At 65.7% G+C, this 56,578-nt stretch carries 55 protein-coding genes and 1 tRNA gene (1 of these 56 cut by a window edge); 24 read left to right on the forward strand and 32 right to left on the reverse strand.

All coding sequences use genetic code 11. The features are described from left to right. Positions 1-94: 94 nt before the first annotated feature. Genes AB0J62_RS38005 through AB0J62_RS38025 form a run of 5 tightly spaced genes read right to left on the reverse strand, consistent with a single transcriptional unit; the run spans position 95 to position 5,534 of the window. Positions 95-1,093, reverse strand: coding sequence for a LacI family DNA-binding transcriptional regulator (locus tag AB0J62_RS38005; RefSeq protein WP_363881987.1), 999 nt, complete (start codon positions 1,091-1,093; stop codon positions 95-97). Between the two features lie 13 nt (positions 1,094-1,106). Then, positions 1,107-1,925 carry a carbohydrate ABC transporter permease gene (locus AB0J62_RS38010; RefSeq protein ID WP_363881989.1) on the reverse strand — a complete coding sequence of 273 codons (819 nt, stop codon included), beginning with the start codon at positions 1,923-1,925 and terminating at the stop codon, positions 1,107-1,109. Continuing rightward, positions 1,922-2,818 carry a sugar ABC transporter permease gene (locus AB0J62_RS38015; RefSeq protein ID WP_363881991.1) on the reverse strand — a complete coding sequence of 299 codons (897 nt, stop codon included), beginning with the start codon at positions 2,816-2,818 and terminating at the stop codon, positions 1,922-1,924. The genes AB0J62_RS38010 and AB0J62_RS38015 overlap by 4 nt, the downstream gene beginning before the upstream one ends. Beyond that, positions 2,815-4,074 (reverse strand): extracellular solute-binding protein, encoded by a 1,260-nt coding sequence (locus AB0J62_RS38020; RefSeq protein WP_363881993.1) that lies wholly within the window; start codon positions 4,072-4,074, stop codon positions 2,815-2,817. The genes AB0J62_RS38015 and AB0J62_RS38020 overlap by 4 nt, the downstream gene beginning before the upstream one ends. Then, the gene (locus AB0J62_RS38025) at positions 4,071-5,534 is read right to left on the reverse strand and encodes a sulfatase-like hydrolase/transferase (RefSeq protein WP_363881995.1); all 1,464 of its coding nucleotides are present in this window, start codon (positions 5,532-5,534) and stop codon (positions 4,071-4,073) included. Before AB0J62_RS38025 ends, AB0J62_RS38020 begins: the two co-directional genes overlap by 4 nt. A gap of 253 nt (positions 5,535-5,787) precedes the next feature. Here AB0J62_RS38025 and AB0J62_RS38030 point away from each other — a divergent pair, with 253 nt between their 5' ends. From AB0J62_RS38030 to AB0J62_RS38045, 4 genes are read left to right on the forward strand one after another with little or no spacing between them, the layout of a single operon-like run. Beyond that, a complete protein-coding gene (locus tag AB0J62_RS38030; protein WP_363881997.1) occupies positions 5,788-7,017 on the forward strand; it encodes an MFS transporter in 1,230 nt (409 codons plus the stop codon). Beyond that, positions 7,014-7,487: a helix-turn-helix domain-containing protein gene (locus tag AB0J62_RS38035; RefSeq protein WP_363881999.1), complete on the forward strand. Its 474-nt coding sequence runs from the start codon at positions 7,014-7,016 to the stop codon at positions 7,485-7,487. Before AB0J62_RS38030 ends, AB0J62_RS38035 begins: the two co-directional genes overlap by 4 nt. Before the next feature lie 16 nt (positions 7,488-7,503). Then, positions 7,504-7,722: a hypothetical protein gene (locus AB0J62_RS38040; RefSeq protein WP_363882001.1), complete on the forward strand. Its 219-nt coding sequence runs from the start codon at positions 7,504-7,506 to the stop codon at positions 7,720-7,722. 6 nt (positions 7,723-7,728) lie between these two features. After that, positions 7,729-8,010 (forward strand): hypothetical protein, encoded by a 282-nt coding sequence (locus AB0J62_RS38045; protein WP_363882003.1) that lies wholly within the window; start codon positions 7,729-7,731, stop codon positions 8,008-8,010. A 155-nt stretch (positions 8,011-8,165) separates the two neighbouring features. Here AB0J62_RS38045 and AB0J62_RS38050 read toward each other — a convergent pair whose 3' ends face one another. The 3 genes from AB0J62_RS38050 to AB0J62_RS38060 form a co-directional block, all read right to left on the reverse strand. Beyond that, positions 8,166-8,912, reverse strand: a complete 747-nt coding sequence (locus AB0J62_RS38050) for a polysaccharide deacetylase family protein (protein ID WP_363882005.1) — start codon at positions 8,910-8,912, stop codon at positions 8,166-8,168. A gap of 73 nt (positions 8,913-8,985) precedes the next feature. Beyond that, a complete protein-coding gene (locus AB0J62_RS38055; RefSeq protein ID WP_363882007.1) occupies positions 8,986-11,175 on the reverse strand; it encodes a carbohydrate-binding protein in 2,190 nt (729 codons plus the stop codon). Positions 11,176-11,277: 102 nt separating this feature from the next. Then, a complete protein-coding gene (locus AB0J62_RS38060) occupies positions 11,278-11,904 on the reverse strand; it encodes a TetR family transcriptional regulator (RefSeq protein ID WP_363882009.1) in 627 nt (208 codons plus the stop codon). Between the two features lie 69 nt (positions 11,905-11,973). On the opposite strand from AB0J62_RS38060, the gene AB0J62_RS38065 reads away from it, so the two are divergent. Both AB0J62_RS38065 and AB0J62_RS38070 read left to right on the forward strand, forming a co-directional pair. Beyond that, positions 11,974-13,488 (forward strand): FAD-dependent monooxygenase, encoded by a 1,515-nt coding sequence (locus AB0J62_RS38065; protein WP_363882011.1) that lies wholly within the window; start codon positions 11,974-11,976, stop codon positions 13,486-13,488. A gap of 114 nt (positions 13,489-13,602) precedes the next feature. Continuing rightward, positions 13,603-15,330 (forward strand): glycoside hydrolase, encoded by a 1,728-nt coding sequence (locus tag AB0J62_RS38070; RefSeq protein WP_363882013.1) that lies wholly within the window; start codon positions 13,603-13,605, stop codon positions 15,328-15,330. A 16-nt stretch (positions 15,331-15,346) separates the two neighbouring features. On the opposite strand, the gene AB0J62_RS38075 is transcribed toward AB0J62_RS38070, so the two are convergent. The 3 genes from AB0J62_RS38075 to AB0J62_RS38085 form a co-directional block, all read right to left on the reverse strand. After that, a complete protein-coding gene (locus AB0J62_RS38075; protein ID WP_363882015.1) occupies positions 15,347-15,733 on the reverse strand; it encodes a VOC family protein in 387 nt (128 codons plus the stop codon). A 19-nt stretch (positions 15,734-15,752) separates the two neighbouring features. Further along, complete coding sequence (locus AB0J62_RS38080) at positions 15,753-15,977, reverse strand: hypothetical protein (protein WP_363882017.1); 225 nt, start codon at positions 15,975-15,977, stop codon at positions 15,753-15,755. A gap of 496 nt (positions 15,978-16,473) precedes the next feature. After that, complete coding sequence (locus AB0J62_RS38085) at positions 16,474-18,285, reverse strand: DUF2075 domain-containing protein (RefSeq protein ID WP_363882018.1); 1,812 nt, start codon at positions 18,283-18,285, stop codon at positions 16,474-16,476. Positions 18,286-18,468: 183 nt separating this feature from the next. On the opposite strand from AB0J62_RS38085, the gene AB0J62_RS38090 reads away from it, so the two are divergent. Both AB0J62_RS38090 and AB0J62_RS38095 read left to right on the forward strand, forming a co-directional pair. After that, positions 18,469-18,816: a nucleotide pyrophosphohydrolase gene (locus AB0J62_RS38090; protein WP_363882020.1), complete on the forward strand. Its 348-nt coding sequence runs from the start codon at positions 18,469-18,471 to the stop codon at positions 18,814-18,816. A gap of 309 nt (positions 18,817-19,125) precedes the next feature. Then, on the forward strand, positions 19,126-20,679 hold the full coding sequence (locus AB0J62_RS38095; RefSeq protein WP_363882022.1) for a restriction endonuclease: 1,554 nt from the start codon (positions 19,126-19,128) through the stop codon (positions 20,677-20,679). A gap of 432 nt (positions 20,680-21,111) precedes the next feature. On the opposite strand, the gene AB0J62_RS38100 is transcribed toward AB0J62_RS38095, so the two are convergent. Together AB0J62_RS38100 and AB0J62_RS38105 are read right to left on the reverse strand one after the other, a co-directional pair. Next, on the reverse strand, positions 21,112-21,576 hold the full coding sequence (locus AB0J62_RS38100) for an HNH endonuclease family protein (RefSeq protein ID WP_363882024.1): 465 nt from the start codon (positions 21,574-21,576) through the stop codon (positions 21,112-21,114). Between the two features lie 103 nt (positions 21,577-21,679). After that, a complete protein-coding gene (locus AB0J62_RS38105) occupies positions 21,680-22,693 on the reverse strand; it encodes a LacI family DNA-binding transcriptional regulator (RefSeq protein ID WP_363882026.1) in 1,014 nt (337 codons plus the stop codon). 287 nt (positions 22,694-22,980) lie between these two features. On the opposite strand from AB0J62_RS38105, the gene AB0J62_RS38110 reads away from it, so the two are divergent. The 7 genes from AB0J62_RS38110 (at position 22,981) to AB0J62_RS38140 (ending at position 30,554) form a co-directional block, all read left to right on the forward strand. Further along, the gene (locus tag AB0J62_RS38110; RefSeq protein WP_363882028.1) at positions 22,981-24,288 is read left to right on the forward strand and encodes an extracellular solute-binding protein; all 1,308 of its coding nucleotides are present in this window, start codon (positions 22,981-22,983) and stop codon (positions 24,286-24,288) included. A 7-nt stretch (positions 24,289-24,295) separates the two neighbouring features. Beyond that, positions 24,296-25,210 carry a sugar ABC transporter permease gene (locus tag AB0J62_RS38115; protein ID WP_363882030.1) on the forward strand — a complete coding sequence of 305 codons (915 nt, stop codon included), beginning with the start codon at positions 24,296-24,298 and terminating at the stop codon, positions 25,208-25,210. Further along, positions 25,210-26,100 (forward strand): carbohydrate ABC transporter permease, encoded by an 891-nt coding sequence (locus AB0J62_RS38120; protein WP_363882032.1) that lies wholly within the window; start codon positions 25,210-25,212, stop codon positions 26,098-26,100. The genes AB0J62_RS38115 and AB0J62_RS38120 overlap by 1 nt, the downstream gene beginning before the upstream one ends. Continuing rightward, entirely contained in the window at positions 26,097-27,515 is a 1,419-nt protein-coding gene (locus AB0J62_RS38125; protein WP_363882034.1) for a cellulase family glycosylhydrolase, read from the forward strand. The genes AB0J62_RS38120 and AB0J62_RS38125 overlap by 4 nt, the downstream gene beginning before the upstream one ends. A 7-nt stretch (positions 27,516-27,522) precedes the next feature. Then, on the forward strand, positions 27,523-29,619 hold the full coding sequence (locus AB0J62_RS38130) for a hypothetical protein (RefSeq protein WP_363882036.1): 2,097 nt from the start codon (positions 27,523-27,525) through the stop codon (positions 29,617-29,619). Positions 29,620-29,848: 229 nt separating this feature from the next. After that, positions 29,849-30,367 carry an ATP-binding protein gene (locus tag AB0J62_RS38135; protein WP_363882038.1) on the forward strand — a complete coding sequence of 173 codons (519 nt, stop codon included), beginning with the start codon at positions 29,849-29,851 and terminating at the stop codon, positions 30,365-30,367. Between the two features lie 58 nt (positions 30,368-30,425). Beyond that, complete coding sequence (locus AB0J62_RS38140) at positions 30,426-30,554, forward strand: hypothetical protein (RefSeq protein WP_363882040.1); 129 nt, start codon at positions 30,426-30,428, stop codon at positions 30,552-30,554. A 475-nt stretch (positions 30,555-31,029) separates the two neighbouring features. On the opposite strand, the gene AB0J62_RS38145 is transcribed toward AB0J62_RS38140, so the two are convergent. The 3 genes from AB0J62_RS38145 to AB0J62_RS38155 form a co-directional block, all read right to left on the reverse strand. Further along, a complete protein-coding gene (locus AB0J62_RS38145) occupies positions 31,030-31,449 on the reverse strand; it encodes a hotdog fold thioesterase (RefSeq protein ID WP_363882042.1) in 420 nt (139 codons plus the stop codon). A 248-nt stretch (positions 31,450-31,697) separates the two neighbouring features. Further along, the gene (locus tag AB0J62_RS38150; protein WP_363882044.1) at positions 31,698-32,372 is read right to left on the reverse strand and encodes a hypothetical protein; all 675 of its coding nucleotides are present in this window, start codon (positions 32,370-32,372) and stop codon (positions 31,698-31,700) included. Between the two features lie 89 nt (positions 32,373-32,461). Beyond that, positions 32,462-32,713: a DUF4242 domain-containing protein gene (locus AB0J62_RS38155; protein WP_363882046.1), complete on the reverse strand. Its 252-nt coding sequence runs from the start codon at positions 32,711-32,713 to the stop codon at positions 32,462-32,464. Positions 32,714-33,333: 620 nt separating this feature from the next. Between AB0J62_RS38155 and AB0J62_RS38160 the strand changes: the two genes are divergently transcribed. Further along, a complete protein-coding gene (locus AB0J62_RS38160; protein ID WP_363882048.1) occupies positions 33,334-34,164 on the forward strand; it encodes an LLM class F420-dependent oxidoreductase in 831 nt (276 codons plus the stop codon). Positions 34,165-34,291: 127 nt separating this feature from the next. On the opposite strand, the gene AB0J62_RS38165 is transcribed toward AB0J62_RS38160, so the two are convergent. Genes AB0J62_RS38165 through AB0J62_RS38175 form a run of 3 tightly spaced genes read right to left on the reverse strand, consistent with a single transcriptional unit; the run spans position 34,292 to position 37,502 of the window. Next, the gene (locus AB0J62_RS38165) at positions 34,292-35,395 is read right to left on the reverse strand and encodes an alpha/beta hydrolase (protein WP_363882050.1); all 1,104 of its coding nucleotides are present in this window, start codon (positions 35,393-35,395) and stop codon (positions 34,292-34,294) included. A 38-nt stretch (positions 35,396-35,433) separates the two neighbouring features. Continuing rightward, positions 35,434-36,351 carry an RNA polymerase sigma factor SigJ gene (gene sigJ, locus AB0J62_RS38170; RefSeq protein ID WP_363882052.1) on the reverse strand — a complete coding sequence of 306 codons (918 nt, stop codon included), beginning with the start codon at positions 36,349-36,351 and terminating at the stop codon, positions 35,434-35,436. Continuing rightward, entirely contained in the window at positions 36,348-37,502 is a 1,155-nt protein-coding gene (locus AB0J62_RS38175) for an FAD-dependent oxidoreductase (protein WP_363882054.1), read from the reverse strand. Before AB0J62_RS38175 ends, sigJ begins: the two co-directional genes overlap by 4 nt. Positions 37,503-37,856: 354 nt before the next feature. Here AB0J62_RS38175 and AB0J62_RS38180 point away from each other — a divergent pair, with 354 nt between their 5' ends. Beyond that, positions 37,857-38,555 (forward strand): flavin reductase family protein, encoded by a 699-nt coding sequence (locus AB0J62_RS38180; protein WP_363882056.1) that lies wholly within the window; start codon positions 37,857-37,859, stop codon positions 38,553-38,555. A gap of 131 nt (positions 38,556-38,686) precedes the next feature. On the opposite strand, the gene AB0J62_RS38185 is transcribed toward AB0J62_RS38180, so the two are convergent. After that, complete coding sequence (locus AB0J62_RS38185; protein WP_363882058.1) at positions 38,687-41,422, reverse strand: AAA family ATPase; 2,736 nt, start codon at positions 41,420-41,422, stop codon at positions 38,687-38,689. Between the two features lie 163 nt (positions 41,423-41,585). Further along, positions 41,586-42,215, reverse strand: coding sequence for an LUD domain-containing protein (locus AB0J62_RS38190; protein WP_363882060.1), 630 nt, complete (start codon positions 42,213-42,215; stop codon positions 41,586-41,588). A 93-nt stretch (positions 42,216-42,308) separates the two neighbouring features. On the opposite strand from AB0J62_RS38190, the gene AB0J62_RS38195 reads away from it, so the two are divergent. Beyond that, positions 42,309-42,695, forward strand: a complete 387-nt coding sequence (locus AB0J62_RS38195) for a helix-turn-helix domain-containing protein (RefSeq protein ID WP_363882062.1) — start codon at positions 42,309-42,311, stop codon at positions 42,693-42,695. Positions 42,696-42,853: 158 nt separating this feature from the next. Further along, the gene (locus AB0J62_RS38200; RefSeq protein ID WP_363882064.1) at positions 42,854-43,858 is read left to right on the forward strand and encodes a hypothetical protein; all 1,005 of its coding nucleotides are present in this window, start codon (positions 42,854-42,856) and stop codon (positions 43,856-43,858) included. Positions 43,859-44,072: 214 nt separating this feature from the next. Here AB0J62_RS38200 and AB0J62_RS38205 read toward each other — a convergent pair whose 3' ends face one another. The 4 genes from AB0J62_RS38205 to AB0J62_RS38220 all read right to left on the reverse strand — a co-directional run bounded on the left by AB0J62_RS38205 (position 44,073) and on the right by AB0J62_RS38220 (position 47,643). Then, positions 44,073-44,597, reverse strand: a complete 525-nt coding sequence (locus AB0J62_RS38205; RefSeq protein WP_363882410.1) for a VCBS repeat-containing protein — start codon at positions 44,595-44,597, stop codon at positions 44,073-44,075. A 67-nt stretch (positions 44,598-44,664) separates the two neighbouring features. Continuing rightward, entirely contained in the window at positions 44,665-45,441 is a 777-nt protein-coding gene (locus AB0J62_RS38210) for a VCBS repeat-containing protein (RefSeq protein WP_363882066.1), read from the reverse strand. 595 nt (positions 45,442-46,036) lie between these two features. Beyond that, complete coding sequence (locus tag AB0J62_RS38215) at positions 46,037-47,167, reverse strand: S41 family peptidase (protein WP_363882068.1); 1,131 nt, start codon at positions 47,165-47,167, stop codon at positions 46,037-46,039. Between the two features lie 200 nt (positions 47,168-47,367). Continuing rightward, complete coding sequence (locus tag AB0J62_RS38220) at positions 47,368-47,643, reverse strand: hypothetical protein (RefSeq protein WP_363882070.1); 276 nt, start codon at positions 47,641-47,643, stop codon at positions 47,368-47,370. 323 nt (positions 47,644-47,966) lie between these two features. Here AB0J62_RS38220 and AB0J62_RS38225 point away from each other — a divergent pair, with 323 nt between their 5' ends. Beyond that, a complete protein-coding gene (locus AB0J62_RS38225; protein ID WP_363882072.1) occupies positions 47,967-48,272 on the forward strand; it encodes a hypothetical protein in 306 nt (101 codons plus the stop codon). A gap of 386 nt (positions 48,273-48,658) precedes the next feature. Here AB0J62_RS38225 and AB0J62_RS38230 read toward each other — a convergent pair. Then, a tRNA-Thr gene (locus AB0J62_RS38230) sits at positions 48,659-48,731 on the reverse strand. A gap of 72 nt (positions 48,732-48,803) precedes the next feature. On the opposite strand from AB0J62_RS38230, the gene AB0J62_RS38235 reads away from it, so the two are divergent. Further along, positions 48,804-49,967: an MFS transporter gene (locus AB0J62_RS38235; RefSeq protein ID WP_363882074.1), complete on the forward strand. Its 1,164-nt coding sequence runs from the start codon at positions 48,804-48,806 to the stop codon at positions 49,965-49,967. On the opposite strand, the gene AB0J62_RS38240 is transcribed toward AB0J62_RS38235, so the two are convergent. Further along, entirely contained in the window at positions 49,897-51,249 is a 1,353-nt protein-coding gene (locus tag AB0J62_RS38240; RefSeq protein WP_363882076.1) for an MFS transporter, read from the reverse strand. The two genes, AB0J62_RS38235 and AB0J62_RS38240, sit on opposite strands and share 71 nt — an antisense overlap. A gap of 39 nt (positions 51,250-51,288) precedes the next feature. Between AB0J62_RS38240 and AB0J62_RS38245 the strand changes: the two genes are divergently transcribed. Further along, positions 51,289-52,695, forward strand: a complete 1,407-nt coding sequence (locus AB0J62_RS38245) for a pyridoxal-dependent decarboxylase (protein ID WP_363882078.1) — start codon at positions 51,289-51,291, stop codon at positions 52,693-52,695. A gap of 10 nt (positions 52,696-52,705) precedes the next feature. Here AB0J62_RS38245 and AB0J62_RS38250 read toward each other — a convergent pair whose 3' ends face one another. Next, complete coding sequence (locus AB0J62_RS38250) at positions 52,706-52,975, reverse strand: hypothetical protein (RefSeq protein WP_363882080.1); 270 nt, start codon at positions 52,973-52,975, stop codon at positions 52,706-52,708. 49 nt (positions 52,976-53,024) lie between these two features. Beyond that, on the reverse strand, positions 53,025-53,219 hold the full coding sequence (locus tag AB0J62_RS38255; RefSeq protein ID WP_134105492.1) for a DUF3072 domain-containing protein: 195 nt from the start codon (positions 53,217-53,219) through the stop codon (positions 53,025-53,027). 133 nt (positions 53,220-53,352) lie between these two features. Between AB0J62_RS38255 and AB0J62_RS38260 the strand changes: the two genes are divergently transcribed. Further along, a complete protein-coding gene (locus tag AB0J62_RS38260) occupies positions 53,353-53,643 on the forward strand; it encodes a DUF4287 domain-containing protein (RefSeq protein ID WP_363882082.1) in 291 nt (96 codons plus the stop codon). Here the strand turns inward: AB0J62_RS38260 and AB0J62_RS38265 are convergent. Together AB0J62_RS38265 and AB0J62_RS38270 are read right to left on the reverse strand one after the other, a co-directional pair. Next, complete coding sequence (locus AB0J62_RS38265; protein WP_363882084.1) at positions 53,633-54,595, reverse strand: GNAT family N-acetyltransferase; 963 nt, start codon at positions 54,593-54,595, stop codon at positions 53,633-53,635. The genes AB0J62_RS38260 and AB0J62_RS38265 overlap by 11 nt on opposite strands. A gap of 6 nt (positions 54,596-54,601) precedes the next feature. Further along, the gene (locus tag AB0J62_RS38270) at positions 54,602-55,015 is read right to left on the reverse strand and encodes a hypothetical protein (RefSeq protein WP_363882086.1); all 414 of its coding nucleotides are present in this window, start codon (positions 55,013-55,015) and stop codon (positions 54,602-54,604) included. Between the two features lie 306 nt (positions 55,016-55,321). Here AB0J62_RS38270 and AB0J62_RS38275 point away from each other — a divergent pair, with 306 nt between their 5' ends. Further along, positions 55,322-56,062: an RNA methyltransferase gene (locus AB0J62_RS38275; RefSeq protein ID WP_363882088.1), complete on the forward strand. Its 741-nt coding sequence runs from the start codon at positions 55,322-55,324 to the stop codon at positions 56,060-56,062. 49 nt (positions 56,063-56,111) lie between these two features. Here AB0J62_RS38275 and AB0J62_RS38280 read toward each other — a convergent pair whose 3' ends face one another. Further along, positions 56,112-56,578 carry the 3' portion of a hypothetical protein gene (locus AB0J62_RS38280; protein ID WP_363882090.1) on the reverse strand. The gene runs 154 nt beyond the window's last position, so the window shows 467 of its 621 coding nt (coding positions 155-621); its start codon lies beyond the right edge, outside the window; the stop codon is at positions 56,112-56,114.

The raw sequence follows: 56,578 nt of genomic DNA on the forward strand, positions 1-56,578 counted from the left end.
GATGGGTGACTTGGCAGTTCTCATCCTGCCGCCGAAGGATCCGTCCCCCTTACTCAACCCCACCGTCAACAACCTCATGACCCGCAACAGCTAGCTAACCGATACCGGTGGTGCTCTCGCGCACCACAAGACTGAACGGGGCCTGGAGGCGGACTGGTTCGCCTCCGGGCCTCTGGTCGCGGAGGGCCTGCAGGGCCAGCCGGGCGATGGCCACGCGGTCGGGCGCGACTGTGGTGAGCGTGGGAAGCGTGGCGAGGTCATAGGGGATGTCGTCGAAACCGACCACGGCCACATCCTGCGGGACCTTCAGACCGCGCAGCACGACCGCCCGGATCGCACCCATCGCCAGCCAGTCGGTGGCCGCGAAGATCGCGTCCGGAGCCGGACGACCCGAGTCCAGCCACTTGCCGAGAGTCCGCTCGGCGTCCTGACCACGCAGCCCGCCGGTCGGCAGCACGACGTCCTCGTCGACGGGCAACCCGGCCGCGGCGAGGGCATCGCGGTACCCGTTGATCCGCTCGTCCTCCATCCCCGGACCCGGCGCCAGCGCCATCACCTGCCGCCGCCCGAGCGACAACAGATGCTCGGTCGCCACACGTCCGGCCTCCCGGTTGTCTATCCCGACGTGGTCAGCGTGATGCTCCGCGCCGGCCTTCTCCCCGAGCAGGACCAGCGGCAGCGTCGGATCACGGCCCTCCACGTCCTCGGGCGTCAGACCGAGCGGACTCATCACGATCCCGTCGAGCCGGGCCGGATGCCGCTCGTTGAGCAGCGCGAGCTCAGCCTCCCGGCGCCCACCGGTCTGATGGAACTGGACGATCCACCCGAACGCCTCCGCCTCGTCGAGCATCCGCGCCGCGAGCGAAGCGAAGTACGGACGGTCGAGCTGCGGTACGGCGAATGCGATCACCCCGCTGCGGCCCTGCGCGAGGTTGCGGGCGGCGATGTTGGGCCGGTACCCGAGCTTGTCGATCGCGGCGAGCACCCGTTGCCGGGTCTCCTCGCGGACATGCTCGGCCCCGTTGACGACGTTCGACACCGTCTTCATCGACACCCCGGCCGCCTCGGCGACATCGGTCAAGCGGGGTCTCATGGGAGCAATGCTGTCATTTGAGACCGGTATGGGCCATCCCGGCCAGGATCCGGCGCTGGAAGACCACGAACACCACGACCACCGGGACCAGCGTGACGACGCTCATCGCGAACAGGCCGCCCCACTCCGAGCTGCCGGTGGCGTCGAGGAACCCGCGCAGCGCCACCGGGACGGTCAGCCTGGTCCGGGTCGAGAGGTAGATCAGCTGGCTGAAGAAGTTGTTCCAGGTCCAGATGAACGAGAAGATCGCCGTCGTCACCAGCGCCGGCGAGAGCAGCGGCAGGATGATCCGCCGGTAGATCCCCCAGTACCCGCAGCCGTCGATCCGGGCCGCGTCGTCCAATTCGACCGGGATCGACCGGATGAATTGCACCATCAGGAACACGAAGAACGCGTCGGTGGCCAGGAAGCTCGGCACGATCATCGGCCAGAACGTGTCGATCCAGTTCAGGCTCCGGAAGATCGAGTACTGCGCGATCAGCGTCACGTGCGCGGGCAGCATGATCGTGCCGAGCATCAGCGCGAACAACGCCCTCCGGCCGACGAACCGCATCCGGGCGAACGCGTACGCCGTCAGCGAGCAGGTGATCACGTTGCCGATCACAACCGCGGCGCAGATGATCAGCGAGTTCATGATGTAGACGCCGAAGCTCGTCCCGGTCGAGGACCACCCGAGCGCATAGTTGCCGAGCGTCGGGTGCTCCGGGATCAGGCCCGGGTGCTCGAAGATGTCGGTGTTCTTGCGCAGCGAGGCGCTGACCATCCAGAGCAGCGGATACAGCATGATCAGTGCCCCGGCGGACAGTCCGATATGCGCCAGCACGCGCTTCATCGGCGTACCCCTTCGTCTCCGTAGAACACCCAGGTGCGGCCGAGGACGAAGTTCAGTCCGGTGAAGACCGCGATGATCAGCAGCAGCACCCAGGCCATCGCGGCGGCGTATCCCATCCGGAAGTTGCCGAAGGCCTGCTGGTACAGGTACAGCGTGTAGAACAGCGTGGAGTCCGAAGGACCGCCCTTACCGCCGCTGATCACGAACGCCGGGGTGAACGCCTGGAACGCGCCGATGATCTGCAGCACCAGGTTGAAGAACACCACCGGCGACAGCAGCGGCAGCGTGACCCGCCAAAATCGTTGCCACCGGCCCGCACCGTCGACCTCGGCGGCCTCGAGGACGTCGTCCGGGATCTGCCGCAGCCCGGCCAGGAAGATCACCATCGGCGCGCCGAACTGCCAGACCCGGAGCACGATCAGCGTCCACAACGCCGTACCGGGTTCGGAGATCCAGCCACGGCCCTGGATCCCGAAGACGCCGAGGATGTCGTTGAGCAAGCCGTCGCTGCCGAAGATCTGCTGCCAGAGCAGGGCGATCGCGACACTGCCGCCGAGCAGGCTCGGCACGTAGTACAACGCCCGGTAGACGGCGAGACCCTTGAGCCCTCGGTTGAGCAGTACGGCGACGGCCAGCGCGAACGCCATCTCGAGCGGGACCGAGACGCCCACGTAGATGAACGTGACGCGCAACGAGTGCAGGTAGCGCGGGTCCTGGAAGAGCGCCGTGTAGTTGTGCAGCCCGGTCCACTCGGGGGTGTTGAGCAGCGCGTAGTCGGTGAACGAGTAGTACAGCGACAACAGCATCGGGCCGATGGTCAGCCCGAGTACGCCGATCAGCCACGGCAACAGGAACAGGTACGCCGGGAGGCTCTGGCGGAGACGCGCTATCACTGACCGAGAGTCTTTCCGGCCAGGTCGACGAACTCCTGCGCGCCCGCGTCCGGCTTGGTCTTGCCGAAGCCGATGTTCTCCGCGATCCGGCCGAACCCGGTCAGCAGTTCGCCGTACCCCTTCGGCCACGGCTTCGGCGACGGACCGACCTTGCCGGCGATGTCCTCGACGTACTTGATCGCCCGCGCCCCGGCCGAGCCGGCATCCGCCGAGACCAGATCACGCGCCTTCTTCGACGGCGGTACGCCGAGCAGGATGCCGATCGCCTTGATCGCCTTCTCGTCGTTGAGCAGGAACCCGATCAGTTCGGCCGCATCCTCGGGATGCTTGCTCGCGGCCGAGATGCACCACAGGTCGAGTCCCTTGATGAACTGGCCCTTGAGGTCACCGGCAGTGCCCTGCGGCACCGGCAACACCGACAGCGGGCTCTTGACCACCGGCTGGTAGAAGGTGACCTGCTGGACCCAGCCGAACTGCAGCGGAGCTTTGCCCTTGGCAACCAGTGACTTCTCGATCGCGGTCGTCTCGGCGCTGACGTTCTGCGGCGGCGCGGCCTTGGCGCTGCGCAGGTCGGCCCAGTACTGGAACCACTCCTGGACCGTGTCTTTGCTCGTGGCAAGCTTTCCGCCGTCGTCGGAGAACAGCTCGGTGCCGTGCTGGCGCGCGTACACCTCGAACAGCTGGAAGTTCCCTGCCTGATCGGTCGATCCGTAGGAGCCCTGGATCGATCCGCTGTAGTCGCGGGCGAACTCGGCGAACTTGTCCCACGTCCATCCCTGGGCCGGGACCGTGCCGCCGGCGCGCTTGACGGCCGCCTCGTCGACGTACATCGCGTAGCTGATCGAGCTCTGCCCGATGCCGAAGTTCTTGCCGTCGACAACACCGCTGTCGGCGACGTCCTTGTCGAGGCCCGACGTGTCGATCCCCGAGGAGCCAAGGTCTTTCAGCGCGCTTCGGCCCGCGTAGTCGCTGAAGTAGCTCATCGACATCCGCAGTACGTCGGGAGCGTTGTTGCCGGACGTCTGCGTGGCGAGCTTGTCCCAGTAGTCGTCGAACGGCGCGCTCTCCGCGGAGTACTCGACGCCGCCGCTCGACTTCCACGCACTCAGTGCGGTATTGAGCGCCTTGGTGACCGGGTCAGGTCCGTACCAGGAGACGCGCAGCGGCTTCTTGCCTCCCGAGCAACCGGGCAGGACTGCCGCGGCGGCGGTGGCGGCGCCGAGACCCAGCAGGGTCCGGCGGGTCAGTTTGGTCATGATTGGTTCTCCCTGCGTTGGGCCCAGCGCCAGTTGTGGGGCAGGCGGAGCGGGACGTAGTTGCCGTTGGGGAGGTCATCAGTCAGCCGTGCTTGCCAGCAGGCGAGCTGGTGCAGCAGCTGGGCCCTGACGGCCAGGTAGTCGTCGTCCTCGAAGAGGTTGTGAAGCTCGGCCGGGTCTTTGTCCACGTCATAGAGTTCGCCGGCCAGGTCGGCGTGGACGATCAGCTTCCAGCTGCCGCTGCGGAGCATCCGGGCGGCTCCGGACTGCGTGACGGTGTTGAGCTCGTCGAAGGTCGGGCCGTCGTACGCGAAGTGCAGCGGCGGGCGGGCGTTGACGTCGTACGCGCGTCCGCCGAAGCCCTGCTCGGCGATGATGCTGCCGAACTCGGTTTCGGGTGCGGCCTCACCCTGTGCGAGTGGGAGCAGACTGCGACCCTGGACGCCATCGGGGATCGGTTGGCCGACGGCCTCGCAGATGGTCGGGAGGACGTCGACGATCGAGACCGGCTCGTCGCGCTGCTGGATCGCGATGCCGTCGCCGGTCATGATCAGCGGGATCCGCATCAGGAAGTCGTTCAGGCCGGCGCCCTTGCGTTGCAGGCCGTACTCGCCGACGTAGTCGCCGTGGTCGGCGAGCACGATGGTCAGGCGGGGTCGTTGCCTCAGGCCCTCGTGCAGCCGGCGGATCTGGTCGTCGAGGAGACGCAACATGCCGAGGTAGTTCGCGGCGTACCGGCGCCAGTTGTCGTCGTACCCCGGGCGCTTGTCTTCCTGGAGTTCGCGCAGCCAGGCGTAGGTGCCGCCCTTGGCTTGTGTTGCCTCGGGCCCGCTGATGCGATCCGGGACGTCCTCGGGCGCCACGAGGTCGAAGTACGGCTGAGGGACTTGGTACGGGTTGTGGGGCTCGGGGTACGAGACCCAGAACAGACCGGGCTTGCCGGGGTCCGCGGTTCGCGCGGCCTCGAGTGCATCCGTGGTGATCCGGTGCGGCAGTTGGCAGCGCACGTCGTACGGCGTGGGCTGGTCGGAAACACCGTGGTCGAGGTGCTCGAGCCAGTCGTCGAATGCCTTCTCGTCCGCATCCTGCTGCGGTCCTCGGGTGTGGAAGTAAGGGCCGGCGAACGTGTCGAAGTCTTGTGCGCCGCGGTGCATGTGCGGTTTGCCGGCGAAGTGCAGCTGGTAATCGGCGGCCCGCAGTACGTCGAGCAGGTCCTCGGAGAACCGGGCGTGCTGGGCGTTGCTGTTCTGCCGGACCTGATGCGCGCTCGGGAACCGACCGGTGAGCAGACTCGTCCGCGCCGGCACACAAGCCGGCGCCGCGGTGTAGGCCTGCCGGAAGTCGGTCCCGGCCGCCGCCAGACCGTCGACGAACGGCATGGTGTCGACCGGATACCCACTCCGCCGAGTCAGCCCCACCCGCTGCTGATCGGTCATCACGATGACGATGTCGGGACGCATCTACTTCCTTCCGCTCACCCACCCCCCAGCGACGCGAGGGGCGCGGGCTGTTTCTGCTCACCCCGCCCCGAGCGAAGCGAGGGCGGGTTGTTTCTGCGCCTTTACAGCGCTGTATTGCAGCGCTGTAAACCATGCTGCAGACACCTCGAGGTCGTCAAGTGACGCGCATCACATCAGATTCTGGATTGCTTTGAGCAACTCAGCTGTTCTGGCTTGCATCGAGCAACTCAGCCGTCCCTGGAAGGACCCCTCTGTGAGCACTCTCGATCTCCCCGTCTCGGCCGCTCGGCGATCGCGTCGCAGCCTGAGCCGGCGCGGCAGTTTCTGGACGGCGGCCGCCGTTGCGGGCATCAGCCTGTGGACCAGCGCGGCCCCGACCACGACGTACCCGCTCTATGCCTCGACCTGGCACCTCACCCCGACGGCGACGACCGCGATCTTCGCGGTCTACCCGGTGGTGCTGGTCGCGTTCCTGCTGATCTTCGGCCAGGTGTCGGACTACATCGGCCGCCGGACCACGATGCTGTACGGCGTCGGCGCGATGCTCGCCGGCGTACTTCTCTTCGCTGTCGCCCCGTCGGTGGGCTGGGTCTACGCGGGCCGGGCGCTCATGGGCGCAGGCGTCGGCCTGGCATTGACGCCGGCGACGGCCGCCGCGGTCGAGTTCAGCGCCCGGGGCAAGGAACACCGAGCGGCCTCCGTCACGACGGTGGCGACCGCGGCGGGGCTGGCCCTGGCGACGATCGTCGGCGGCGGGCTGATCGAGTACGCCCCGGCTCCGTTGCACCTGGACTACTGGGTCCTGGTCGCGGTCATCGTCGGCGTCCTCGGAGCGATCTGGCGGATGCCGCGGCACACGAGGGACGAGGCACAGGGCCGCTGGCGCCCACGCCCGATCACCGTTGCCAAGGGCACCCGTCTGCTGTACCTGGCGGCGGCCCTCGCGGTCACCGGCGCGTACGCGTTCGGCTCGGTCTTCCTGGCGCTCGGCGCCGAGATCGTGCGTGACCTGGTCGGCACCGGGAACATCTTCGTGATCGGTCTGCTGCTCGCGATCTTCTCGGTCGCCACCGGGACGACCGCGATCATCGGCCGCCGGTTCCCCGCCCACCGCCTGGTCCCGCTCGGCGCGGTCCTGACGCTCGCCGACCTCGGTCTGCTCGAGCTCGCGGCGACGGCCCACTCGGTCCCGCTCTTCATCGCGACGACGGTCGTCGGCGGCACGGCGTACGGCCTGCTCTTCTCCGGCGGTCTCGGCCTGATCGCGAGCCACGCGCCGGCGCACCACCGCGGCGCGACAGTCTCCGCGGTCTACCTCGTCGCCTACATCCTGCAGGGCGCGATCGCCCTCGCCCTCGGCCTGGTCGCGACGGCGTCCGGCCTGAGTACGGCGCTACTCCTCGGCGTCACCGTGATCGGTACGCTGGCCATCCTGATCCTGGCGGCGGCCATCCTCCACACCACCCGCAAGGAGGTGTCATGAGCACCCGCACCGCGGGCCGACCGAACTGCTCGATCGCCCGCGCCCTCGACCTGCTGCGCGACCGGTGGACGTTCCTGATCCTCCGCGAGGCACACCTGGGCACGACTCGTTTCGCCGACTTCCGTGACGTGCTCGGCATCGCGCCGAACATCCTCACCAACCGCCTGGCGGCGATGGTGGAGGCCGGCCTGCTGGAGCGACGCGAGTATCGCGCGGAGCGGGAGCGCACCCGTTGCGACTACCACCTGACGCCGGCCGGCGAGGACCTGAAGATCGTCCTCGCCGCCCTCCAGCAGTGGGGCGACGTCCACGTCCCCCGCGACCAGGGCCCCACCGTCGTACGGCACGCCAAGTCGGGCGAACTTGTCGATGTCTCGTTCACAACCGAGTCGGGGACCCGTGTGCCGGCGGCGGAGGTTTCCTTCGACCCGGTCCCCGGCAGCACGGCCGACCGCAGCGACTGGCGCTGACTCACCGATCGGCGAGATGTTGGGCGGGTTCCCAGCTGAACCCGTCCGGGCGACGAAGTCCGCCGCGTCGCCGCTCAGCGCGATCCGGTGCGAGCCGCTGCCATCCACCGGTACGCCGGCGTCCTTGGCCAGCGCCTTCCGCCCGTACAGCCCCAGCTTCATCGGCCCGGCGGCGTCGAACTCGACGTACTTGCGCCCGAAGCTCTTCGCCACCGTGAGTCCGTGGTCGACGTAGAACTTCTTGCTCGCGGCCACATCCGAGCAGCCGAGGAGCAGTACGACGGAGTCGATCGCGCGCGTCGCGGGGCCGGTGTCCTTCTTCTGCGACGTCGCGACCTTCCAGATCGTCCCGTCGGGCGCTTGCAGCGTGCCGCCGTACCCCCAGAGCGACTTGGTCACCGGCTTGATCACTGTCGCACCGGCGCCGACCGCGCTCTCGAACAGACTGTTCACTGTGCTCGGCTGCCCTACCGTCAGCGACAGCGTGAAGCCGCGGAACCCGCTCGTGTCGGCGGCCGACTGACGCACTCGCACTCGCTCGTCCAGCCCGAAGGCTTCTTGCAGAAACCGCTCGGCCTCTGCAACGTCGGCAACTTCCAGAACCACACCTCGTAGATTTGTCATGTCTTCAAGCTAGGTTCGGCCGACGCCGCAGCGCTTCTTGATTCCTGACCAGCTTCAGCAGGCCAGGGTCGCGAAGCCGAATCCGCGAGTCGACAAGGCCGTCAGTGCCTGGTCCAGCGCGGCGACCGTCTGTGAGCGGTTGCCGCCGCCGTCGTGCATCAGGATGATCGCTCCCGGATGCGCCCCGGCCAGCACCCGCTGCACGATCGTCGCCGTCCCCGGCCGCTTCCAGTCCTCCGTGTCGACATCCCACAGGACCTGCTGCATCCCGTCCCGCTTGATCTCGGCCCGCACCCGCGCATTCGTCGCGCCGTACGGCGGCCGGAAGCACTTCGACTTGATGCCGTCGGCAACCTGGTGATGCAGTTGCGCCGGCGACAGCTTGGTCAGCTGCGGGTGCGAGATCGAGTGATTCCCGATCTGGTTTCCGGCGGCACGCACCTGGTCGACCAGCTCCGGGTGCGAGTCCGACTCCTCGGCCAGCATGAAGAACGTCCCGTGCACGCCGTGTTTCGCCAGCACAGCAAGGACTTCCGGCGTCCACCGCGGATCCGGACCGTCGTCGAAGGTCAGATAAACGACCTTCCCGTGCGCCTGCTCAACCGGCTCGGTGCTCTGCACGCTCGCCGTCGCTGTCGCCGTGGCGGCGGGTTTCGGAATGGGAGTGGTCGCCGCGACGCGGTGCGCAGGCTTCGCCGTGTTCGCGCTCTGCGCCTCGCTGGAGTTCGCCGCATGCAAACTCCAGAAGGCCGCTGCCGCGCCGACGGCCAGCACCACCGGCAACCTCAGACCTCTCCACATCCCCCGAACCCCCAGCCTCAGCCCCGATACCCCTTACCTCCCTGGAGACGCCGCGAGCCGCCGGAAAGTTGATTCAGCTGCTGAGTTTGATGTAGTCCAGGTTGAAGCCGCCGGTCTCGCAGTACACGGTGATGACTTGATCGCCTTGCGGCAGCGTCACCGGTGTGGTGATCGTTTGGTAGTTGGTCCAGCCGCCCGTGTCCGGGACTGTTGCTTTGGTGAGTGTTGTGCCTGTGGCATCCCGAATCGAGATCGCGTCCGTCGCCGGACCGCCGGTGCCGTTGGCGACCCTGAGCTCGAGGTTGTAGGTGCCGGCCTGGGCGAGGTCGAGGCGGTATTGGAGCCAGTTGCCGGGCGCGGTCCAGCCGACGTTCTTGCCGCCGCTCGCGGCCGGATTGTTCTCGATGAAGTTGGCACCGCCGTCGGTCCAGCCGTGCTGAGCGACGTACGACTCCGCTTCCACCTTCTCTCCCACCGGCGCGCCGTGCGGCCTGACCGTCACATGCACAGTCGCCTCGTCATGCGACGCGCCATCGGTGACCCGCACCTTGAGGTCCAGGGCTCCAGCAACCGTCGGGTGCAGGGCCAGTGTGTTGCCATCGAGGCTGACACCGGCCGGCAGGTCCGTCGCGTAGTACGCAAGCTTGTCATTGTCGCGATCGGTAGCTTGCAGCTTCACCTGGGTCGTGCCGTACTGATCGGCAACGACATCCGGGATCTGCGTGAACACCGGCGCGTGGTCGCGACGCGGCACGTCGCCATGCCAGCGGTACGTCGCATACGCATTCGCCGGCACTGTGACCGCGAACGACTTCCCCGCGAGCGTGATGCGGACCTTGCCGGCCGCTGCATTGGAGTTGCCAACGATCGCGACGAAGTTGTCATGGGCATCCTTGTAGACGACATTGCTGATGCCGTTGGCCGTCGCGCTCGACTCCACCCGGGTGTGCTCCGGCCCGAGGTACTTCGCGAACTGCCCCATCGCATACAGCTCGTCGCGGACCGTGAACGTCTTGGTGTTCGTGTCGACGGTGACCAGCCTGTTCGGCCACTTCGTCGTACGTCCGACCTCTTCCCAGTCGACGTTGTTGTCCCGCGCCGGCGTCCAGTGCAGCGTGCCGCCGTCCTGGTCGGTCGTCTGCGCCCACATGATGTACGACGACGCGTCGAGCCGGAAGTAGTTCAGGATCGTTGCCGGTGACAAATCACTCGTCTCCGTCATGTGCACGGGCTTGCCGAACTCCTCGAACGCATCCCGCATCACCGTCGGATCACCCCAGTACGGATGGAACGCGATCGCATCCGCGGCCTTGACCGTCCGGGGATCGTTGAAGATCCGGTAGTAGTTCTTCGTCTGCGTGCTGTTGGGATCCCGCCAGTCCCAGAAGTTGAAGTCGTGCACGTACAGCTCGGTGCCGAGTCCCGCTTTGCGCACCTCACGCTTGATTGCCACGGACAACTTCTGCTGCTGCTCGACACTGATGTCCATCGCCGGATACACCACGTCGATCCCCGGCTCGTTCAGCAGCGTCAGCGCGTCGACCGTGATCCCGTACTTCGCATACGCCTGCAGATACTTCACGTAGTACTTCGCGAACACGTCGATGCAGTCGTCGCGGAGCTTGCCCACCTGGTGGTACGACGTCGTACTCCCCGGGTTCAACGCGACCTCGCCGGTGAACCGGTTGTTGGTCTTCATCCAGGCCGGCGCACTCCAGGCCGAGGCGAAGAACGTCGCACGCGGGTTGTACGTCTGGATCAGCTTCACCGTGTCCACGATGTGCAGATCCACGTCCCGCTTGATCGAGAAGTACATCAGGGTGCGGTCCTCGGTCACGCCGGCCGGCAACTCGTCGTACGACCAGAACGGCAGATGCTCGATCAGATCCGGACTCCCGATCGTGAGCCGGAACCGGTCGAAACCGGCGCCGGTCCTCGGGTCGACCAGCAGCTTGACGGCCCGCTCGCGCTCGGCCGGTGTCAGCTTCCAGAGGTTGGAGACGCTGGTCTCGTCGAGCGAGAACCCGACGCCGGAGTACTTCTGCCGGAGCGTGCTCGGATCCACGACCACTGTCGCGTCGACGGGGCCGCTGTCATCCGCGCCGACGTACGTCGACGGCAACGGCTGCCAGGTCTGGGCCGACCCGCTCGAGTACGTCCCACTCACCACCGCCCCGCGCTGGGCCACCGCCGGCGACCCGCCCGTGGCCAATCCGCTGGCCACCACCCCGACCACAACCGCCAACCCAAGAGTCCGCCTCACAAACCCTCCAAGCTCAGTGGAAAGCCCTTACAAGCACGGCGACTCTAGGTGGAGAACTCCCTCCCCAACACCCCCTGCCGGTTCCGGAACTGGTTCCGCAACTCAGCTTCCGTAGTTGGCGATGCCGCCTTCCAGCAGGTCGAAGGTCTGATCGATGACGTCAACCTGCTCGCGGCGTACCTTCTCGCCCGGCTGTCCGGCGATCAGCTTGTCGACGGCGACGCGCGGCACGATCGTGACCGCGGTCGCGATCAGGTTGGCGACGACCGCGGCCTCCACGCCCGGTCCGACCTCGGTCTCGAGGAGCTCGGTCAGCGCGTCGGCCAGTTCACGGGTGTGCTCGAGCGTACGACGTACGAGCGCCGGGCTCGCGTCGACGATTTCGTAGAAGTGCTGGGTCCCCTCCCGCGCGCCGGACAGTGGGTGCTGCGTCGCCAGCAGTTCGTGCAGATACCGCCGTACCGCGGCGACGACCGACTCGCCGGGCTCACGGTCACTGATGGCCCGTCGGAGATCGTCGACGAGGTCCGCGTGCCGATCGAGGAACAGGTCCTCCTTGCGCGGGAAGTAGTTGAACACCGTCATCCGCGCCACGTTGGCCGCCTCCGCGACCTCGGCGATCGTGACGTTGTCGAACCCGCGCTCGATGAACAACCCTGACGCGATGTCCGCGATCCGCCGCCGGCTCTCCCGCTTCTTCCGCTCGCGCAGGCCGAGCCGTTCATCCATGACATTTAGCATACTCGACATAAATTTAGACCGAGTACACTATTTGCAGACGACGATCGGGGAGCTGTTATGGACTACGACGTGGTGGTGGCCGGCGCAGGGCCGGTAGGACTCATGCTCGCCTGCGAGCTGCGACTGGCCGGGGTGAATGTGCTCGTGGTCGAGCGGCTCACCGAGCCGGACCTGACGATCAAGGCAGGTTCGATCAACGTGCCGACCGCAGAAGCCTTGTACCGCAGGGGTTTGCTGCCCGCGCTACAGGAGCAGCAAAAACGACTGCTCGAACAGTTCGCCCGGCCTGCGGGCGCGCCGGCTCCGGAAATGCCGAAGCGCCCACCGATCGCCGGCCACTTCGGCGGCATCCTGGTCGGCGCCGACAAGGTCGACTTCGCCGATCCCGAGTTCCGCGACGCCGGACCGGCGTCCACCATCTTTCTGGTCAATCAGCAGACCATCGAACAGGTCCTCGCCGAGCGAGCGGAAGAGCTAGGCGTCGAGGTGCGACGCGGCGTCGAGCTGACCAGCTACACGGCGTCCGACAACGACGTACGCGTCCTGCTGGGGTCTGAAGAAGTGTCGGCCGGCTGGCTGGTCGGCTGCGACGGCGGGCGGAGCGTCGTACGCAAACTCGCCGGCTTCGACTTCGTCGGCACCGACCCCGAGATCACCGGCCACCAGGCGATGGTGGAGTTGGAAGGCGCCGAGCAGCTCGCCCTCGGCTGGAACAGCACCGACACCGGCATCTATGCGTACGGTCCGTTCCCCGGCCGCATCCTCACCGTCGAGTTCGACGGCCCGCCGATCGATCGCGACGCCCCGATCACCGCAGCCGAGCTGGAAACCAGCCTCCGCAACGTGACCGGCGCCGAGGTCACGATCACCAAGGTCATCACTGCGACCCGCTTCACCGACAATGCCCGCCAGGCGACGACGTACCGTCTCGGGCGCGTGCTCCTGGCCGGCGACGCCGCTCACGTCCACTCCCCGTTCGGCGGTCAGGGCCTCAACCTGGGCATCGGCGACGCCATGAACCTCGGCTGGAAGCTGGCCGCCACGATCCAGGGCTGGGCGCCGGACGGCCTCCTCGACACCTACACCACCGAACGTCACCCGATCGGCGAATGGGTCCTCGACTGGACCCGGGCCCAAATCACGATCATGCGCCCCGACCGCCACGCCCGCGCCCTGCGCCGTGTCATGGACGACCTCCTCCGCACCGCCGACGGCTCCACCTTCCTGAGCAAGAACCTCTCCGGCGGCTGGCAACGGTACGACTTCGGCAGCGACAACGACCTTGTCGGAACGTCGGCGCCCGACCTCGAGTTCGCCGACGGCACCCGCCTCGGCGACCACCTCCGAGACGGCAAGGCCGTCCTCTTCAACCTCACCGACTCGCCACAACTCCGCGACCTGGCCGCACCTTGGTCCGACCGCCTCCACATCGTCGACACCAAACCGGCAACTCCCGGCGCGGCCGCGGCTCTCCTGCTCCGGCCGGACAGCCACATCGCCTGGTCCACGGACAACGAGAACCTCGACGGTCTCACTCCCGCCCTCGAAACCTGGCTCGGCCAACCAGCCTGAACGTCTCCAGCGCTCGGGACGTCGATTCTGGCCTGGGCGGCCGGCGGGTCGCCCAGGCCGGCTCTCTCTGTAGATTGTGCAGCCGGATCACCCGGGCAGAGAGAGGTCGCGACGATGACCACCGACCCAGCGGTTCACACCGGACGTACGGCCGTCGGACCGTTCCCGCCGGCCGCTCCCCGGAATCCCGATGCGCCGCACGTCACCGCGGCGACGATCCACGTCGACGCCGGACACGTCCAGGGTCCGCTGGCGCGGATCTGGGAGAGCTTCGGGTACGACGAGTTCAACTGGACGTACATGCCCACCGGCAAGCGGCTGCTGCAGACCTTCGCCGACTTCTCCGGCGCCGGGTACTTCGTCCGGCCGCACTACATGTACTGCTCGGGCAGCGGCTTCGGCATCCCGCACTGGAGCTCCGGCAACGTCTACCACGAGGATGCCGACGGCAATCCGTACTACGACTTCACGCTCCTCGACCAGGCGTACGACGCGATCGTCGGCGCCGGACATCACCTCCTGGTCGAGCTCGGCTTCACTCCGCGGGACCTGCTGCCACCTGAGGCCGCCGAGCTGACCGTCGTACCGAGTCCTACCGCCTACACCAACTACGAGGCAGGCGCCTGGGCCTATCCGCCGAAGGACTACGCCAAGTGGGCGGGTCTCATCAGCGCCACGGTCCGGCACTGCCTCGATCGCTATGGCGAGGCGGAGGTCAAGACCTGGCTCTGGGAACTGTGGAACGAGCCGGACATCTTCTACTGGCGCGGCACTCTCGATCAGTACAACGAGCTCTACACCGCAACGGTGCAAGCGATCCGCAACGTGTTGCCCGAGGCAAAGGTCGGCGGGCCGGCGGTCACCAGCGGCGGCCTGGACTTCCTCCGCGGCTTCCTGGACTACACGTCGAGCCGCAACGAGCCGCTGGACTTCATCTCGTACCACACCAAGGGCTGCCACTTCCCGACCCGCGATTACAAACCGTTCGCCGAACCAGCCGCCGAGCAACTCAGCCCGTCGTCGACGAAGATGCTGTACGACGTACGCGAGTTCAATCGGCTGATCGGTTCTTATGAGGCGTACGCCGAGCTGCCGGTCATCGTCGACGAGTGCGATGCCGCCGTACCGGCGCACTTCGGGCGGTACGACAACCGCAACTACAGCTTCCAGAACACGGAGTACTACCCCGTCTTCCAGGCGAAGCTGATGAAGAAGATCCTGGACCTGAACGACACCGAGCGGGCCAAGGTCGCTTACGCCACCTCCTGGAGCTTCTACTTCGAGGCCGAACGCTACTTCGAAGGCACGCGGTCCTTCCTGACCGCAGGCGGCATCGAGAAGCCGTTCCTCAACGCGTACCGAATGCTGTCGCTGCTCGGTCCCGACCGGTTGCGCGCAACGTCGGACGCAGCCTGGCACGTCAGCGAACTCGAGGGGACCGACGGCAGCAGCATGCCCGAGGAGGTCGACGCCCTAGCCTCACGCTCGGCCGACGGCACAGTCGCCGTACTGCTCTGGCGCCACATCGACGACCAGTACCAAACCAGCGCCGACCTCACGCCGGTAACCGTAACCGTCCGCAACCTCCCGCCCGGTCCATACCGCCTGCGCCACTTCCGCATCGACGCCAACCACAGCAATTCCTTCACCACCTGGCAATCCCTCGGCTCCCCGCAGGACCCGACGAGTGAACAGCTGTCCAGGATCACCAGCCGCCAGGGCCTCGAGCAACTCGACCCCGAACAACTCTTGACGATCGACGGCGACATTTCCCTAGACGTCACACTTCCGTTGCCCTCGGCATCATTGCTGATCCTCGAGCCGACTGACGGCGGCCGCTAATGCGCAGCCATCAGAATCAGCCACCGCCGCTCCCATAGGGACGCGTGATGATCTCTAACCAGTGCCCGTCCGGACCCTCCCAGTAGAGGCCGCGTCCGCCATCGCCGTGGTTGATCTCTTGCGGTCGGCGCTTGAACGGGTCGGCCCACCATCTGCGCCCCTCGTCCCGCAAACGACCGAGGATCCGGTCGAAATCCTCCTCGCCCACCAGGAACGCATAGTGTTGCCCGGGGATCTCCCCCTCGGCGTCCATGAAGTCCAGGCTCGCCCCGTTGTCCAACTTCAACTCGGCGAACGGTCCGTACGCTCGCGCCTCCGGCAAACCAAGCACCTCACCGACATCGCGAGCCGCAGCCCACCGATCCTTCACATGCACAATCGTGTGATTCAGTTCAACACTCATCGGACTCTCCCGTCGCCTGTCAGTCGTCGGCCGGGATTTGGGGAAAGTAGTCAACCTCGCAGCTGTAGTAGCGCATCGACAGCGCGGCGCGCTCCGCGTCGATGGCACCCTCGCCGACAGCGAGCACACGATTGAGCCACCGGCTGGGCTCGTGATCAGTCCGAAAGGTCAGCACGTGCAGCCCCGAACCCTCGGCGACGTTCGACAGCCCCGTCAGCCGAAACAACACAAACCCGCCATCCATCGACCATCCCCCGGGCATCAGGGTGGGCATACCCGCCCTCGAGCCTAGGGTTATTGGACCATCGCGCACTCCCAGCAAGCCGCCCCGCAAACACCGCCGTCCCCTGCCCATACAGCACCCCGTCCCCCGCCCCCGACGGCTCAACCGTCTTGACAAGGTCATACCGCCACTCAACATCACAAATCCACTCAAGCTTCACCGCCTACCTCCCGCCCGCCCCTCCGAACGACGTTCCTCCTTCACTCCACGATCCGCAACCACAGCAATTCCTTCATCACCTGGCAAGCCCTCCGCTCACCCCAGGACCCAACCCCCGAACAGCTCACCAAGATCAAAGGTCACCAGGCCCTCGAGCAGTTCGCTCCCGAACGCCTCTTGGCAGCAGACGGCGACGTGTCCCTGGACGTCACACTTCCGTTGCCCTCAGCGTCGCTCCTGATCCTCGAGCCGACCAGGCACTGATCAGTCCGCGGTCGCGACCAATTCGTGAAGGGCATCACGGGTTTCGGCGTCCGGGGAGTAGAGGACGGGTCCCCGTCATTCCTCGGGTCAGGAGGACCTTGTACGTATTACGAATCAGACGGTCGAAGGCCGCGTCGTCGGTCGCCTTCCGGTTCTTGAAGGCAGGATCCTTGTTGGCGTCGCGGACAGTCGTGAACCGTCCGTTGCGCCAGACGAGATCCGGCCCGAGGATGACGCCACTCCAGTCGTACTCGAAGCCCTGCGCCGTATAGATACAACCGACCTGACCGAAACCGTTCGGGTCGGACGCCCAGAGTGCCGCGGGCGGAGCCTCTCCCACCTTGCGCTCACCCTTGACGTTCCAGGGACGAGCCCAACCACCGATCTGGACGTCCTCGACGAGGGTCTCATCAGGACGCGGGTTACTCCACGGCCAGCAGTAGCCGGCTGAAATCCGTGCGCCGTATCCGCGCGCGATCTTGTCCTGGAGAAGGGACTCCATGGCTTCGGGGCTGTCGGCAACTCGAACCTCGAATGCCGGGTCGCCCTGCCATTCGACAGGTCCGTCCTCCGCGAGGCCGAGGAGGCGTTGGACCCACTGGACGTACTCTTCGCTGCCGCCGCACCGGAACTGCGCAACGAGGTCGACCTGGAACACCTCGAAGCCGAGGTCAGCGGCGTACTGTCGGATCTCTTCCGCGGTTCCGAGTTCACCCGGCTTCACAACTTGGTGCTGATCGAGCAGGAACACAGGTACCCGGGCAGCGGCGATCAGTTCGTCGACCTGCCGTCGGCCGGTCCGGAGCGCAGCCTTGGTGTAGCGGTCGACGGAGGTCTCCCGAATGCGGTGAGCTTCGTCCAGGATCAGAACGTCCAGGTCGTTCGGCTCTGCTTCCATGAACTGGTTGAAGTACTTGAACATCCGTTGCACGCGAGGCTGCCGCTGGCCGGCGACTTTGCGGAGCGTCTGGGTGAACGAACGTGATCCGGTTGCATGGAGAACGCTGCGTCCGCGACGAGCCAGGTCACCCAGGAGGGACAGAGCGATCACGCTCTTGCCGCTCCCCGGCCCACCTGTGACGATGACTACCGACTTCTTGTCGCCGCTGCGCGCGCGTTCAACCTTGTGCAACACGTACGAGTGCGCCAGCTTCTGTTCGGCGAGCAGGACGAACTGCTCTCTTTGTTGGACCTCGTCCGCCGCGACGGAAAGCAGTTGCTTGGACGGCGCAACCGCTGAGTTGATCAGCTGATCGGCGTACGGGCTCCCGGGAACGTCGGGGTCGAGCCGATCACGAAGAAACTCGATGAACTCGCCGCGCCGCGCACCCGTGAAGAGGCGCCCTCGGCTGTCCTGCGGGTAGTCATAGAGATCCCGCACATCGGCTTCGGCCATGGCGTTGTGCAGGTACGCCGCACCCGCGACGGCGTCCGGCTGGCCGTCCAAGAACTTGGCGAAGTCGGTCAGATACTCGCAATACCCTCGCACTTGAGCGACCGGATGCAGCCGAGGTGCGTTCGGATAACCGTCGATCAGAACGAGCTCCCGATCATCGTCCCAGGCGGCTGCGCGACTCCACTGCTTGAGTTCGATCACGACGTACGACGGTTCGCCGGTCCGTGGGTGGCGACCGGCGAGCACGACGTCAGCCCGCTTCGAGGTCAGCGGAAGGTGATGTTCGACGAGTACTTCGACCTTGCTGAGGCCGGCCTGCTCGAGGTCGTGAGCAAGAACCGGCAGGCTGCGTTCCCACGAACGGATCTCGGCCGGCGCCGGCCGGTGACCTGTGTGGAACAGCATCTGCTCAGCGATCCTCAGGGCGAACTGCTGGTCAAGTGTCAGCATCACAAAACCAGCGCCGGATTGGCGGAACAGCGTCACGGTTGAAGTCCCCAGGGCAGCACGAATCAAGGTCGTGCGGGTGGGGGCATGTCCTGCGAACGCTGCCGCTCAGCGGAAGCCCGTCGGGCCGCGCCCCTGACTCTACCGAGCCAGCGCGGCCCGCATGATCCGTGTCATGCTCGCGGCGTGTCCGATCTGATCGACTTACGAGACCGCATGCGCCAGTTCACCGAGGCACGCGACTGGGCCCAGTTCCACGACCCGAAGTCCCTGATCCTCGCCCTAGTCGGCGAGGTAGGCGAACTAGCCGAACTCTTCCAATGGCTCCCGGCCGACACAGCAGCCGACCGCGCCCACGACGACCCCCTCCACAGCCGCGTAAGCGACGAACTAGCCGACGTCCTGCTCTACCTCGTCCGCCTAGCCGACGTCCTAGACATCGACCTTGGCGAAGCAGCCTCCCGCAAGCTGCGGGGTTCTTCACTCCGGTTTCCACCTGAACAAGTCCGTGGCCAGGCACCAGAGAAGCGCTGATAACTCCCGCGCCGACACGTGGAGCTGTTCATCAGGCAGGCCGTGGAATACGGCTGTTGACGGGCTTCGAGCTCCCCCACGGGTTGCCATTCTCTTCCGATCCCGCAGTCCGGATGCCTGCCAGTTCCGGTATCAGCCTTGGGCGAACTCGGAGCGCAGACCAACCCATGTCCAAGCCGGGACATCGCGCAGGCCGCCTGTGCGGTACTCCTGTGGTGGGCGACTGCATGACCATGCCGAACCAAGTGGCAGGCCACGAAAGGCTGGCGTACCTTTCACTCAGGGTAGTCAGGCTGGGGGAGGATCAAGGTGGCGGCAACATACGATCCAGAACGAGAACGACGGCGTCGCGAGCGGGAGCGAGAACGTGAGCAGCGCGCCGCTGAGGCTCAGCGCAAGAAGATGGAGCGTGAGGCGAAGCAGGCTTATATACAAGCCCGCAAAGACGAAGTCGCAAAGCTAAACAGCTCCCTCGAAGGCAGAGTCAACGAGCTTGAAAATTTCCTGACCAATGGCCTTGCGCGAACACAGCAACCAAGTCTGGCGAAGTTCAGGCGTACAGCAGCCGTGCCTCCGCTACAACTGGGCGACCTCACGCATCCAACTCCGGCACCTCAGTGGGAATCCTTTGCACCACGAACACCGGGTTGGTGGAAGCGAACGTTCGCGCAAGCAACGATCACACAGGAGCTCCAAGCCGCGCAGGCTTCCTATCAAGAGTCCTTGACCGCTCACGCGGCTGCCGAGGCTGCTCGCGAGCGCGCGATCGCTGTGAAGCAAAGAGAACACGAGGAAGCCGCGAAAAAGATAAGAGCGGACGTGGACGATCACAACCGTCAACTGTCCGACCTGGCCGCACGCGCGGAGCGTCGCGAGAAGACAGCAGTAGAAGATGCGCTGCTGCGAATTATGCACACAGCACCGATACCAAAGGATTTCCCCACGCAGGTTCAGATTGCGTACGATCCATCGGCCGAGCACGCGATCCTGGAGTGGGAGCTGCCTGCCCCAGACTGCGTGCCGGACGTCAAGACGACGAAGTATGTCCAGGTTCGCGATGAGATCGTGCCGACGCCGCGGCCGGCCCGCGAACGAGCGGAGATATATCGTCGAGTCGTCGCGCAACTCTGTCTTCTCGCAGTGCGGATGGTGCTAAATGCCGATGGACGCCTGAGCCAAGTTTCATTCAATGGTCGCGTCCGGCACGTGAATCCAGCGACAGGGCATGAAGAGCGCCCTCACATCATCAGCGTGATTGTGGAGCGCACCCAGTTCGATTCGTTGCTGCTGGATCGCGTTCAACCACAGGAGTGCTTGCGCCATCTGAACGCGCTGGTGTCGCAACATCCCTTCGAACTCGAACCAGTGGAACCATTGGTGGAGTTCGACAGGTCCCGTCTCGCTTTCATCGAAGGTCTTTCGATGGTCTCAGGTCTCGACGCTCGTCCGGACCTGATGGCGATGAGCCCGACAGAATTTGAGCACCTCATTCGGGAGCTTTTCGACGCGGACCCGAGTATTGACTCGGTCGAGAGTCTGGTCACGCGGCAGAGCGACGACGGCGGCGTCGATGGTGTTATCTATATCAAGCAACCTTTTGGTCGAAGCATGACAGTCGTCCAGGTGAAGCAGTATGCGCGCAGCCGCGCTCTCGGCCCTGTGCATGTTCGGGAGTTAATAGGATCCATGCACCAGGTAAAAGCTGGCAATGGACTGCTGGTGACAACGTCCGACTTCACTGCCCAAGCCAGGACGAGCGCCCGAGACTTCGGCCGGATCGAGCTCATCGACGGAAACAACCTGGTGCACATGATCAAGGAGCTTCTCAAAAAGGACGTGCTCATCGGTGATCGCCGTCGCTGAGGACGGTCCGATCCGGAGCTGGTGATCCGCGCCGCAACCACAGTTCCAGCCGGGACATTGGCCCCGAGGCCGGCGTCGGCAGACTGTCGCCCGCGAGCGACAGCTCGCAGGTCGTCCGCGCGAGCCGACACGTCTTTTCGGGTCGAGCCGCGTCTCAGATGCAGCAGAGGAACACCGCGTGGCGCGCAGGGGCTGAACCGTAGTCCGTGGGCGGGACGCCATTCATGAGAGCCGGTGGGGGGATTTGAACCCCTAACCCCGCTTTACAAGTGCGTGGGTCGCCATAGGCGTTGGCCCATCTCGGTGGCAATCGTGGCAGTTTCACTGCCTGTGCTGTCAGATCTGGCCCCGAGATGGCTGGGCTTCATTGACAGATCCATTGACAGCACACGGTGCCGCAGTTGGGGCCTCCGCCAGGTTCTGAGCTGGTGCTCAGCTCTTATCCAGGTCGGACTCAGCTGGCTCGACCCCGCTCACGGGCAAGTGCGGGTGATCGCCTTGGCGGCGTCGCGGTTCGGCCGCGGTGATGGGCAGTGCGTATTTGTAGGCGACCTGGACGTATCGCAGGACGTAGGTGCACCGGTAACTGCGGTTGAGTGGCATCCACTCGCCGGGTCCGTCGTCGTTCTTGGAGGCGTTGGCCGGTCCGTCGACAGCTAGCAGGTTCGCTGCCTGGTCATTGGCGAAGTCGACGCGGCGCCGCAGGGCCACCGCGCCGCGCCCAATGACCCACGCATGGGCGAGTGGATACAGGTGGTCGATCTGCACCTTGGTCGCGTCAGTCTTGCGGAAGTCGATTCGCCGACCGGTGTACGGGTCGGCGAGAAGGGTGCCGGCGATGACCACGCATCGGGAGCGAGCGCGGTACTGCACTGCGGCCAACTGAGCTGCCGTCATTTCCTTCGCGCGATGTCAGGTGGATCCCCACTTTCCGACCGACGACGCTCACGATCACCACCAACGCGCCCGAACCGACCGCCGGAATGCCCCGCTCGCCCGGTTATGACTGTCGGGGTGGTGCTGTGCTCTGGCGGACGGTGAGTGAAGTGGCCAACTCGATGCGGCGGGCTTCGCCATCGTCGCCGCCACCGTCAATGATCACCTGCACCGCCATCCGCGCCATATCCATCAAGCGTTGCTGCACGGTGGTCAGCGGCGGCGTCACCCAGTCACAGGCGGCAAGGTCGTCGAACCCCACGACGCTGATGTCCTCGGGAATACCCATGCCCCGCGACTGCAGGGCCTTGCACACACCGAATGCCTGCAGGTCTGTTCCGGCGAAGATCGCAGTGGGGGGCTCGGCCAGGTCCAGCAACTCGAGCGCCGCGACCCGGCCACTCGGGGGAAAGTGGTCGCCGAAGCGCAGGAGTTCGGGATCGGGCGTGATCCCTGCCCGTTCGAGCGCGGCGCGATAGCCACCCAGCCTGGCCTGTGTGCACAGCAAGTTCGGCAAGCCTGCGATCATCGCGATCCGGCGATGCCCCAACTCCACCAGATGCTCGGTCGCGGCCAGACCACCGGCCCAGTTGGTCGACCCGATCGAAGCGATGTCCGGGTCCGGGTCGCTCAGCGGGTCGATCAGCACCAGTGGAACGCCCAGCGCGTTGAGCCGCTCCCGCTCCGCCGTACCCAAGTCGGAGACCGCGAGCAAAACGCCGTCCGAATGCCGTCCCGCGAGGTTGTCGAGCCAGCGCTGGGTGTCCGCCTGGCCGCTGTGCACCGCGGATACCACCAAACCGAGGCCAGCCTCCCGGCAGGCATCCTCGGCACCCCGAATGATCTCCACCGCCCATGGCGTCGCCAGCTCTTTGATGACCAGGTCGACCAGGCCCGCCCGGGGCTGCTTTCCGCTGGGTCGGCGCTCGTAGTTGTGCGCCCGGAGTACCTCGCGGACCCGCTCGCGGGTCTCGGGCGCGACCTCGGACCGGCCGTTCAGAACTTTCGACACCGTCGGAGCCGAGACGCCGGCCGCTCGCGCGATGTCGGCGATCTTCACACGCTCCGCCTTGGCCACTGACCACTCCCCACAGAAACTTTCGGGACGGGTTGCGACACCTTACCCGCACCGAAATTCCCCGCGGTTCGGCCTTGCGGCCCCGAGATCTTGACGCAGCCAGGATCGGGTCCTAGCGTTCGAGTCGAAAGATTCAGAAACTTTCATCAACATTTCTCTCGCGGCTCCGCGGGCCATCCTTGCCCGCGCTCCGACTTCCAGGCGCACCACCGATGTCCGCCTGCCCGCCGTCAGCAGTTCTCCCGTTGGCCGTGCCGCAGTGCGGTGCGCAGTTGGAGGGGGTTGTCATGAACCGTTCGTTTCGCCGCCGATCCGCGGTGGCATCCCTTGTCACAGTCCTGGCCGTCGTCGCCGGCTGCGGCTCCTCCGGACCAGGATCGAGTGGTGGCTCGGACAGCGCCACCGCGTGGATCCTGACCGGACCGACCGAGGCCACCTTCAGGGCGTCGTTCGACGCCTGGAACAAGGCCCACCCTGACGAGAAGATCAACGTCCAGTCCTTCGAGAACGACGCCTACAAACAGAAGGTGCGCAGCGCCGTCGGCGCCGGCCAGGCACCGACGCTGATCTTCGGCTGGGCCGGGGGCGTGCTGAAGTCGTACGTCGACGCCGGCGCCGTCGACGACCTGACCGGTGTCACCGGCTCGGACACCATCGGCCACTTCATCCCGTCGGTCACCAAGGTCGGCCAGATCGGCGACAAGCTCTACGCGATCCCGAACAACGGCGTCAAACCCGCGGTCATCTATTACAACAAAGACCTTTTCCAGAAGGTCGGCGCGCAGCCGCCCACGACCTGGGACCAACTCCTGCAACTGGTCCCCCGCTTCAAGGCGGCCGGCATCGCGCCGATCACCGTCAGCGGGCAGGACAAGTGGCCGTTGCTGATGTGGGAGGAATACCTCGTCGACCGCATCGGTGGACCCGAGGTGATGCGCCGTGTTCTCGCCAACACCCCGGACGCCTGGTCCGACCCGGCGTTCGTCCAGGCGAACACGATGATCCAGCAACTCGTCGACGCCGGCGGCTTTGTGAACGGCTTCTCCTCGATCTCCACCAAGACCGGCGCGGACGTCGCCCTGCTGTACACGGGCAAGGCCGCGATGAATCTCAACTTGCCCAGTGCCTACCAGACGATCCAGTCCGGTGATCCCTCCTTCATCTCCGGCGGCAAGCTCGGATACCTCGCGTTTCCGGCTGTCAGCGGCGGGAAGGGCAACGTGAAGAACGTCGTCGGGAACCCGAGCAACTACTGGTCGGTGTCGGCCAAGGCCTCACAGCAGCAGAAGAAAATCGCCGAGGACTACCTTCGCTCCGGTCTGACCACCGACAGCTACTCGGACTCGCTCCTCAAGATCGGTCTCGTCCCACCGGTCCAAGGGGTCCAGGCCAAGTTGGCATCCGCCCCGGACGCGTCGTACCTGACCACGATCTACGACTCAGCCCAGCAAGCGCCGAACTTCCAGCTCTCCTGGGACCAGGCGCTCTCCCCCGCACAAGGCGATGCCCTGCTGACGAACCTGCAGCAGGTCTTCCTCAAACAGATCACGCCGGCCCAGTTCTCCGCGAAGATGAACAAGACGCTGGGGTCGTGAGGACAGCGTGAACAACACCTCCTCCTCGACCGGTACCGGGACGGCTCGGGGCGTCCGTGCCGGTCCCAGTGCCTGGTGGACCCTGCCCGCGCTGGCGTTCTTCGTCGTCTTCGCCCTCCTTCCCCTTGGCGGCGTCGCGGTGCTGAGCCTGATGGCGTGGGACGGTCTCAGCGCGCCGCACTGGACCGGTCCGGCGAACTGGATCCGGGTACTCCGCGATCCGGTCACCGGTCATGCCGCCGTACTCAGCCTGAAGATCATCGTGCTGTCGTGGCTCGTCCAGACGCCGCTGAGCCTGCTCCTCGGTGTCTTCACCGCGGGCCGGCAGCGCTATCGCAACATCCTCGCGGTGCTCTACTTCGTACCGCTGCTGTTCTCGTCGGCTGCGATCGCGATCGCATTCAAGGCGATCCTTGACCCGAACTTCGGCATCAGCCGCGCGGTCGGCTGGAACTTCCTGTCCCGCGACTGGCTCGGTGATCCGACATTGGTGCTGGCGACGGTGGTGTTCGTAATCGCCTGGCAGTTCGTTCCCTTCCACACCCTGCTGTACCAGGCCGGCGTCCGGCAGATCCCGGCGTCGCTCTACGAGGCGTCGACGATCGACGGCGCCGGGCCCGTGCAGCAGTTCTTCTGGATCACGCTTCCGCAACTGCGCTACACACTGGTGACGTCGTCGACGCTCATGGTGGTCGGTTCGCTCACCTACTTCGACGTGGTGTTCGTCCTCACCGGGGGCGGCCCCGGCTACAGCACCCGCCTGCTGCCGCTCGACATGTACCTGACCGGCTTCTCGGCCAACGACATGGGCGGGGCCAGCGTGCTCGCGGCGATCCTCGTTGTCGCCGGGCTGCTCATCGCCGTCGGTTTCACTCGGTTCTCCGGCTTCAACCGGATGCAGAGCCAGCAGGAGGGACTGTGATGCTCGACCTGGAGACGCAACCCCCGACCTCGGTGCCCCAACCCGCCGAGCCCGGCCCCAGCGCCGCAGTACGACGTCGGCGCGGGAACGTGCCCGGCGCTGTGGGTGGCCTGGCCTGGCTGGCGATCGTCGTGATCCCGATCTATTTCATCGTCGTCACCAGCTTCCGCCGCCAGGCCGGCTTCTTCGCCGGCAATCCGCTGGCCCCGCCGACCGACCCGACTCTCGAGAATTACGCCGCGGTGGTCCAGCACGACTTCTTCCGATACGTCGTCAACAGCGTGGTGGTCACGGCCGCCGCGGTGGCTGTGACGCTGGGGGTCTCGCTGCTTGCTGCGTACACCGTTGTCCGAGGCAACGGCCGGACGATCCGGTTCGTGTTCTCGATGTTCCTGCTCGGGCTGGCGATCCCCCTGCACGCGACGATCATTCCGATCTATTACCTGATCACCCGGCTGCAGCTGTACGACAGCCTCCTCGGGCTGATCCTGCCGTCGATCGCGTTCGCCATCCCGGTCACAGTTCTGATCCTGGTCAACTTTCTCCGCGATGTACCACAAGAACTGTTCGAATCGATGCGGATGGACGGCGCCTCCGAGTGGCAGACGCTCATCCGCCTCGCGCTGCCGCTGGTCCGCCCGGCCCTGGTCACCGTGGCCATCTACGACGGACTCAACGCCTGGAACGGCTTCCTCTTCCCGCTCATCCTGACGCAGAGTGAGTCGAAACGGGTGCTGCCTCTGTCGTTGTGGGCCTTCCAGGGCGAGTTCACCGTGCAGATTCCCGGCGTTCTCGCTGCGGTGGTGCTCTCCACGCTACCGATGGTCGTCCTGTACGCGTTGGGACGGCGCTACCTCGTCAGCGGTCTGACCGCGGGGTTCAGCCGATGACGGCCGGCGAGGACATCGCGCTGCACGTATCAGGCACCGACCTGGTAACCCGAGCAGGGCAAGCCGTCGTGCTGCGGGGAGTCGGGCTCGGCGGCTGGCTCAGCATGGAGAACTTCATCACCGGCTACCCCGCGACGGAAGAGTTGCAACGTCGGGCTCTCCGCGACGTGCTCGGGGAGGACGTCTACGAGGCGTTCTTCGCCCGCTTCTACGCAACGTTCTTCGCAGACGACGACGCGTCGTACCTGTCGTCGCTGGGTCTCAACTGCGTCCGGGTGGCGATCCACTATCGGCACTTCGAGGACGATGACAGGCCTCGTCAGCTGAAGGACGAAGGGTTCCGGCTGCTCGATGGCGCCATCGACAGCTGCGCACGGCACGGGCTGTACGTTGTCATCGATCTGCACGCCGCACCCGGCTTTCAGAACCAGCGCTGGCACAGCGACAACCCGACCCATGTCTCGCTGTTCTGGCAGCATCGCGACTTCCAGGACCGCGTGGTCCACCTGTGGGAGGCGCTGGCCGACAGGTATCGCGACAACCCTTGGGTGGCCGGCTACAACCTGCTGAACGAGCCAGCCGCTCCGAGCGGAGACGCCGTCGTCTCGTTCTACCGGCGGCTGCACGCCGCGGTCCGCGCGGTCGACCCAGAGACCGTCATCTTCCTCGACGGGAACCGGCACGCCACCGACTTCACGCGGTTCGGCGAACCCTTGCCGAATACCGTGTACAGCGCCCACGACTACGCCCTCGCCGGTTTCGCTGATGCCGGCGCTTATCCGGGCGTCACGCGCGGCCGCTATCTCGACCGTGATGCGGTCGAGGGTAAGTTCCTCGAGCGCACGCAGTACATGCGCCAGACCGGAACGCCGATCTGGATCGGCGAGTTCGGCCCGGTCTACTCGGGCGACCCGCAACAGGACGAATCCCGGTACCGCGTACTACGTGACCAGCTCGCCATCTACGACCGGTACGGCGCGGGCTGGAGCCTGTGGACGTACAAGGACATCGGACTCCAAGGACTCGTGTACGCCGCGCCCGAATCGCCGTACCTCCGGCAGATCGCGCCGCTGCGGGCCAAGAAGGCGCGACTCGGTGTTGACGCATGGGGGTCCGTGGACATTGGCGTCCGGCGGCTGCTCGACCCGATCGAGCACGCCTTCGACACCGAGTTCCCCGACTTCGATCCGGAGCCGTTCGGCCGCCGCCAGTGGATCGCGACGCTGGTGCGGCACATCCTGCTCGCCGAACCGCTGGTCGAAGAATTCGCCCGCTGCTTCGCCGGCCTCGGGATCGAGCAGGTCCAATGGCTGGCCGACTCGTTTCGGCTCGATCGCTGCCTGATCCGCGATCGGCTCGCCACCACGGTGCGAGCACAGAGTGACCCGTCCATACCAGCGTTGAGAGAAGGTTGAGGACCAGATGGACAGCACGTCTACCGAAAACGGCGGCATCTCCCGCCGTGCAGTGATCCAGGCCTCTGTGGCAGTCGGTCTGGCCGCCGGTCTGTCGCCCGCCACGGCGCACGCCGCGGACACGCCGATCAGCGCGGGCATCGACACCACGAAGAAATCCGCCCCCATCCTCCCGTACGTCTACGGCGCGTTCATCGAGCACATCGGGACGCTCGTGTACGACAGCCTCTGGTCGGAGGTGCTCGCGGACCGGAAGTTCTACCTCGCGGTCGACACCCAGAGCCCCAACACCAGGAAGTGGCGTCCGGTAGGTCCGGCCGCCGCTGTCACGATGGACACCACGGACCCGTACGTCGGCGCGCAGTCGCCGAAGGTCGCACTGAGCCGCTCCGAGACCCGCGGTATCAAGCAAACCGGCCTGGGCCTCGCCTCCAAGGCCTACGTCGGCAGAGTGGTGATCGCCGGTGACCCGGGTTCGCACATCGTCGCAACGTTGTCGTGGGGTGACGGGCCAGGGCAGAGCCAGAGCGTGACTCTAATGGTCAAGAAGGGCTGGGCGACGATTCCGCTGCGGTTCGTCTGCCGGGCCGCGACGACGACCGGCAGCCTGGAGATCTCGGGAACCGGGACCGGTACGTTCCGGGTCGGCGCCGTCTCCCTGATGCCGGGCGACAACGTCAAGGGCTTCCGCAAGGACACGATCGACCTGCTGCGCGGGTTGGGCGGCTTCTGGCGGTTCCCCGGCGGCAACTTCGTTTCCGGGCACGACTGGCAGAACGCGATCGGCGATCCCGACCTGCGACCGACGACATTCGACCCGGACCGCAACCAGGCGCAGTCCAACGACGTAGGCACCGACGAGTTCCTGGCGATGTGCGATCTGCTCGGTACCGAACCGTACCCTTGCGTGAACACCGGCTTCGGGTCCGCGCGCGAGGCGGCGCTGATGGTCGAGTACGTCAACGGCGCCCCCGACACGCCGATGGGTGCGCTGCGGTCCGCGAACGGTCATCACAAGCCGTACGGGGTCAAGTACTGGGCCGTCGGCAACGAGATGTTCGGCTTCTGGCAGCTCGGTTACATGACTCCGGCGCACTACATGATCAAGCACAACCTGTTCGCGGACGCGATGCGGAAGGTCGACCCGTCAATCGCTGTCGTTGCGGTCGGCGGCTTCCCGGCCAGCATGACGGTCCACCGGCTGCCCTTCTACATCGACCCGAGCAGCCGGCAGATCGTCCAGCCCACGAAGGTGAAGGTCGAGTACGGTTCGCTGACCGACTGGAACCACCGCTTGCTGACCAGCAGCTCGGGCAAGTTCGACATCATCTCCGAGCACTGCTATGGAACGACCCAGCGGTTCGACCTCGATCAAGGCAAGTACATCGACGTCAGCCCGGCGGAGTCCATGGTGGACTCTTGCCGCCGGGGAGCCAACTACATCAAGTCGGTGCGCGAGAACTGGGAGCTGTACAAGCCGGACTTCCCGGAGCTCGAGCAGAAACAGATCAAGGTCAGCATCGACGAGTGGGGCTTCCAGAAAGCTTCCGGGATGAAGCAGCTGTTCGGCCTGGCGATGATGCTGCACGAGATGTTTCGGGCGAGCGACTTCATCACGATGGCGGCGTACACGATGGGAGTTTCGTGGCTGTCGTACAACAAGACCGACTCGACCTACAGCGGAGCGGGTGTGCTGTTCAAGCTCTACCGGGACAGGTTCGGCGTCACACCGGTCGACCTCACCGGCAGCTCACCCCAGCCGGCTCCGAACTACCCGCCGGGTGGCGACCAGCCGAGTGTCAACGCGGGCAGCCCGACGTACCCCGTCGACGCGATGGCCGCGCTGTCGGCCGACGGCCGGACGCTGACCGTGGCGACCGTCAACGCCACAGCCGATGCTCAGGACATCGACCTGTCACTGAACGGATTCAACGCGCGCCCCAACGGTACGCTGTGGCGGCTTACCGGCACCACCCTCGACGCAACCAACAGGGTCGGGCAGCCACCACAGGTCACGGTCGCCGAGGTGGCCTTCGACGCCCGGAGCAGTGTTATTTCCGCGGCGCCGTACAGCGTCGAGATCCGATCGTTCGTCCGAGCCTGACCCGATCCGTTCAACCCCTTCCGGTAGACGCGGCCCGCCCGAACGGCGGGCCGCGGCCGCGAGCCCGTCGCGAGCGGGCGGTTGAACGCCAACCACGATCCGATGGACAGCTGCGCAGCAACTCCGTACGCGAGCGCCGGCCACGGCACCCGGAGTGCGATGCTGCCGCGTGCGCCCCGACTGCGGGCCAGGCTCCGAGTGGACAGGCGACGTGGGGCATGCTGATCACGTGATTCGAAGTGATTCCCTCTCTACGTGGACAAAGCCAACCCTCACCTTGTTCTGCGGGCTGCCTGGATCGGGTAAGTCGACGCTGGCCGCGCGTTTGGAAACCGAGGGACGAGGGGTGCGCCTGAGCGCCGACCAGTGGCAAGCAGCCCTCGGAGTGGGACACGCCGACACCGACTTCCACGAGCGGCTGCAGGGCGTGCTCTACCGCCACGCGCTCGCGTTGCTGCGCCGGGGCGTGGACGTGATCCTCGAGGACGGTCTTTGGATGCGCGAGGAACGTACCGAGAAGTTTGCGGATGCCAGGTCCTGCTCAGCTCGGATTGAACTGCACGTCTTCGACGTCGACCACGAAACGCTGTGGGAGCGTCTCCGGCTCCGGAACGAGCAGGCCGAGCCAGCGTCCTATCCCATGACACAGGACGAGTTGCGATGGGCCTGCACCGTCTTCCAGCCGCCGTCGGCCCAGGAACTGAGCGAGGTGGACTCTTACACAGTGCACAACGGGGGCCTTCCCTAGAAACTGCGAGTCGAGCTTCCCAGCTCCGTGCGAAACCACCCGAAGCACCGGGTAGGGCATGCGGGCCGCATCCGACGTCGGCGGCTGCGGCTGGGCTTGTTTCGGCTTCTTCGCCTCCGCCGCGGGATTGCTGTCGATCCATTCCCAGCGAACCGCGGCCGCCAGCGCCCCGCTGATGACGAAGTGAACTTTTCGTACAGTTCCGGTCGACAATGGCTTGCAGACGTGGGCCCGACACTCGGCAACCCGGCACCTGCGGTTCCGTAGGCCTCCAGTGCGTTGTGGTTCTCGCGTCCGTCCCAGGTGATGTGCAGGCAGTCGTGCACGAGGGCCGTCGTACCCGCTGCATGGTCGAGAATGTCCTGGCTGGAACATCAGCCGGCCGCCCGTGTCCAGGAACGCCTTCAGCCTGGATTCGTACGGCGTGATCGGCGCCGGATAACTGCTACCGGTGAACACACCACCCTCCTATGTGTGGAGAGGTAGTTCCGCGGCAAGTTGCTAGCGGCACCGAAATCCCACGTATCGAACTGGACGCCCTTACTGGTCAGAGCTGTTCCAGCGAGCACGTCTACGGAGATCAGATGAGCGCCGTCAAGAGCAAGCCAATGCGCGCCGGTGAACTCGGCGCCGACGAGACGCCCGTGCCGTCGATGCTGTCGTCACTGATTCGGCGGGATTGGGATCAATTGGCACGTAAGGCGCGCGGTGCAGATGCGCTTGTCCAGGTCGTTCGTGATGACGATCTCGTAGGACGCCGTCGTACGACCGAGATGGATTGCGTTGGCCACGGCGGTGACGTGTCCGTCTCGAACTGCGCGGTGATGGGTTGCGTTGAGGTCGATCCCGACTGCGCCCATGCCGAAGCCGGCTGCGTGCAAGGCGGCGCCGATCGTGCCGACGCTTTCGGCGAGCACACAGGAGGCGCCGCCATGCAGCAGCCCGTAAGGTTGAGTGTTGCCCTTGACGGGCATCGTGGCGACGACCCGCTCAGGCGACGCCTGGACGACGATGATGCCCATCAGCTGTAGCAACGTATTCGACATGTCCAGCTCAGGCGGCAGCGCATTCGCGTCACTCACAGCAGGCACCTCCTCGAGTCATTGAGGTCGCAGTCCGGCCAAGCCTTTGTACGACGATGCGATCACCAGCACTTACCCAGCGACGCGTTCCATCCGGTTCCACTTCGCCGAAGTCGAGCCGCGGGGTCTCGCCTCGCTGGGCAGGTGAGGGAGATGACGGTCGGTTCAGGACGTTGTTGTCGAACCCCACCCTCCGCCCGGGTTTCTGACCGTAGGGCGGGACCACGCTGTCAGGCTCCCACCGAGAATCAGTCCCTTTGCAGGTGGGCAGGCTGGTACGTACAGCGCATCCCGGTGTAGATGCTGTCGCGTAGATGACTTCCGATCACTGAATCGACCTGCTCAACCCGGGTGATTGCTCGACGGATCGCCTTGCTGACGGCAATGCGCGCACGTTCGTGGTTGTCGGCGAAGCTCCGAGTCCGCCCACTGAAACCTGATGCAGCCGCCAGCTCGCGCACTAGCCAATCGAACTCGACTTGAACCTCTGTGGCCCTGTGCTGGTCTCCCACTGCATCGAGTCGCTCGATTTCCGCTCGCAGTTCGCCGAGTCGTCGACGGTAATTGCTGACGGCCTCACGGTCCACCAAGAGTTGCGCCGGTTCAGCCTGCCGCCGGGATGACATCCCGAGTGCGTTGACTCCACCGGCAAGCTCGATCGAGGCTATCTCCTGCAGCGGATTTGCGACGAGGATCGCGATGTGCTGCAGGCCGACAACGTGGCCTACGACAGCCGATCTACCTGCAAACGAGACCCTCCAGCGGCGGCCGTGACGGACGCAGTCCGCCAACACGTCTCTGCTGGCCTCCGCCACTGGGTCCGGTCGCACCAGGCGAATCACGCGGTGTGATCCGCCCGTTGATTGACGGGACTCCAGATCTGGCGCTTCCATCGGAACCGAGCAGGCGTTGACAGCCGACACTTGTCCTTGCACTCGTAGCTCCATTCGGTCTTGAGGTTGATCACGGTCACCGACCGACACCGGGCTAGCCCCTCATGGCAGAAGTTTGGTCAGCAGCCTTCCTGGACCTGGTAGATGTGGTCTGCGACGAGGCCATGCGCCTCGCGGTGCACTGCTGAGGCGGCCGCCGCCGACGGCGCCTCAACAAGGCAGAAGATCTTGCCTTCGTCTTCGTCGACCCAGTACCGCAAGTAGCTGACGTCGTGCGGACCCTGCGCCTGCAAATCAGCCTTGTGCGCCTGCATCATGTCCTCCATCTTCAGCCCCGCAGGAACGGTGTGGACGTCGATGTAGAGAGGCATGCGGACCACCTTTCGTGTCAATGACCACCAACGACGCTACGGTCGCCACCAACCGGTCCGAATCGGCAACGATGCCTAGGTAAGGCGCGCCGAATGCCCATTTTTCATAGACACCTCGGGTGGTGATGGCGTTCCGTGTGCGAGTCGATGCAGCGAGGGGTGAACCCGTCATCCGGTGCCCCAACCGGGTCCAACAAGCACTTCTGGCGGTACGGGCTTGTCGGCAGCACGACGCTCGACCAGTAGGGGAAGCCCAGTCTGTCTGCGCCGCAGAGGCGCGGAACGGGTCGGAACATCGGTTCAGTAGGCGCATCACGGACGGGTGATGGTGCTGTAAGGGACCCGTGCCTGCCTGGACAGCAATGGATGGCGAGATGGCTCGCACGGACCGGATGATTGCTTGTGGCCTCCGTGCAGGCGTACGCCAGCCGAACCCATCCGACGGACATCCTTGCCGTTCGCTCCGCTCGGCGAGGTCCTCCCGGGCTTTGAAGCTGCACAGTCCTGGCCGTTGGGGAATGGGTCGCTCGAGAGCGGATGAGTCGGAGGCCAACGCGGGGAAATAACCGGCCACCCGCCCAGGGTTGCTATGAACGGCAGTTCTCAAGAGAGGGTAGGACGTGGCGCTCACACTGGGACGGATCGGGGTGTGGCATCCGGCGGACAAATGGCGGGCGGAGCTCGTGGCCGGGGTCGAGCAACTCGGTTACGGAGCGCTCTGGCTGGGAGTGTCGCCGGCGGCCGACCTGCGCGACGCCGAAATACTGCTGGCAGCTACCAACTCGATGGTCGTCGGCACCAGCATCGTGAACGTGTGGTCGGCCGACGCAGCCGCGGTGGCGGTGTCGTACCACCGGCTGGAGGAGAGATTCCCTGGCCGGTTCATGCTCGGCATCGGGATCGGTCACCGGGAACACACAGGCGAGTACAAGTCGCCGTACGAAACGCTCGTCGAATACCTGGACGAGCTCGACGAGGGCAGGGTTCCGGTGGACCGTCGGATGCTCGCGGCACTCGGCCCGCGGGTACTCGAACTGGCGGCGGCTCGCACGGCCGGGGCGCTGCCCTACCTGACGACGCCGGAGCACACCCGCGAAGCACGGTCGACACTCGGTGACGGAGTGCTCCTGGTTCCCGAGCAAAAGGTCGTACTGGAGACTGACAAGGAAGTCGCGCGCGCGGTAGCGCGGGACTACCTGGCATCGTCCCTGAAGCTGACCAACTACACGCGCAATCTGAAGCGACTCGGGTACTCCGACGAGGACATCGCCTACGGCGGCAACGACGACCTGGTCGATGCGCTGGTGCTCCACGGGACAGCGGTCGAGATCGCCGACGGCCTCACCGCCCACCTCGAAGCCGGGGCCGACCAGGTCGTCGTCCAACAGATCGGCAAGGACGCCCACGACCTCCTGCCCGGCTACGAAGCATTGGCGACTGTTCTGATGTGAAGTTTGCGTTGACCCGCTCTCTCTCCAGTGGAGAGTGCCCGAGGTGTGCTGTGTTGCTCCATTCTTTGCCGTTCATTTGCTGCGGGAGGTGGCGCTGACACTTGGTGTTGTCGCCACCGTGACCCGGTCAGCAAGGTGTCGGTGGTGTGTGTCGCGGCGGTGAGGGCTGCGTTCCTTCGGGCTGGGTCTGCTGTCGCAGGGCAAGTGCCGTTCGCAGGGCATCAGCCGCCTCCGCAGTGGCCTGCTCGAATCGACCGCCGAGCGCGAAAAGGCTCGCGTAGCCGTGGATCAGGTCCAGCTGCCGGCTCAGCACGACCGGTACGCCGGCGTCGGCCAGGCGAGCGGCGAATGCTTCTCCTTCGTCGCGAAGCGGATCGAAACCCGCCGTGCTCAGGTAGGTCGCCGGAAACCGGGCAAGATCTGTGGTGAGCAATACCGATGCACGTGGATCTGACTCGTGCTCGGCATCGACGTAGAGCTTCTCGAAGTTCTCGATGCTGCGCGCGGTGAGGAAATAGCCGCTGCGGAACAGGTCGTGCGAACGTCGTCGCGCGCTGAAGTCGACGCGCGGATAGAGCAGCAGCGCGAAGGCCGGCTGCCTGTCCGGTGAGGCAGCTACCACCGCTGCGAGGTTCGCTCCTGCGCTATCTCCACCGACCGCCACCGCCTCCGGGTCGGCGCCGAGGCTCTCGGCAACGCGGACCGCATGGTCGTACGAGGCACGGGCGTCATCTACGGCAGCCGGAAACGGATGCTCCGGGGCCAGCCGATAGTCCACGGACAGCACCCGAACCTGAGCGCTATGCGCAAGGTAAGCGCACAGCGCATCGTGAGTACGGAGATTGCCGATGACCCATCCGCCGCCGTGGAAGAACACCATCAGCCCCGAGCCGGGCGCGAGCGCCACAGGGGTGTAAAGCCGTGCCGGGAGCCGGCCGCGGGGCCCAGGCACCGCGGTCTCCAGTCGCTCGACCGGTACGGGCTTGCCGTCGACTATTTGCGCGCTTTCGTCAATCGCGGCGCGTGAATCGGCCACCGACCCGGCCCATAGCTCGTCTCTGCCATCCAAACGCAAGAACCGCAGCAACAGCTTCGCTTCGACAGCGAGTTCCTGGTCATCCACGATGACGGTGCGCCCGGCAAGCATTCGTTGCACCGGAAACGGCAGAGCGAAGGCTCCACGCAGTGCTGCCCTCTTGAGGCGGAGCAGGCCTGAAATCGGAGTTGACATGGAGTCTCCTGCATAGAGTCGGCGTGGGTGGTATGCGTTCAGTCGTCGACCTGCGCGTTGAGCTTCTCCGGGTTGACCTGGATAGCGATTCTGGCCACGCGTCCGCCGATAACTACCAGGTCGACTGCGCCGAGAAGGCCGGTGCTGTCATGGACCGCAATTCCGGCCCGACCATTGATCTGCTCCAGCGACAGAGTCACTTGACGGCCCTGAGCAGCAAGAACGCCGAGCAGGTACGTCGCCACCGCCTCGGCGCCAACGACCGGCCGGCGGGCAACCCGAATCTGCTCGCCGCCATCGGCAACCGACACCACGTTCGGATCGAGGACCGCCACCAGGTCCCGCAGGTCACCACCGCGGCAGGCATCGAGAAACACCGCAACCACCCGGTCACGCTCAGCACCGGCAACATCGAAGCGCGGCTCGGCAGCCAGATGCGCTCGCGCGGTCACCGCCAGCTGACGGCAGGCGGCCGAGCTGCGCCCAACCGTTCCGGCGATCTCCGCGAACGGTACGCCGAACACGTCATGAAGGATGAAGCTGACCCGCTCCGCCGGAGTCAGTTTCTCCAGCGCGACCAGAAAGGCATAAGAAACCGAATCGTCCAGCGTGACGCGGTCGGCCGGGTCGGCGGGGTCGGCCGGCGCGAAGACGGAGTCGCCCAACTGTGGTTCCGGCAGCCAGATCCCGCGGTAATGCTCCCGTTGTGCCCTGGCCGATCGCAACTGATCCAGGCACAGCCGACTGACTACTCGAGTGAGCCATGCCAGCGGTTGCCGCACCAATGCGCGCTCGTCCTCAGTGAGCTGGTGCCAGCGCGCCAGGCCTTCTTGTACGACGTCCTCGGCGTCGTGCTGTGACCCGGTCATTCTGTAGGCGATGGCGTGCAGCCGTCGCCGAACCGCAGCGTCCGCAGTCACATCAGCGCTGTCATCGGATACCGGGCTGGGGGTCATGCGGCAACCCTCGGTCCCTTGGGGCTGGAGTACGACCCTGCCTTTGTTCGCTCGTTGCGGGGCGCGTCCAGGACCATCGCACAGATGGCCTCCTTGACCATCGCGGCCGGACGCCCACCAAGGTGGAGTGGGCGTGGAGTGTCGTCAGCCTTCACCACTTGGATGTAGCCGCGCCGTCTGCCCAAGCTGATGCATTGCACAACATAGCCGACTGACACCCGGGTAGGTTCCTGTCCGCGAACTGCCGCCAACACAGTGCCGGCCGCATGCGCACCTAGTGGCAGTGCTGATGCACAACCCATCCGCAGGTGCCTCCCAACCGCGTCCGGCGCTACCATCGCGTCGCCCGCGGCGACGACCGTCGGCGCGTCAAGCGCACGAAGGCACTGGTCGACGCGTAACCGCCCGGCGCGGTCGACGGCCAACCCGCTGACCCTCGCCAGATCAGGCACCGCGAACGACGCCGCCATCACGCACACGTCGAACTCGATTTTCCTGCCGTCGGCCAATTTGATCCGGCCGTCCTCGATCGCGTTGACGGCGACGCCTGCTTCGACGTGCGCGCCGAGGCGGCGGAGACTGCGCAGGATCGAGCGTTGAGCAGCAGACCGCATGAACCCAAGCACCGGACCAGCCGATACCAGGATGACCTTCGCATCGCCGTGCCGCTCGGCGATCTCGCTCGCGGCCTCCACCCCGGTCAGCCCACCGCCGACGACGACAACCCGCTGTCCTCTGCCGCCGTTGATGGCCGTGGCTGCGCGCCCGGCGTCGTCTACGTCGGCGAGCAGGAACGCATGCTCGCGAGCGCCGGGAATCGGCGCAGCGCCTACGCTTCCAACGGCGTAGATCATGTGGTCATAATGCAGCACAGTCTCTCCGTCGGCCGTCGCAACGGTCACCTCACGGTCGTCGGGATTGATCATCTTGGCGCTGCCGACAATCAGTTCAGCGGCCTCATGCAGCACGTCAGAGAGCGGCACCGTGACGCTCTCGCGTGAGCCGGCGGCCAATTGGTGCAACCGGATACGCTCGACGAAATCCGGGCGTGGGTTGACCACGCGCACCCGTACGCGAGGGCGCTCAGCCTCAGTCAACGAGGCGAGCAGGCGGTTGGTGGCGATGGCGCCGGCGTAGCCAGCACCGATCACTACCACCTCCGCTGAACTCGAGCCACTCATCATGTCCTACTTAGCTCCGGGGACAGGAACGCAAGAATGACGAAATACGCCGTGCCGATGTGAGATCACCCGCGCCACAGCAGCTGGACGGGATGGCCAGGCGTATTCCCCCTCCAAAACCCCGTCCTCGGCGATGGCTGCGCGACCCGAGGTCCGCGGCGACAGACGTCCGATCTGCGCGACAAAAACTGGCCGAGTACTCCGCGGGTGGCTGTGGAACGCGATGGAACGCACGGTGTTAGTGAGTGCCGTCGCCCCGGACGGTTGGCGAGTCATAGGCCTCGGCGCCACCAGATGTCGTTGATATGTGGTCTGGGAGAGTCGATGACGGCTCCAGCTCCGTTGATGAGTCCCGCCACGTCACACCTCGCGGAGGGCGAAGAGATGCATGTGACACCCGGACTTAAAGTGTTGTACTTCGGAACTCCCGTGGTGCTGATCAGCTCACGCAACGAGGACGGCAGTGCGAATCTGGCGCCGATGTCGTCGGCTTGGTGGCTGGGCCAGTCTTGTGTGCTCGGTCTTGCCAACAGCGGTCAGACGGCGGCGAATCTTTTGCGTGAACGTGAGTGCGTACTCAACCTCCCGTCTTCGACCATGGTCGACGCCGTGGATCGGATTGCGCTCACCACCGGGAAGTCCGCCGTGCCGGATTACAAAGCGGAGCAGGGATACCGCTATGTGCCGGACAAGTTCACGCTCGCACAACTGACCGAGCAGACATCGGAGTTCGTCGCACCGCCCCGCGTAGCGGAATGCCCAATCCAGATGGAGTGCCGCGTCGTGTCCGCCAAGCCCCTGGACACGCCCGATGTGAACGCCACGGCGTTCCTGGTCGAGGTCCTGCAGACGCACGTCGAGGAGGATCTGATCATTCCAGGGACACACTACGTGGACCCGCTGCGCTGGGACCCACTCATCATGAAATTCTGCGAGTTCTTCGGCGGCGGACGCAACGTTTACCCTTCGAGACTTGCGGAGGGGTGGAATATGCCGCACCAGCTCCGGCCTGCGACCGCCTGAACCCGGGTGTGGCGACGCCTAGTTGTGATGTCCCAGGGAGGTTGGGCGACCACACCGAGACGTACGGCGGCGTGACGCTCAACATCGACAACGACCGCTTCGACGCCCCGGCCGCGTCCGTCAGCCGGCTCCTAATCACGATCCGCGAGCAGTTCTTCTGCCTGGTGAGCAGCCTGCGCACGAGTCGAGACACCAAGTTTTGCGAGGATTGCGGAGACGTGGTGGTGGACGGTCCGCGTGGAGATTACAAGTTTGGCTGCGATCTCGGCGTTGGTTTGCTGAGCCCGGATCAGGCCGAGGACCTCGCGTTCGCGCAGCGTCAGCCCGAGGGGGTGTGCCCGTGTAGAGGCACGCGGCCCCACCGCTACCGAACGCATACCGAGTGCGCGCATCCGCTTTTGTACCAGCCGAGCGGCAGGAGTGGCCCCGAGATGGGTCAGTATCGTCGTCGCATCTCGCAACTGAGCCTCATCCGCTGCGCTCGCCATGGCGAGGGCTGCCTCGTACGGACACGACAGCTCCTGCCAGATCCGGCTGGATCCGACTGTGTCACCCGCTAGTTGTAGCCTGTACGGCTCCGCAACATTGCCTCGCGGTGGACGCGGCGAGCCGGTGCGACTTAGCCAGACCGCAACCTCGCCTCGCTGCCACTCACCCAATGTCGCGCACACATCGTCGGCGAGCTCGGCTTCCAGGCGAGCCCCCTGCTGATCTTCCACGAGCCACTTTGCTTCTGCCCGCGCTAACCTCACGGCTACGAGCTGCTGCGGTTCGGCGGTCTGCTCTGCCGTGGCAGTGGCTTCGTCGAGACTTTCCCACGGGTCCGCTGTGCCACGACGCGCCCATATGGCGCCCTGTCTCACAAGTAGGGACAGCCGGTTCGTGGGAGAAGGGCCTGCACCCATGAGGTGCTTCGTTGCCATTGCCAACGACTGATCCCACTTCCCCATCCGATCGAGCATGACCGCACGCTCGCACGCAAGGCACACAAGGAATGTAGTCAGGTCATGCTCTGCGCAGTACGTCGAACCCTCTTCGAGGTACATTGCACCTGCATCGAACCGCCGGCTGTCGATGTGCAGCGCGGCGAGATTGGCGTAAGCTCTTGCGGCCTGATTGTGGTGTCCATGTGCCAACGCCAGTGCCAGTGCCTCAAGCAACCGATCGGTCCATTCCAAGCCCATGGGCGCAGAGCTTGTTGCCGAGGTGATCCATGCATCACTCAGAATATCCGTTGCGCCGAGTGGCTCAGACAATTGAGCAGCAATGCGGGACAGGCCGATCGCAGCGTCGTTCTGGGCGTAAAGCATCCGCTGATTCGCGCATACCGCATAGGCACGAGCGAGTTCCACAGTTGGGCCGAGTGGCGTCAGGGTGGCCACAGCGGCCTCGGCGGCCTCGATCGCATCCTGCCCCCGGCACATGCTGGATCTGATCCGTGACAAACGACGCCAAGCATCACCAGCCCGCAGCCGGCTCCCCCGGTTCTGCCATAGCTCCAAGGCTCGCTCCGCAGCCTGTTCGGCCTGCTCCCAGCGGTCGAGCAGCGACACCTCATCGGCGAATCCCTCGTACAAATCGGGCAAAGTCTCAAAGTCGCCGGGGGCGTACCTCAACGCACGCTCGAACTGCGCGGCTGCTTCCCTGTGAGATGCCATCCGCGCGGCTCGATGCGCGGCCGCCGGAGCGTACCGCAGCACTGCCGAGGCGTCCCCAGCCTCCTCCGCATGGAATGCCAATCGGGCGTCGTCCTGACAACCCATTGACTGCAGCTGCGCCAGAAGCGATCGATGGATGAATCGACGGCGGTCAGCGGGGATCGTCTGTGCCACGGCCAAGCGCGCGATCTCATGGCGGAAACGCAAGCCGTCTCCCCCGTCCAACAACAGGCCGCTGGCGATGAGTTCCTCGATCGCAGACGGCCTGGACGTGCTAGCGGTCTGCAGCAGACCAACATCGATCCGGCCGCTGGTCGAGGCTGCTATGTCCAGCACTGCACGAGTGTCGCGGTGAAGCCGCGCGACCCGGGCAAGCACCACGTCACGTGCCGACGCAGGTACCTCGTCGGCCATTCCATCCCGGAGTACTTCGGCGACATAGAACGGATTCCCGCCGGTAAGCTTGTAGAGCTCGGATGCGGCTATGTTGCTGTCCTCGGCCATTTTCGTGACAGCGTGAGGCGTCAGCGGAGCCAGCCCTATGCGCCGGCTCGCGGCCAGAGGCGCCAGGTCCCCTAGCACAACACGCAGAGGATGATCCGACGCGATCGAATCATCGCGGTAGGTCGTGACGATCAGCAGCGAAGCCCCGCGTAGACGGCGACCGAGATATCGAATGAGATCAAGGGTCGCTTCATCGGCCCAGTGGATGTCTTCGATCACAACAACATTCAGTACGGACGTCGTGGATGTTTGCTGATGGAGCGTCCGGAACAGATCCTCTCGCCCCACCCCCTGCCGGCACAGCTGCCCGATTTCACCGCCGAGCTGGCCGGCAAGATCGAACAGCGGTCCCAGCGGACGCGGTGTGAACAGACCGTCGCACGCCGACCAATACCAAGCCGCACCGTGCAATTGCTGTTCGAAGTGCTCTACAAGCGTCGTCTTCCCCACTCCGGCTTCGCCGGCGATCATCACCAGCCGACCACTGCCTCCCCGGGCGTCTTCTGCGTACTCATGCAGACAAGCAAGAGCAGCCTCGCGCTCGAGGAGAGGGGCGGTCGGACGAGCCGACGGCTGCATAGCATCGCCAGTGCCGATTCCAGGGCCCGAATAGTGTTCTGCCCGCATGTCCGTTGGAACCACACGGAACGCCCCCATCACAAGGTGTGTGCCGAACCGAGCTGGAACGGCGACAGAGATACGCATGAATCCAGTTGCTGGTTCAATCGGCCGCGCGCGGCTGCGTCCAGCAGACACCGTGGGGCGGGATGCCTGAACAACCCGACCAGGTGGCCCACGCGCGGCAGGCCTCTCGTGGAGTGCGGGTCGGTCACGGGCTGCCAGACTCCACGTGAATCCGAGCCGCGCGTCAGAACCCGACCGACTCGCGAACAAGGATCACGGTTCCGCGGTCGGGCAGGGCCTCCCGCTCCATGATGAGGATTTTGCCGATGAACGATCCTCGGCCGCGCGTCTGCCGGAGGCGCTCGTCCTCCCGTGGCAGGCTGTACGTGCGTACCCGCCGCAGCGCGGTCTCCAGGTCGGGCACCACCTTCTGGGCTCCAACCACCCAGATCGCGCTGAGCGCGCCGGCCGCGTACGACGAAAGCTGGCTCCCGCTGGCCGAGGCCGCCACCAGGTACCCGTCCTCGGTCACGGCGTGGACGCTGCCTACCACCACATCAGGCGCGGCACCGAGCTTCACCTGTGCCGTGAAGTCACCGCCAAGCTCGGCCACCCGGTGCCGGACCGACCGGAACTGACCGGACTCTTCAATGTCGGCGTGAATCCCGGAGAGCCGTAGCGTCTCACTGCTCGCGGTGAATACTTCCCGGTCAGTTGGCAGCAGTTCGGCGACGAGCTCGCGGGCGTCCTTGATGGTATCAACGACGTGCACCGCGTAGAGGTGGTCGCGAAGGGCAGCTGCTGCGCGGCCGAGCCGCTCGTCATCCGCGGGTACCGCGAACGTGGGGTCCGGCTGAATCACACTATCCTCCATGGTTCCTATTGAGAACTGAGCCCATCATCAGGAACCATTGGCACAAGCGAAAGAAGGCACTTTTTTCTGCCTCAGTACCTCGGAAGGAACCAAATGGCGACGCAACAGGTGCGAAGCTGGCATGACCCGGCGGCATGTCGGATCCGCGAGGTGCTGAACCGCGTCGGCGACAAGTGGTCGCTGACGGTCATCCATGAACTGGCCCCGGGACCAAAGCGGTTCACCGAACTCAAACGGGACTTGGGCGGCGTCAGCCAGCGGATGCTGACCGTCACGCTGCGCGGACTCGAACGCGACGGGCTGGTGACCCGAACCGTTCATCCAGTCGTCCCACCACGGGTCGACTACGCACTTACCACGCTCGCGAGGACCCTGCTCGACACCGTTATGCAGCTGGTGTCATGGACCGTCGAGCACGTCGACGACATTGAACAAGCCCAGCAGCTCTACGACGCCAAGATCATCGCCGAACATCGATGACGGATGCGGTCCCAGCGGCCTCACCACAAGAGCATCGGCTGTCAGGTTGGCGGTCGAGTTGAGACCTTGTCCGCAACCAGCGGCGTGTCAAGGCCGCGCTGTCGCCGCCCGTCAGTAGGGCCCTCGACACGCAGGCCCACATCGCGTATGACTGGCGCATGCCGACTCCCTCCTACCAGGGCGACCCCGAAGCCCTGCCTGATGGCGCATTCGAGCCGGGCGCCCTCCGTCACCTTGTCCCGGGCAACCGCGGGCGCTTGCTCGACAGCCGCAGGACCCCGGTCGTCCTCCGCGCTGTCCGCATTGAGCCCGGGATGTTCGAACTGGAGGTGACCGCGTTCGAGGACATCGGCGCGCGTTGGCTGCTGCCCTTCGAGGACATCACGAGGTTGCAGTTCGAGCTCGACGCCGAGACGGCAACGTCGGACGCCGTCGCGGCGTACGAGCGGGCGGTCGAGCGCCTCGACCGCCCGCTCACAATCCCTGCCGACAGGTCGGCGCGACGGGCAACTCTGCGCGCCATCGCGGCCGAGCGCGAGCGGGCCGCCGTCTGGCTCGACCGCCGGCTGCCGGCTGGCGTTCCGGACCTGCCGGCCCTGGTCGAGCGGGGCGAAGGCGACGAGCGTCTGTACGAGGCCGTCGAGTCGCTGATGACCGAGCGAGGCCTTTCCGAGTTGGAGGGCAGGTTCGCCGACCGCTACGTGAGCAATCCGTTCTCCGGTGAGCTGGTCAAGGGTCACAGGATCGTACTGGCCGAGCTCGGCCTCGCAACGCATTACGGCACCATCGTCCGCGACCCCGGCCTGTTCGATGGCGTCTGGTCGCGTGAGCGGCGCCGTGACCACCTGGTGACGAGGCTCGCCTTCGTCCAGGCGTTGCTTGCCCGCGCCGGCAACCCGACCGTAACGCTCTACCGCGGGATGGCCTGGGACGGCCGGTCCACCCGCCGCCGCCCGCATTCCCTGATCTCGGCCACGTTCAGCCGGGCTTTGGCCGAGGAGCACTTCGGCGGCGGTTCGATGACCACATCCGCGGCTCTGTACCGGCAAGAGGTCCCGGCCGAGCGCGTACTCATGACCTTCATCGAGACCCGCGCCATGAACCGTCAGTACAAGGAGGCCGAGGCAATCGTGCTCGGCGCAAAGGCGGGAGACCTCTTCTGATTCCGAGCATCTGGATGTACCCGCCCTCTGCCGCTAGAACGCGACAGCCGCACATGCACGTCACAGACGAGTTCCATCCCGCATCGACGTCGCGTTGATGCTTCAGCAGCACCGCCGGCCCCGGCGTGTCCGCCGGGGCCGGTGAGGTGATTGGTCAGCTGGCCCAGGGGGCTGGAGGCCCCAAGGGTCGTGGACTGCTGGCCGATGACGCTAGCTAGAAGATGATGACACTGAATTTTGTTGCGTCGGCGAATGCGCCGCTGGTCGGGTTGGTGACGGTGAAGGTGCCGTCGCCGTTGGAACGGGCGGTGGGGATGAAGTTCCAGCTGCGTCCTCCGGTGAGTGCGATGTCGGTTTTGCCGTCGGCGTTGAGGTCTTCGGCGATGGCGCGGGCGTCCGGGTCGCGGGACCAGGCGGGGAAATTGGGGACGCCGCTGTTGGTGACGGTGAAGATTCCGTTGGTGTGCCCGAAGGCGACGGGAATGGTGAACCAGCCTGAGTTGGGGTCATTGTTGATGAGGGCGATGTCCAGCCTGCCGTCGCCGTTGAAATCGCCGAGTACGGGGTTTGATCGGCTTCCGCTCGCCCAGAAGGCGAACGAGCCGGATTCTTGATTGGAGACGGTGAAGGCGCCGTTACCGGTAGACAGTGCCAGTGGGATGGTGTGCCAGCCTGCGTTGGCGTCGTGGTTGACGATTGCGATGTCGGTTTTGTGATCGCCGTTGAAGTCGCCGGCGATCGGTTGTGAGGCTGGCGCTCCAGCCCAGTTGGCGAAGACTCCAACTTCGGCGTTGGTGACGGTGAAGTCACCGCTGCCGTTCGAGGTGGCGACGGGGACGGTGTGCCAGCCTGCGTTGGTCGACGAGTGCGATGTCGGTTTTGTGGTCGCCGTTGAAGTCGCCCACGATCGGTTCTGTTTGGCTGCCGGAGGCCCAACCGGGGAAGCTACCGGCGGGCAGGTTCGTGACGGTGAAGCTCGTTTCGTTCGCGGTCGCGAAGGCTACTGGGATCGTTGTCCAGCCCTGGCCTCCGACGAGTGCGATGTCGGTCCGGCCATCCCCGTTGAAGTCACCCGCGATACGGTGCGCGCCCGGCGCGCCCGACCAACCGTCGAACTGAGCACCGATATTGGTTACGACCCCTCGGAAGGCGCCGTTCCCTGTCGCAAAGCCGACGTGCATGGCACCGTCGGTCCCGCCCGGAGTCAGAACAGCAATGTCAGTGAGGTGATCCCCGTTGAAGTCACCACTGACGATGGGACGTCCGGTGGGCACGAACGCCGAGCCGAACCCCGAGGAGATGTCACCTGAGTTGACGCCGCTTGCTACTGGAACGCTGTATCCGCCCTGATTGTCGGAATCCACAACATCGGTGTTGAAGCGCGTGCCGCCGAAGGTGGCGATCCCCATCCTGCCGTTCGCGTTGAAGACACCAGGAACCACCGTCGCGTAGTTGGGATCATTGATGGTGCTGAAGGGCCGATCTGTCGTGACGAATGGAGTGTCCAGGCTCTCACCGACCTGTGAGTGGGCCGGTGCAGCAAACGTGACAATCGACAGTGAGGCGGCGACTACAGAGCCCAAGGCTATTCGCTTTACTCGCCGACCAGGCCAGGATCGCAGGCGGAAATGGAACTGCTTCGTAGTTGAGAATGACACGAATAACTCCCAGTTGGTGACTGACAGATGGGGTCCTACAAGCGCTACGCTGATTTCAGCGAGCCATCTGAAACGAAGGCGTTCCGTCCCGTTCCATGGGGTGTTTGCGGACTCCTGCTGCCGGCATAACTCCCGAGAGCGAGCCGGATGCAGCTTTGCACCGTCTGGTCCGTACCAACTTGTGGCCCAGGCAGGCCTGTGCTCAGCAGTTGATCCTGTCGTTGTGCGGGGCGACCGCGCCGCCCCAGACCGTCGGGCAAGGACGGCCTTCGGTATCAAGGCCGCACCCGAGCGGAGGCGGTTGCTGAGGAAGCGCACGGGTGCGCCGTTGCTGGTCGAGCTAACTGGCTACGACGAGCATGGTGCGCCGTTCGAATACTGCCGGACCGTGCACGCTACGTGGTAGCCGCCCAGCGCGGACATGCCTGGGCTACGCGTTGTCTCCACCGAGCAATTGAACGAGCGCGTCACCTGAGTTTGTTGTTTAAGGTCCGTGCCTGCTTCATCGACAGGTCGCGATCTATGCACCGGTTCGGTATAAGGCATCGAAGGATGCCGCGACGTCCTCGATCCGACTTCTTGGATCCAGCTCGACATCGACCGGGAAACCGACGGTCTCGACGGGTATCCCGAAGTCGTTCCTTTTCGTCGGTAGATCGATCACCAGGCCGGAACGGGGCATGACGTACGGAACAATGTTTCCGTACTCGATCATTCCGCACGTCCGCGCGCCGACGAGTGTCGCTCCGAGCCCGCGCTTCAGGAGCCACGCCGATGACTCGCCGGACGACTTCGTCTCGGGATCGACCAGCACGACCATACGACCGCTCCACATCAGGTCGCCAGAAGCGATCGTGCCGGCCTCGTCGGCGTCGATCTCGAGGCGGTCGCTGGGAGCAGGGTGGTGTCGGCCATCCAGCAATCGCGGCGGCACAGACTTGACACCGTCGCGTGCCTGACGCCAAGCGGCGGCGTTCCAATTGCCCAACGCCTTCCCGCCAACGGTCCATGTCCAGTCACGTGCGAAGTGTTCGATCCTCCCCAATCTGCGCCTCGCCCAATCCAGTGTGTGGCCGTCGTTGCCGCCTCGGTTGCCGCGTAGGTCTACGATGATGCGCGCGGAGTCGAAATGGCGGTCGGAGTCTGCGGCCCACGATCTGAGCAAGGCCTCGTCGCTAGGCGCCCCTATAAGACGCCGGATCCGCAGCACGAGTACGTCACCTACGCGTCGCTCCTCCACTGCCGGGCCGTCATCGCCGTCAAGGGGCGGCAGGGACCTGCGGGTCTGCGGGATCGCCCCGCGGATCTCTAAATGCTGGTCAACCAGCACATCGCGCAGACGATCGCGTAGCGCGGTAACCGCCTCGCCCCATGTCGCAGGCGACTGGCTTTCCAGCACTCCCGCCCACTCCATGATGGATGCGCGCACCAGGTCAGCGGGGATCCGACCGGTGGCAACGCCGAAATGACGCTCGACGATCAGCTCGTACAAGAGTTCCGCCTCGGCGAGAAGCAACGCCGCGTCACACGCCGAGCGCGGAGTCCGCGCCGCGACATCCGCGGCAAGGCGGGACAACGGCGTACTCAAAGGGTTCAGCAACCAGCGCACGCCGGACTCGGCCCAGTCTAGATAGTAGTCGTCCTCGACCATTCTCCCAGCGCCTCCAAGAATGGGTTACGTCTCCTGTACCTCAGCTGTTCCATCCCCGTTCCACGCCAGTCGTTCGTGTTCGTCAGCTCGCGTAGATGATCGCGGACCGCATACGACTGCCTGTGCGCGGGCCCGGGACTCGACCCAGCAACTGCAGCAGCACCCACATTCCTAGCAGCAAATCCTGTGTTTGTTGGGAGTCAGGGTCGGATCACCCGCCCGACCATGAACGGGGCGTGCGCCGCGGCGATCACCAGGGCCGGCAGCAGTCTTGCTGCCATCGTTGAGCGGGATCTTCTTCGGCGGGAAACACAGGTCGCACTGCGCCGCATCACCTGGCAGCCGACCCGCTCAGCGATCACCATCGCCGGCATGTCCGGTGTCTTGGCAAGCAACTGCCGCACCTCCGGTTCGAACGGAGTGAGCGACGGGGACACCATCGCCCGCTCATACTTCGACGGGCCGTCCGAGGCCACAGCACACGCGCCACCTCAACCGCCCAGGTCCCACCTCTGCTGCGGAAGACGGTTCGCGACCAGCCGCCGGATCAGAGCCCAATCCTCCACAGAGATCATCCAACCGATCTGTCCGGGTGGCCTCGTTTCAACCGTCGTTGAAACGACCGACCGGTCATGACAGTTCTGCTCGATCGGTGGCCCCACTCCAACACTGACCGTCGGCCTGTCGCGGCGTGTTGCCCATATCATTTGGATCGCACTGACCGCGTCGGCTAACCAGCGTGGTGGAGCTCCGGCAAGCTCGAGGAGTCAGTGGAACCCGAATCGACGTTGGGAACCGAATGAGCGGCACGAATGACGAAGAGCTCTTCCTGTGCTGTCTGCTGTGGGCACGCACGGGTTTGGCCGCGGAGATGACGGCGTACGAAGACCAAGTGCTCGCAATGATCCCGGAGCACTCCGGAGCCGTTGTGCAGCGCGCGATCGTTGACGGCCCGGAGGATCGACCGCGCGAGGTTCAGATCCTTCGATTCGCTAGCCAGGCGGCCCTCGACGGCTATCTCGCCGACCCGCGACGCATGGCCCTCTCCGCCGAACGCGACCGCGTGGTCGCCCGAACCGATGTCCTCCCGACGCGCCTGATCTGAGACGCACTACCGCTGGAGTTATCCATCGGAGGCAGTCCAGATGGTGCACGCTGCCCAACAGAGCCTGAGCGCAGATCGAGGTCCCGGGAAACGCACGATCCTTGCCGGGCGCATCGAAGGCCTCGACAATTCGCAGGCCAGCTGAAATCGCTCTGGCTGGCGATGACAGTTCCCCGAGTCGTCGGCCAGGTTCCCTGCCATTTACAACTCCTCGAGGGCGGCACCACTATGGTCGACGGTCCTCGCAGCCGGATGCCATCCGACCAGGCCTCCATCTGGGTCCCGTCCGCACCCACCGCGCCCCGTATCCACCCGCCGTGTCAGTCGGGAACGAGGTGGTCGTCGCCGGGAGATCATCGCTCCCGGGTTATGTTCCCACGTCAAAGAGCCGGTGAGGGGACTTGAACCCCTAACCCCCGCTTTACAAGAGCGGTGCGCTGCCAGTTGCGCCACACCGGCCGGTGTGCTGGTCCATAGTAGAGGATTGTGTGGGGAGTGTTGCGGGGGTCGGTGGGGTTTCGGCGGCTTTGGGTGGCTCGGTCGGTCTCGTTTCTGGGGGACTCGCTGGGGCTGGTGGCGTTGCTGCTGTATGTGCAGGGGTCGACGGGGGCGGCGCTGGCGGTGGCGTTGCTGCTGTTGGCGGGGGATTTTGTGCCCGGGTTGTTCGGGGCGTTGGCGGGGGCGATCGGGGATCGGTTCGATCTCAAGAGCGTGATGGTGATCTGCGACCTCGTGCAGGGGGTGCTGACGGTTGTCATGGCGCTGCTCCTGCCGCCGCTGCCGGTGCTGCTCGCCATGGTTGCGGTCCGGAGCGTGACGGCGACGGTGTTTCAGGCCAGCTCGCGGAACGCGATGCCCGGTCTGGTGAAGGACGAGCAACTCGAGGCGGCGAACTCGGCTTTGGGGGCGGGGACGAGTGGGCTGGATGCGATCGGCCCGCTGGTCGCCGCAGCGCTCTTCCTGATCACCGACGTACGCGGGATTCTGCTGATCGATGCGGCGACGTTCTTCATCTCGGCGATGTTCCTGAGCCGGTTGCCGCGGATCCCGCGGGCTGAGCCGTCGGGCCACAGTTTCCTGAAGGATGCGCGGGACGGGCTGGGCTACATCTGGCGGACGAAGGCGGTCCGGGTGATCGGGATCGGGTTCTTCGCCGTGGTCGCGTTCAACGGGGTGGATGACGTTGCGATGGTGTTTCTCGCGAAGGACGAGTTGCATGGGAGTGACTCGGCCTCGGCGACGCTGTACGCCGGGGTGGGGATCGGGCTGATCGTCGGGTTCATGGTGCTGGCGAGGTACGCGAAGAGCATGAGGATGCCAACCCTGATGCTCCTCGGGTTCGCCGTGAGCAGCACGGGGAATCTGGTCACGGGGCTGGCGTGGGCGATCTGGGCGGCGCTCGCGTTGCAGGTGATTCGCGGGCTGGGGATCGCGGGGATCGATGTCGGCGTCAACACGCATCTGCAGCGAGTCGTACCGGCGCACATGCGGGGCCGGGTGTTCGGCAACTTGTACGGCGCGATCGGGCTCGCGGCGGGGCTGTCGTACGTACTGGGCGGGTTGCTCCTGCAGCACACCGACGCGCGTACGACGTTCATCACCGCGGGGGCCGGCGGGTTGCTCGCTACGGCTGTGACTGCGATCGGAGTTCGGCGATCGGGCGACGGAGAGCACGGGCACCGGGTACGGCGATGAGCGCGATCGCGGCCATGACGAGGAATGCTGCGGAGGGGTGATCGACCAGCAGGCCGACGACGACGGCGACGATCAGGCCGCCCAGGTTGCCGGACATCCAGATCAGGCCCGCTGCGGTGCCTTCGGCTTCTCCCGTACGGCGTTCGACGAGCTCGAGCACGATCGGGAGAGCCGGGAGTAGGAGCAGGCCGATCAGGGTGATCGCGACGAAGCCGGTCAGTACGCCGGGAGCGATCGCGAGTAATACGCAGGCCAAGGCGGTTGCCGTGAGGCTGACTACGAGGAGGGTGGATTCGGCGCGGCGGCGTACGACGAGGATCGGGATGATCGCGCTGCCGAGTACGCCGGCGATCACGTTCACCAGGAGGATGGTGCTGGCGGTGCCGCCGCTGACACCGGCTGGTTCGAGGAGGGCCTGGGCGAAGGTGCTCATGGCAACGAATACGCCGAACGGGAACAGCGCGAGTACGCACAGGCGGCGGATCAGCGGGTCACCCCAGGCCGCCGCGAGCGCGCCGCGGTCAGGTCGAGAGGACGAGCCGAAGCCGATGGACGCGCCTGCGTGCGCGGCCTGCGCGTCGATAGGCGCAGCTGCGGCATCGGCGTGGACGGCTGCGGCTTCGGCGGGGTTGGCGTCGGCGGGGGCGGCCGGCTCTTGCTGAGCGGTGAGCGGTGCGTCGGCGAAGTCAGCGAACGGCGTCGCCGGGTGAGCGGGTTCGAAGGGTCCCGGGCGACGTACGACGAAGATCAGGATGGCTGTGGCGAGGACGCAGAAGGCTGCGGTGATCCACAGCATGGTGGGCAGGGTCGACGCGGTGGTGAAGATGGCTGACAGGAGGAACGCGATCACCATGCCGGCGAAGATGCTTGCCGTGCCGACGGCGATGCCGGTGGGGCGGTCCTTTTCGGAGAGGTAGCGGCCGGCGATGCCGGTGACCGCGTTCAGGACGAGGGGCTGGGCGATCGAGGCGAGGATCTGGCCGGCCAGGAGCCACGTGAAGTCGTCGCCGATCAGGCGGACCAGGGCGCCGGCAGCGGTCAGGACGGCGCCGGTTATCAGGGCGGCCCGGAACCAGCGGTCCAGCAGCAGGCCGCACGGGATCGCGAGCACGACGTACAGGAGTGGGAAGACCTGTGCGAGCCAGCCGATCGCGCTCTCGGAGACGCCGTAGCGCGCGGCTGCGACGGTGGTGACGCCGGCGAAGTTCAGCCAGACGAGCTGGGTGGCCGCGCCCACCAATGAGTAGCCGACGATCGCCGGCCACTGACTCCGCATCCGCATCTGCGAACTGTAGCGCCGGGACTGGCGTACAAAGGAGGAATGGTTGATTGGGAGGGGCCGCTGTCCGAGGCGTACGACCGGGCGCTGACGTATCTGGAGAGTCTCCCGGAGCGGCGGGTCGGTCCGCGAGCGACGTCGAAAGAGCTCCACGAGGCACTCGGCGGGCCGCTGCCGATCGGGCCGACGGATCCGCGGGAGGTCGTCGAGCACCTTGCGAAAGGGGTCGATGACGGGCTGTTGCCGAGCGGGAGCGGGCGCTTCTTCGGGTTCGTGTTCGGCGGCGCCACGCCCGCGTCGCTGGCCGCGGACTGGCTCACGACGGTCTGGGACCAGAACGCGGGCCTGTACGCCGCCTCGCCCGCGGCCGCCGTGGTGGAAGACGTCACCGCGCGCTGGCTGGTCGAGCTGTTCGGCCTGCCGTCCACAACCTCCGTCGGATTCGTCACCGGTGCACAGATGGCGAACCTCACCGCACTGGCGGCCGCAAGGCACGAGGTACTGCGACGGGCCGGGTGGGATGTAGAGCAGGACGGGCTGATCGGAGCGCCGCCGATCCGAGTGCTGGCCGGGGCGGAGCGGCACGACACGATCGACCGCGCCCTGCGCTTCCTCGGCCTGGGAACGAACAGCATCGTGCCGATCGCGGTCGACGAGCAAGGGAGGATGCGCGCCGACGCGCTGGCCGAGGCGCTCGACGCGGACCCCGGCCGGACCACCGGCGCGGGCGGCACCGCGATCGACAGACCGACGATCGTCTGCGCACAGGCCGGGAACGTCAACACCGGAGCGTTCGACCCCATCGCGGAGATCTGCGAGATCGCCCACGCGCACCAAGCGTGGGTGCACGTGGACGGAGCGTTCGGTCTATGGGCCGCGGTCAGTCCGGGCCTCAGGCAACTAGTCGACGGGATCGACAGGGCCGATTCCTGGGCGACCGACGCACACAAGTGGCTGAACGTGCCGTACGACTCGGGCATCGTGCTCTGTGCCCATCCCGAGCCGCACCGGGCCACGATGTCGATCCGGGCCGCGTACCTGATCCAGGACGAGAACGGCGAGCGCGACTCGCTCGACTACAACCCGGAGTTCTCGCGACGGGCGCGCGGAATCCCGGTGTACGCCGCCATTCGCGCGCTGGGGCGTGACGGCATCGCCGAGATCGTCGACCGCTGCCACGCGATGGCAAATCGATTTGCAGATCGGCTCAAAACCAACGACGTACAGATCCTCAACGACGTCGTGCTCAACCAGGTCCTGGTGAGGTTCGGTGACGACGCCACCACCCGCCGCGTGATCACCGACGTCCAGAACGAAGGCACCTGCTGGATGTCAGGGACCACCTGGCAGGGCAAGGCCGCGATGCGCATCTCCGTCAGCAACTGGACCACGGACGAAGCCGACATAGATCGCTCCGCCGAGGCAGTACTGCAGTGTCTGCGCGGTTAGCGGCCTAGCCTCACTCGTGGCCGAGTGCCTTCGCCAGCTCGTCGCGGCCCATCTTGGAGCGGCCCTTGAGGTCGCGACGCTGCGCCTCGCGGTAGAGCTCCTGCCGCGTCTTCGGCTCGGACCCGCCGGTGCGCTTGCGTTGCGCGACCGCAGCACCCTGCTTGCCGAGTGCGGTACGAGTCTTCTTCGGCATGTGCGAGATCGACTTCTTGGCCGTCGCACCTTTGATCGCGGATTTCACGTTCTTGCGCGCCGCCGCGCGCTGCTTCTGGGTGGCCATACCCGGCCGGTACCCGCGAGCGCCGGCCCCAAGCGGTTCCGGAGTACGCCTAGTTCCCGCGGCCGGTGCGGTCCTGTAGTTCGTCGATCAGGCGGGATGCGTCCGCCTTCGAGAGTTGGTCCGGGACGTCGACGCCTGCCTCCTGGGCCAGGGTGTGCAGGTACGACGCCTGCGGGCCGGTCATCGGCTCCTCGCCGGTCGTCCACTCCTCCGGATCTTTGTCCGGTACTGGGTGCACCGTCATCATTCCTCCTGTCGAACATCCGCTCGATTGTCGAGCGACCAGTACCCATAGGATCAACTTCCATGCACCGTGTCGATTTTCGCCGAAGTCGATCGACGCTCAGGCGTACAAACGATCACAGGAGGAAACGAACATGTCTTTCCAGGCGTACTTGGACAAGATCGAGGAGAAGACCGGCCGGACCCCGCGGGAGCTGGTCGACGAGGCAGTCAACCGTGGGTACAAGGACGTCAAGGCCGGCGTGATCTGCGACTGGCTCAAAGAGGACTACGACCTCGGCCGCGGGCACGCGATGGCGCTCGTGCACGTGATCAAGAACGGAGCGCAGATCAGCGACAAGCACGTCGGCACCAAGGGCACGCACTCCGACCCGAGCAACATGCTCTGGCTGGACGGGAAGGCAACCAACCCGCTCAACGTGTAGCCGGCATGGTGCGTCGCCAACCCTCGACAACCAAGGTGGGACGCATGCCGACCGACAGGTAGAGGTGCAGCGCCGGGGTCGGGTTGTTGGTGTCGACGTACAGGATCGTGCCGGTTCGGCCGGCGGCAGCGTCGAGGGCGAAGGCGTCGCGGAGCAGGTAGGTGGCCAGACCCCGCCCGCGAGCCGCCTCGATCACGCCGAGCCCGTTGATATGGCCGCAATTCTCGATCTCGACATCCCGATCGTCGCAGTCCCGGAACGCTACTGCTTTCCCGTCGAGTTCGAGCAGAGTGAACTGCGACCACGAGCAATTGGCGTTTGCCGCGCGAGCTTCGAGCCATTCCTCGTGCGGGCGAGCGACAAAACCGAATTGACCGCGGAAACAGTCGATCATCACGTCGTGCGCGATCCGACGTGCCTGGTCGTCGTCCATGCCGCGGCGAACGACGTACCCGGCCGGTACGTCGGGAGCCGCGACGGGTCCGGTGTGGTCGATCCGCATCCGGTTGAACGTCGTACCGGTGCTGAATTCGTGCTCGGACAACAGCGCACGGAGGGACGCGTCGGCGCGGTAGACGTAGCTGTCGACAGTGACCTCCGCGTGACCTGCTTCACGTCCCATCTCCGCTGCACGCCGTAGGGACCGGTCGAACAGCCAGCCGGCGACCATCGCGGCACGTGACAGCACCTCGACCTCGATCACGTCGCGATTGCCCTTGCCGAAGGCTGTCCCGTAGCCGACTGGCACATCGTCCCGATCGAGTACCAGCCAGCCGTCGGTGCGGGGCTCGAATCCCGGGTCAACGATGCCGTTGGTGATGTCGGCCAGTGTGCAGTCGGCGGATCCGATCACACCGGTGTTGTACGCCGAAACCAGGGCGAAGATCGCTCGGGAATCGGCAGGCACAGGAGACCGGACCGTGTACTCGGCGGGCAGTACGGCGGTGGTCATCGCGCTTCACCACCGATGGGCGATGTCGACGACGATTCGGCTGCCGGAGCCCGGACCGTCGAGTGTGAACACGCGGAACGGCAGGCGGGCACGCAGGCCGATCCCTACCCAGGCGGCGTATTCGTTGCTGCCGGCGTACGCGATCTGGCGGACGGTGCGGAACCCGGCGACGTTCGCCAACTCCGAATCGTTCGCAGGCTGGAAGGCCCAGTGCCTGTCGTCGTCGAACTCGCGGACGCCGAGCATGATCTCCAGCTTCGCACCCCCGCGGATCGGGACGAGGTGACCGGCGCCGTCGCGGAAGACGTTCGAAACGTAGTGCGCGCTGTAACTGGTCGGCGTGCCTGTCAGGTCGAAGACGACACGGTCGAAGCAGGCGTGCCGGCCGGCGCGGACCGTGGCAAGGGTGGCGGTGCTCACCCTATTGCTTGCCTCCGGCAATGAACCCCAGGCGGTCCGGCAGGCTGTGGTGGCCGAGGCGGTTGCGGGTACGGCAACGGCAGGAACTGCCGCCACCGCGAGTACAGCGATCGTGGTTCGGATGGAATGGAAAAGATTCATTTTGTCCCCCCTTTGAGACACCTGTTCGATGCGTCCCGGGAGGTCGAAGTTGACATTTTGGCGAGAAATCTTTAAGTGCCCGGAATTCGACGCTGGGTGACGGCATTCAATTGCTTGAACCGAGCTGTTTTCCGGCTGTGACGTTGTCCGGCGTACCGTAGGCGGGTGGAATCGAAGAAGTCGCCGCGGGACAAGTGGATCACGGTCTACGGGCGCAAACCTGTGCTGGAGGCGTTGCACGATCCGAAGCTCTCGGTGGCGAAGGTGGTGCTGGCGGACAACGCGACCGGGGGCTCCATGCAGGAGATCCTCAGAGCCGCGGAGAAGTACGGGACGCCGGTCGAGCGGGCGACTGCCAGCCGGGTGAAGTGGCTGGCGGGGAACGGTAAGCACGACCAGGGGGTCGTCGCGGACGTGGATGCGCCGCGGATGACCCCGCTGGAGGAGTTCGTCCGGACCCGCGGCAAGCGGCCGACCAACGTATTCCTGCTCGACGGCGTCACCAACCCGGGCAACGTCGGCATGATCCTGCGTACCGCGACCGGCGCCGGCTTCGACGGGGTCATTCTGCCCAAGGCCGGTACGCCGCACGTCGGGCCGCTGGTGATCAAGGCATCGGCCGGCATCGCGTTCCAGGCGCCGATCGTGAACGCGTCCACCGCGAAGGCGGCGGTCGACCTGCTGCGTACGGCGGGCTACCACGTCTACGGTCTGAGCGCCCGCTCGCAGGACTCGCTGTTCAAGACCGAGCTCGCCCCGCGCGCCGTCTACGTGCTCGGCGGCGAGACGAACGGCATCACGGTGTCCACCGACTCCGACCTGCAGATCCCGCTGCACGCCGGCGTCGAATCCCTCAACGTCGCCGTCGCTGCCGCCATCGTCGCCTTCGAGGTCACCAACCGCTGACGCAATCACCAACCGCCGACGCAATCACCAACCGCTGATGCAACCGCGGTTAGCCGGTGATCTTCGTGGCGAGCTGCGAGGCCGAGTCGCGGTCGTAGCCGCCGGAGATCTCGACCTTGCCGCCCGGGATCGCGGACTGGACGCTCGGGGCCGTGACGACCTGGCCGCGGACCACGATCGCCAACTGGTTCGCGGGCGGGGTCTGCTTGGCAAGGGCGGCAGTCAGCTGCTCGAACAGCGTGGCGCCCGTCGAGTCGAGCGTCAGGCCGACGTACCAACCGCCTACCCCGTTCTCCTGCATCGCCGCCTTGACGTCGGTCACGTTACTGCCGTCGAGTTCGACCTTGCCGAGCGTGTAGCGCATCCCCTTCGCGTCGCACGCCGTACCAGCAGGTGCCGGCGTGGCACAGGTGCCTGGCTTGACCGTGAGGACGCGACGGAACTCGACGGCGGTCGGCTCCGACGGCTTGGTGTGAGCCGCGGGCTTACTCTCGCCCCGGTTGACGATCACGATGA

It is taken from the genome of Kribbella sp. NPDC049584 (assembly GCF_040675555.1).
In the GTDB taxonomy this organism is placed as follows: domain Bacteria; phylum Actinomycetota; class Actinomycetes; order Propionibacteriales; family Kribbellaceae; genus Kribbella.

Excerpts from the sequence above, each read along its gene's own strand:
- AB0J62_RS38060 (WP_363882009.1), bottom strand. The coding sequence starts at position 11,904 with ATGGATGAACGGCTCGGCCTGCGCGAGCGGAAGAAGCGGGAGAGCCGG.
- AB0J62_RS38260 (WP_363882082.1), top strand. The coding sequence starts at position 53,353 with ATGTCTTTCCAGGCGTACTTGGACAAGATCGAGGAGAAGACCGGCCGG.
- AB0J62_RS38190 (WP_363882060.1), bottom strand. The coding sequence starts at position 42,215 with ATGGAGGATAGTGTGATTCAGCCGGACCCCACGTTCGCGGTACCCGCG.
- AB0J62_RS38070 (WP_363882013.1), top strand. The coding sequence starts at position 13,603 with ATGACCACCGACCCAGCGGTTCACACCGGACGTACGGCCGTCGGACCG.
- AB0J62_RS38075 (WP_363882015.1), bottom strand. The coding sequence starts at position 15,733 with ATGAGTGTTGAACTGAATCACACGATTGTGCATGTGAAGGATCGGTGG.
- AB0J62_RS38185 (WP_363882058.1), bottom strand. The coding sequence starts at position 41,422 with ATGCGTATCTCTGTCGCCGTTCCAGCTCGGTTCGGCACACACCTTGTG.
- AB0J62_RS38065 (WP_363882011.1), top strand. The coding sequence starts at position 11,974 with ATGGACTACGACGTGGTGGTGGCCGGCGCAGGGCCGGTAGGACTCATG.
- AB0J62_RS38265 (WP_363882084.1), bottom strand. The coding sequence starts at position 54,595 with ATGACCACCGCCGTACTGCCCGCCGAGTACACGGTCCGGTCTCCTGTG.
- AB0J62_RS38010 (WP_363881989.1), bottom strand. The coding sequence starts at position 1,925 with ATGAAGCGCGTGCTGGCGCATATCGGACTGTCCGCCGGGGCACTGATC.
- AB0J62_RS38025 (WP_363881995.1), bottom strand. The coding sequence starts at position 5,534 with ATGCGTCCCGACATCGTCATCGTGATGACCGATCAGCAGCGGGTGGGG.
- AB0J62_RS38120 (WP_363882032.1), top strand. The coding sequence starts at position 25,210 with ATGCTCGACCTGGAGACGCAACCCCCGACCTCGGTGCCCCAACCCGCC.
- AB0J62_RS38040 (WP_363882001.1), top strand. The coding sequence starts at position 7,504 with ATGTTGGGCGGGTTCCCAGCTGAACCCGTCCGGGCGACGAAGTCCGCC.
- AB0J62_RS38155 (WP_363882046.1), bottom strand. The coding sequence starts at position 32,713 with ATGCCTCTCTACATCGACGTCCACACCGTTCCTGCGGGGCTGAAGATG.
- AB0J62_RS38140 (WP_363882040.1), top strand. The coding sequence starts at position 30,426 with ATGCGGGCCGCATCCGACGTCGGCGGCTGCGGCTGGGCTTGTTTCGGC.
- AB0J62_RS38005 (WP_363881987.1), bottom strand. The coding sequence starts at position 1,093 with ATGAGACCCCGCTTGACCGATGTCGCCGAGGCGGCCGGGGTGTCGATG.
- AB0J62_RS38215 (WP_363882068.1), bottom strand. The coding sequence starts at position 47,167 with ATGGTCGAGGACGACTACTATCTAGACTGGGCCGAGTCCGGCGTGCGC.
- AB0J62_RS38165 (WP_363882050.1), bottom strand. The coding sequence starts at position 35,395 with ATGTCAACTCCGATTTCAGGCCTGCTCCGCCTCAAGAGGGCAGCACTG.
- AB0J62_RS38225 (WP_363882072.1), top strand. The coding sequence starts at position 47,967 with ATGAGCGGCACGAATGACGAAGAGCTCTTCCTGTGCTGTCTGCTGTGG.
- AB0J62_RS38110 (WP_363882028.1), top strand. The coding sequence starts at position 22,981 with ATGAACCGTTCGTTTCGCCGCCGATCCGCGGTGGCATCCCTTGTCACA.
- AB0J62_RS38020 (WP_363881993.1), bottom strand. The coding sequence starts at position 4,074 with ATGACCAAACTGACCCGCCGGACCCTGCTGGGTCTCGGCGCCGCCACC.
- AB0J62_RS38180 (WP_363882056.1), top strand. The coding sequence starts at position 37,857 with ATGACGGCTCCAGCTCCGTTGATGAGTCCCGCCACGTCACACCTCGCG.
- AB0J62_RS38035 (WP_363881999.1), top strand. The coding sequence starts at position 7,014 with ATGAGCACCCGCACCGCGGGCCGACCGAACTGCTCGATCGCCCGCGCC.
- sigJ (WP_363882052.1), bottom strand. The coding sequence starts at position 36,351 with ATGACCCCCAGCCCGGTATCCGATGACAGCGCTGATGTGACTGCGGAC.
- AB0J62_RS38080 (WP_363882017.1), bottom strand. The coding sequence starts at position 15,977 with ATGGATGGCGGGTTTGTGTTGTTTCGGCTGACGGGGCTGTCGAACGTC.
- AB0J62_RS38245 (WP_363882078.1), top strand. The coding sequence starts at position 51,289 with ATGGTTGATTGGGAGGGGCCGCTGTCCGAGGCGTACGACCGGGCGCTG.
- AB0J62_RS38255 (WP_134105492.1), bottom strand. The coding sequence starts at position 53,219 with ATGACGGTGCACCCAGTACCGGACAAAGATCCGGAGGAGTGGACGACC.
- AB0J62_RS38125 (WP_363882034.1), top strand. The coding sequence starts at position 26,097 with ATGACGGCCGGCGAGGACATCGCGCTGCACGTATCAGGCACCGACCTG.
- AB0J62_RS38200 (WP_363882064.1), top strand. The coding sequence starts at position 42,854 with ATGCCGACTCCCTCCTACCAGGGCGACCCCGAAGCCCTGCCTGATGGC.
- AB0J62_RS38100 (WP_363882024.1), bottom strand. The coding sequence starts at position 21,576 with ATGACGGCAGCTCAGTTGGCCGCAGTGCAGTACCGCGCTCGCTCCCGA.
- AB0J62_RS38250 (WP_363882080.1), bottom strand. The coding sequence starts at position 52,975 with ATGGCCACCCAGAAGCAGCGCGCGGCGGCGCGCAAGAACGTGAAATCC.
- AB0J62_RS38085 (WP_363882018.1), bottom strand. The coding sequence starts at position 18,285 with ATGCTGACACTTGACCAGCAGTTCGCCCTGAGGATCGCTGAGCAGATG.
- AB0J62_RS38240 (WP_363882076.1), bottom strand. The coding sequence starts at position 51,249 with ATGCGGATGCGGAGTCAGTGGCCGGCGATCGTCGGCTACTCATTGGTG.
- AB0J62_RS38130 (WP_363882036.1), top strand. The coding sequence starts at position 27,523 with ATGGACAGCACGTCTACCGAAAACGGCGGCATCTCCCGCCGTGCAGTG.
- AB0J62_RS38050 (WP_363882005.1), bottom strand. The coding sequence starts at position 8,912 with ATGTGGAGAGGTCTGAGGTTGCCGGTGGTGCTGGCCGTCGGCGCGGCA.
- AB0J62_RS38195 (WP_363882062.1), top strand. The coding sequence starts at position 42,309 with ATGGCGACGCAACAGGTGCGAAGCTGGCATGACCCGGCGGCATGTCGG.